The organism is Streptomyces sp. NBC_01314 (assembly GCF_041435215.1).
Classification (GTDB): Bacteria; Actinomycetota; Actinomycetes; order Streptomycetales; family Streptomycetaceae; genus Streptomyces.
Genome location: NZ_CP108394.1, coordinates 2,759,690 through 2,817,360, shown reverse-complemented (window position 1 = coordinate 2,817,360; position 57,671 = coordinate 2,759,690). Strand labels below are relative to the sequence as shown.

Genomic DNA, 57,671 nt, shown 5'->3' with positions numbered 1-57,671 from the left:
AGACGGCGACCATGATGACGGCCGCGCTGGTCACGACCCCGGCCGTGGTGACGACGCCGTGCCGGATCGCGTCCTTCGTCGTAAGGCCCCGCAGCCGCGCCTCACGGATACGCGAGACCACGAACACGTGGTAGTCCATCGACAGCCCGAACAGGATCACGAAGAGGAACAGCGGCAGCCAGGTGATGATGGCGCCGACGCCCTCCGCGCCCACCAGCGAGGCACCCCAGCCGTGCTGGAAGACGGCGACGAGGATGCCGTACGCGGCGCCCACCGACAGCAGGTTCAGCGCGATCGACGTGACCGCGATCGTCAGCGAGCGGAACGACAGCAGCATCAGCACGAAGGCGAAGAACACGACGAAGGCGAAGACCGGGACGACGGAGCCGACCAGCTGGTCGTTGAAGTCCTGGTTGCCCGCGACCTGCCCGGTGACCGGCGCCTCGACCCCTTCGACCTTGCCGAGTGTGTCGGGCCGTACCTCGTCGCGCAGCTTGTCCAGGCTCACGCCCGCCCTGTCCTGGTCGGAGCCGCCGACCAGCGGCACGTACACGAAGGCCACGTTCTGAGCGTCGTGCACCTTGATCTCCACCGGGCCGCGCGAGGCGCCCGAAGCGACGGCCTCCTCCTTGAAGTCGGCCAGCGCAGAGCGCACTTCGGGAGCATTGATGTCCTTCGCCCTGACGACCACCTCGGCCGGCTCGGAACCGCCCGGGAAAGCCTCGTTGACCCGGTTGTACGTCTGAACGATCGGCAGCGAGTCGCCGAACTCCTGGTCCAGCGTGAGGTTCTGCGTCTTCATCCCGACCGCGGGCGCCGCCACGGCGAGCAGCGCACCGGTCGCGACGACCAGCGACAGCGCCGGCCTGGCGAGGACGACCCGCAGGACGGCGTTCCAGAAGCGGCTCTCCGAGGTGCCTTCGGAGCGGCCGTTCTTCCGCCGCTTGTCCGGGTGCAGGAACGGGATACGGCCCTTCTCGACCCGCTCGCCCAGCAGCGACAGCAGGGCCGGCAGCACGGTGACCGAACCGACCATCGCGACGGCGACCACCATCAGGGAGGCCAGGCCCATCGCCTCGAACTCGGCGAGCCCGGTGAACAGCATGCCCGCCATCGCCACGCACACCGTGACACCGGAAACGATGATGGCGCGGCCGCTGGTCGCGGCGGCCACCCGCAGCGCGGTCTGCGCGTCCCGGCCCGCCGCACGCTCCTCGCGCTCACGGCGTAGATAGAACAGGCAGTAGTCGACACCGACGGCCAGACCCACCAGCAGCATCACCGAGCCGGCGGTGTCGCTCATCGGGATCACATGGCTGACGATGGCCATCAGGCCCATCGTCGCCATGATCGCGGTCATCGCCAGCGCCACCGGCAGCAGCGCCGCGACGACCGCGCCGAACGCGATCAGCAGGATGCCGAGCGCCACCGGCAGGGCCGAGTACTCGGCCTTCTGGAAGTCGTTCCCGAACGCGTCGTCGAACGTCTTCATCATGGAGGCGCCGCCGATCTCCTCGATCCGCAGCGTCCCGTGGTCCTTCTGGACGCCCTCGACGGCCTTCAGCACCGGCTCGATCCGCTCGCCCGCGGTGTTCGACTCGCCCCGCACGTCGAACTGGACCAGCGCGCTGCGGCCGTCCTTCGAGATCGTCCGCGTGTCGTACGGCGAGGTCACGTCCGTGACCTTCCCGGTGCCCTCGACGGCCTTCATGACGTCGTCCACGGCGGCCCGGAACGAGGAGTCCGTGGCCAAGGTGTCGTCGTTCTTCGCCTGGATCAGCACAGTCTCACCGGCGGGCTCCTCGATCCCCGCCTCCTCGATGATGTGGGCCGCCGTGCTGGTCTCCCCCTTGAGCTGGTCGCTGTCCCTGACCTCGACCGACCCCATCGCCGAGCCGATCCCCATCGTCAGCACGACGAACAGCACCCAGACACCGACGGCCGCCCATCGGTGCCGGGCGCTCCAGCCGCCGGCGCGGGCGGCGATCCCCCGCACCCGTACGTCTTCGTTCCCCATGACGGGCCAGCCCCCTCGATGGCGATGGCGACCCCCTGCCGCCACCTTTCCTTTCGAAGGTATGAGCCGGATAAACCCATCTCGTCGTGCTCCCCGGTGAACCCCGACGCGCAGGACTCCTCCCCTCGGACCCCGCCCCCTCCCCACCAGGGAGGACAGTGACCCCTACACCTATCCCGGCCTCTCGGGGCGGCTCCTCAGGGTGAACCCGCCCCGGCCTGCCTATCGTGAGCCCATGACGACATACGCGGCGCTCCTGCGCGGGATCAATGTGGGCGGCAACAAGAAGGTCCCGATGGGCGACCTCCGCACCCTCTTGACCGGCCTCGGCCACACCGGCGTGGCCACCTACCTCCAGAGCGGCAACGCGGTCTTCACCAGCGACCACGGCGACGAGAACTCCCTCGCCACCGAACTGACGACCGCCATCGAGAAACACTTCGGCTTCACCGTGGACGTCCTGGTACGCGACCACGCCTACCTGGAGTCCGTCCGCGAAGCCTGCCCGTTCCCGGCGGCGGAACTGGAGGGCAAGCAACTCCACGTCACCTATTTCTCCGAGCCGGTGGACGAGGCCCGCTTCGAGGGGATCGACCGACAGGCCTTCCTCCCGGAGGAGTTCAGGCTCGGGGAGCGGGTGCTCTACCTGTACGCCCCTGAGGGCCTGGGCCGCTCCAAACTGGCGGAGACCCTGTCCAAGCCACGCCTCCAGAAGGGCCTGATCGCCACAACCCGCAACTGGAACACGGTGGCGAAACTGGCGGAGCTGACCGGGAACGCGCCGTGAGGCGCGCGGGTAGCTGCGCGATCAACCACGACGCACCCGCAGCCGCCACACAGCACCCCCCGGGCGGACGACGCTGTCGCGTTTGTTCAAGAGCGCTGAGCGTGCGGTCCCTAGCGTGAGGTGCATGAAGAACCACGACATCAGCCCGCACCCGCACCACGCGTACATGGTCGAATGCGCCACCGAGGCGGCCCGGGTCGCCCGGGGCGTCACGGCGGAACAGCTCGCCCTGCCCACCCACTGCGGCGACTGGGACGTCCGCGCCCTGGTCAACCACTGGGTCCTCTACACCTCGCACGGCCTCGAACACCGCGCCCTGCGCAAGCCGCTCCCCGAGGAACTGACGAAGCGCGACTTCACCGCGGACCCCGACTGGGCCGACGCCTACGCCGCCCAACTGGACCGCGCGGTCACCGCCTGGGCCGACCCGTCCCTGTGGGAGGGCGACATCGACCTCGGCATGGGCCCGCTGCCCGCCGTCGACCTCGCCGGCATGATCATCAAGGAGACGGCCGTCCACGGCTGGGACGTGGCCGCCGCCACCGGCCGGCCCTTTCACATCTCGGACGCCGCCGCCCACTTCGTCCTCACCGTCGTGGAAACCCACGCAGAGCTCTACCGCCAGTACGACGGCTTCGCGGACCCGGTGCCGGTACCGGCCGACACGCCGGTGTTCGACAGGGCTTTGGCGTCGAGCGGCCGGGACCCGAAACTCGGAGTCCGACAAGAACGCGCAGAACGGCCGCGTCAGCGGTGATCAGGCGCTCGCGCCGATCCGGGTCCGCAGCGGCGCCTTCACGGACGCCTCGTCGTATCTGCGCAGCAGCAGTCGGGCCACTTCCGGCGCAGGACCCAGCACGTCGGCGAGTACGTCCGCCCCGGCCGCGCCCCGCGCGATCCGGTCCGGCAGCCTGCCGGGTGCGATGACGTACGGCGCCACGGCCACCCGCTCGCAGCCGAGTGCCCGCAGTTCCCGTACGGCGTCCTCGGTGCGGGGGAGGGATGCGGAGGCGAACGCGGGTCGCACGGCGCACCAACCGGTGTGCCACCACTCCCGCGCGATGTCGGCGATCACCGCGATCGCCTCCGGGTCGGAGGACCCCGCCGAGGCCAGGACGACCCCGGTCGAGGACCTGTCGGCGGGGGTCAACCCCGCCTCGTACAGCCGGCGTTCGAGCGCCGAGCGCAGCAGGGGCGAGGGGCCCAGCACCTCCGCCTGGCGGATGCGCAGGCAGGAGGGTGCCTCTCGCAGTACCGCGGGGATGTCCGCCTTGGCGTGGAAGGCACGGGTCAGGAGCAGAGGCAGAGCCACCACGTCCCGTACGCCCTCCGCCGCCAGCGACTCCAGCACCCCTTGGACCGAGGGGATGTTGAAGTCCAGGAAGCCGGTCTCCACGCGCAGCCCGGGGCGCATCGCCCGCACCCGGTGTACCAGGGCGTGGACGGTGGCGGCGTGCCGCGGGTCGCGGCTGCCGTGGGCGATGACGAGGAGGACCGGCTTCCTGTACATGTGGATCAGCTCTTCACCAGCAGGCCACGGCTGCGCAGCACCCACCGCTCCAGCGGGCTGAAGAGCAGCAGGTCGATGGCGATGCCCACGATCAGGATGAGGAAGATGGCGAGGAACACCTGCGGCATGCTGCTGTTGGTGCGGCCCGCCTCCAGCATCTGGCCGAGGCCCGAGCCGATGTCGGGTGCCTTGGCGATGATCTCGGCGGCCATCAGCGAGCGCCAGGAGAACGCCCAGCCCTGCTTCAGACCGGCCACATAGCCGGGCAGCGCCGCCGGCATCACGATGTGCCAGGTGCCCTTCAGCCCGGTCGCGCCCAGCGTGCGGCCGGCCCGCAGGAACAGCGGTGGCACCTGGTCGATGCCGGACACCAGACCGTTGGCGATCGACGGGACCGCGCCGAGCAGGATCACCGTGTACATCACCGACGGCTCCAGGCCCAGCCAGACCACCGCGGGCGGCACCCACGCCACCGACGGCAGCGACTGCAGACCGGAGAGGATCGGGCCGATCGCCGCGCGGACGATCCGGACGCGGGCCACCAGCAGACCCAGCGGGGTACCGATGGCCAGGGCCGCGAGGAAGCCGAGCAGACCACGGGAGACGCTGGTCCAGATGGAGTCCAGCAGTGTGCCCTGCAGCCAGGCCTGCCGGACCTCCTCCCCCACCGCGGACGGCGAGGGCAGCTTGTAGGCCGGCGCGACCTCCGCCAGGACGAGGAGCTGCCAGACCGCCAGTACCAGGGCGACCGCGGTGATCGGGGGCAGCACCTTCTGGACGAACACCTGGCGCAGCGGCGGCCGCCCGGTCTGCACCGTGTCCAGCGCGTCGAGGCCCGCCTCCAGTCCGGCCAGGTCGTCTGAATCCTTGATGTTCTTGATGTTCTTGCCGGGGCCGGCGTCGCCCTTGGTCTCAGTGCTGGCCATGGCGGCGGATCTCCCTGCGCAGTTCTTCGGTGATCTCGACGGAGAGCTCCGCCACGGCGGTGTCCTCGATGCGGCGAGGCTGCGGAATACCCACGGTCCACTCGCGGGCCACCCGGCCGGGACGCGAGGACAGCAGGACGACCCGCTCGGCGAGCCGTACGGCCTCGCGCACGTTGTGCGTCACGAACAGCACCGAGACCCGCGTCTCGCGCCAGATCCGGGTCAGCTCGTCGTGGAGCACGTCCCGGGTGATGGCGTCGAGCGCGGCGAACGGCTCGTCCATCAGCAGCAGCTTGCTCTCCTGCGCCAGGGCTCGGGCCAGGGCGACGCGCTGGCGCATACCGCCGGACAGCTCGTGCACCCGCTTGCCGTACGCGCCCTGGAGCCGGACCAGACCGAGCAGTTCCTCGGTCCGCTCGCGCCGCTCGTTCTTCGGAACCCCCCTGAGTTTCAGGGCGAGTTCGATGTTCTTGCCCGCGGTCAGCCACGGGAACAGGGCGTGCTCCTGGAACATCAGAGCCGGACGCCCGTCGGTCGTGATGCTGCCCGCGGTCGGGTCGTCGAGACCCGCGACCAGGTTGAGCAGCGTCGACTTGCCGCAGCCCGAGGCCCCCAGGAGGGTGACGAACTCGCCGGGAGCGACATCGAGCGTGATGTCGTCCAGGACGAGCTGCTGCCCGGCGGGCCCGGCGAAGGACTTCGATACGTGCTCGATACGGGCGGCGTGGTCGGCCGCCTGGACTCCGTCGGCGGCCTTGGCGAGTGTGGTGGCCATGGTCGTCACCTCCTGGGAACTCATCGGACTACGCGGTTACTTGACGCCGAGACCGGAGTCGTCGACCTCGTCGTCGCCCTCGGCCTTGAGGACCTTGTTGAGCAGCGTCAGGTCGTAGATGCCGTCGAGCTTCGGGTTCTCCAGCAGACCGGCCTTGACCGCGTGGTCCGCCTCCGTCTGCAGGGTGGACGCCAGCGGGTCGTTGATGAACTGGATGGACTTCCACGCCGGGTCGAGCACGTCCGCCGGCAGCTCCTTGCCGGAGTCGGCCTTGAGCTGGGCGTTCGCCGCGGCCTTCGCCTCGTCCGCGTTGGAGCCGATGAACGCGTTGGTCTTGACCGAGCCACGCAGCACGGCCTCGACGACGTCCGGGTGCTCCTTCAGGAACTCCTGGCGCACGATGATGTTCGTGATCACGAACTTCTTGTCCGGCCACAGGTCGGCCTCGTCCAGCAGCACCTTCGCACCCTCGGCGACCAGCTTGGACGCGGTCGGCTCCGGCACCCAGGCGCCGTCGATGGCACCGGACTTGTAGGCGTCCGGAGCGACGGAGTTCTCCGTGCGGACCACGGACACATCGCCCTTGCCGGTGTTCGCGTCGACCTTCCAGCCCTGGTCCGCGATCCAGTTGAGGAACGCCACGTCCTGCGTGTTGCCGAGCTGCGGGGTGGCGATCTTCTTGCCCTTGACGTCCTTCAGGGACTTGATCTTGTCCGGGTTGACGACGAGCTTCACACCGCCGGAGGCCGAACCGCCGATGATGCGCAGGTTGGCGCCGTCCGCCTTGCTGTAGCCGTTGATCGCCGGGGAGGGGCCGATCCAGCCGATGTCGATGGACCCGCCGTTGAGGGCCTCGATCTCGGAGGGGCCGGCGTTGAAGGTCGTGTACTTCGCCTCGGTGGCGCCGAGCTCCTTCTGGAAGAAGCCCTTCTGGATGCCGACGAGAGCGGTGGCGTGGGTGAGGTTGCCGAAGTAGCCGATGTTGACAGTGTCGAGACCGTCGATCTTCTCGGCGCCGGCGGCGACCTTGTCGGTCTTGGACTCCGTGGACTCGGAGCCGTAGCCGCAGGCGGCCAGGGCGAGCAGCGGGAGTGCGGTGATGGCCGCGAAGGTGCGCCGGAAAGTGGCGGAGCGGTGTGCAGGCACGGGAGGTGTTCCTCTCGGAGGCCCGGCGGTCACGGTCTCTCAGGTCGTGGCCGGGAGGTCAGGAAAACGGTCTTCGTCGCAACCGGGACGTCGGGTGGGGGGACGGGGCGCGCAAGCGGTGCGCGTACGTCATCGCACACATCGCGCGACTCCGCCCTGCCCGCTCCCGAGGGCGCCGCTGCCCACACGGCCGCCCTCCTTCGCGAACGTCGCGTAGAAGTCCTGTGGGTTCATGTCAGAAGTCCCACCCGTCGTCCTCGGCCTCGTCCTTGACGGGCTCCGGGGAGGCGAACGACTCGCCGACCATGCCGGCGGTCAGCGTCGTACCGTCGGAGGGGTCGATCAGGATGAAGGAGCCGGTGCGGCGGGAGTCGGCGTACGAGTCGACCGGCAGCGCCTCCGCCGTACGGATCTTCACCCGGCCGATGTCGTTCGCGATGAGCTGTCCCGGGTGCGGGTGCAGGGACAGGTCGTCGAGGGTCAGCCGGGACGGGATGTCCTTGACGATCGCCTTGACGGTGCGGGTGCCGTGCTTGAGCAGTACCCGGTGGCCCACCGTGAGCGGCTGGTCGGCGACATGGCAGACGGTCGCCTCGATGTCCTGCGTGGTCGGGGGCGCGTCCTTGCTGGGCACGAGCAGATCGCCGCGCGAGATGTCGATGTCGTCCTCCAGCAGGAGCGTCACCGACTGTGGGGTGTAGGCCACCTGGACCGGCTCGCCGAGCAGGTCGATGCCCGTGACCTTGGTCGCCCGGCCGGAGGGCAGCACGGTGACCGAGTCGCCGACGCGGAACGTACCGGCAGCGATCTGGCCCGCGTAGCCCCGGTAGTCGGGGTGCTCGGCGGTCTGCGGACGGATCACGTACTGCACGGGGAGACGGGCGTGGCAGTGCGCCAGGTCGTGGGCGACCGGCACCGACTCCAGGTGCTCCAGGAAGGTCGGTCCGCCGTACCAGTCCATGTTGGCCGACGGCTCCACCACGTTGTCACCGGCGAGCGCCGAGATCGGGATGGAGGTGATCTCCGGGACACCCAGCTCGGACGCGTACGCCGTGAACTCCTCGGCGATCCGTGCGAAGACCCCCTCCTCGTACGCGACGAGGTCCATCTTGTTGACGGCCAGGACGACGTGCGGCACGCGCAGCAGGGCGGCGATCGCGGCGTGCCGGCGGGTCTGTTCGACGACCCCGTTGCGGGCGTCGACCAGGATCACCGTCAGCTCGGCGGTGGAGGCGCCGGTGACCATGTTGCGGGTGTACTGCACGTGGCCGGGGGTGTCGGCGAGGATGAACCGGCGGCGCGGGGTCGCGAAGTAGCGGTATGCCACGTCGATGGTGATGCCCTGTTCCCGCTCGGCCCGCAGTCCGTCGGTGAGCAGCGCGAGGTCGGGGGCGTCCTGCCCACGGCCGGCGGAGACCCGCTGCACCGCCTCCAGCTGGTCGGTGAGGACCGACTTGGAGTCGTGCAGCAGCCGCCCGACGAGGGTGGACTTGCCGTCGTCGACGGAACCGGCGGTGGCGAACCGCAGCAGGGTGGTGGCCGAGAGCTCCTCGGCGGTGATCGTGCTCATGCTTAGAAGTACCCCTCGCGCTTACGGTCTTCCATCGCGGCCTCGGACATCTTGTCGTCGGCACGGGTCGCGCCCCGCTCGGTGAGCCGGGAGGCGGCGATCTCGGTGATCACGGCGTCCAGCGTGGTCGCGTCGGAGTCGACGGCGCCTGTGCAGGACATGTCACCGACGGTCCGGTAGCGGACGAGGCGCTTCTCGATGGTCTCGCCGTCCTTGGGGCCGCCCCAGTCTCCGGCGGTCAGCCACATGCCGGCCCGCTGGAACACCTCACGCTCGTGGGCGAAGTAGATCTCGGGAAGTTCGATGCCCTCGCGGGCGATGTACTGCCAGACGTCGAGCTCGGTCCAGTTGGACAGCGGGAAGACGCGGACGTGTTCGCCGGGCGCGTGGCGGCCGTTGTACAGGTTCCACAGTTCGGGCCGCTGGCGTCGCGGGTCCCACTGCGAGAACTCGTCGCGAAGGGAGAACACCCGCTCCTTGGCGCGTGCCTTCTCCTCGTCCCGGCGTCCGCCGCCGAAGACGGCGTCGAACTTCTCCGCCTGGATCTTCTCGGTGAGGGGCACGGTCTGCAGGGGGTTGCGGGTGCCGTCCGGGCGTTCCTTCAGCACCCCCCGGTCGATGTAGTCCTGCACGGAGGCGACGTGCAGCCGCAGTCCGTGCTCGGCGACCGTGCGGTCGCGGTACTCCAGGACCTCGGGGAAGTTGTGTCCGGTGTCCACGTGCAGCAGCGTGAACGGCACCGCCGCCGGGGCGAACGCCTTCAGCGCCAGGTGCAGCATGACGATGGAGTCCTTGCCGCCGGAGAACAGGATCACCGGCCGCTCGAACTCACCCGCCACCTCACGAAAGATGTGGACGGCCTCGGACTCCAGCGCGTCCAGATGGGACAGCGTGTACGGGGTGCCGGTCTCCCCGGAGACGGCCGCGACGGTCGTCGTCATGCCAGACCCCTCTCGGTGAGCAGCTTGTGGACCAGCGCCGCGGACTCCCGCACCGTCTGGTCCTGCGACTCGATGCGCAGATCCGGGGTCTCGGGAGCCTCGTACGGGTCGTCGACACCGGTCAGGCCGGAGATCTCCCCGGCCGCCTGCTTGGCGTACAGACCCTTCACATCGCGTTCGGAGCACACCTCGACCGGCGTCGCCACATGCACCTCGACATACGCGGCACCGCTCGCCGCGTGCCGCTTGCGGACCGCCTCGCGGCTGTCGGCGTACGGCGCGATGACCGGCACGAGCGCCTTGACGCCGTTACGGGCGAGCAGGTCGGCGAGGAAGCCGATGCGCTGCACGTTGGTGTGCCGGTCGGCGCGGCTGAAGCCCAGGTCCGCGGTGAGGAACTCGCGGATCTCGTCGCCGTCGAGGACCTCCACGAGGTGGCCGTCCTCGCGCAGGCGGCCCGCCAGCTCGTAGGCGATGGTGGTCTTGCCGGCACTCGGCAGACCCGTGAGCCAGACGGTGGCTCCGGTGGCTCCGGTCGTCACTTCGTTCTCCTGGTTCGTCGCGGGAGCACGACCCGTCCCGGGGACGGTGTTCCCGACGGTGTCAGCGGTCCGGGCGGTCTCTGCGGCGCTCACAGGTGCAGCCCGCACTCGGTCTTGGCGTTGCCCGCCCAGCGGCCGGCCCGTGCGTCCTCGCCGGGGGCGACCCGGCGGGTGCAGGGGGCGCAGCCCACGGAGGCGTAGCCGTCCATGAGCAGGGGGTTGGTGAGCACGCCGTGCTCGGTGACGTAGGCGTCCACGTCGTCCTGCGTCCAGCGCGCTATCGGGGAGACCTTGACCTTGCCGCGCTTCTCGTCCCAGCCCACGACCGGGGTGTTCGCCCGGCTCTCGGACTCGTCGCGGCGCAGGCCCGTCGCCCACGCGTCGAACCGGGTCAGGCCCTCTTCGAGTGGCTTGACCTTGCGCAGGAAGCAGCAGAGGTCGGGGTCGCGGTCGTGCAGCTGCGGCCCGTACTCGGCGTCCTGCTCGGCGACCGTCTGACGGGGGGTGATCGTGATGACGTTGACGTCCATCACGGCCTCGACGGCGTCCCGGGTGCCGATGGTCTCCGGGAAGTGGTAGCCGGTGTCGAGGAACACGACGTCCACACCGGGCCTGGCCCGGGAGGCGAGGTGCGCGACCACCGCGTCCTCCATGGAGGAGGTCACGCAGAAACGCGTGCCGAAGGTGTCCACGGCCCACTGGAGGATCTCCAGCGCCGAGGCGTCCTCCAGATCACGGCCGGCCTGCTCGGCGAGCGCCTTGAGCTCGGCGCGCTTCGCCGTGTCCGGGCCGACCGCGTCCGGCGAGGACGCGGATGTGTCGGAATCCGCCTGAACGGTAGTCATATGTGATCCCCTCCGCTTTCGGCTTGCTGAAGCCCCCGGGACAACAGCCCGAGGAACTTCAACTGGAAGGCTCGATTGCAGGCCCCGCATTCCCACGCGCCGTGTCCCACTTCGCTGGGGCGCAGGTCCTCGTCACCGCAGTAGGGGCAGTAGAAAGGGGCGGCTCGCTCGCTCACGACAGGGCCTCCTCGGAAGCGCGCGTGACCCACGCGGCGAAGCGCTCGCCGTCCTCGCGCTCGTCCTGGAAGCGCTTGAGCACGCGCTCGACGTAGTCGGGGAGTTCGTCGGAGGTGACCTTCAGGCCGCGTACCTTGCGGCCGAACCCGGCCTCCAGACCGAGCGCGCCGCCCAGGTGCACCTGGTAGCCCTCGACCTGCTCGCCCTCGTCGTTCAGGACGAGCTGTCCCTTGAGACCGATGTCCGCCACCTGGATACGCGCACAGGCGTTCGGGCAGCCATTGAGGTTGATGGTGAGCGGCTCGTCGAAGTCCGGGATCCGGCGCTCCAGTTCGTCGATCAGCAGGGAGCCGCGCGCCTTGGTCTCGACGATGGCGAGCTTGCAGTACTCGATGCCGGTGCAGGCCATGGTGCCGCGCCGGAACGCCGACGGGTTGACCCTGAGGTCCAGCGCCTCCAGGCCCGCGACGAGCGAGTCGACCTGCTCCTCGGTGACGTCGAGCACGATCATCTTCTGCTCGACGGTGGTCGCGACCCGGCCGGAGCCGTGGGCCTCGGCGAGATCGGCGATCTTCGTCAGCGTCGTGCCGTCCACACGGCCGACGCGCGGGGCGAACCCGACGTAGTACCGGCCGTCCTTCTGCGCGTGCACTCCCACGTGGTCGCGCCAGCGCGCCACCGGCTGGTCGGGCGCCGGTCCGTCGACCAGCTTGCGCTTGAGGTACTCGTCCTCCAGGACCTGGCGGAACTTCTCGGTGCCCCAGTCGGCGAGCAGGAACTTCAGGCGGGCGCGGGTGCGCAGCCGCCGGTAGCCGTAGTCACGGAAGATCGAGATGACGCCCTCGTACACGTCCGCGACCTCGTCGAGCGGCACCCAGGCGCCGAGCCGCTGCCCGATCTTGGGGTTGGTGGACAGGCCGCCGCCGACCCAGAGGTCGAAGCCGGGGCCGTGCTCGGGGTGGTGGACGCCGACGAACGCGATGTCGTTGATCTCGTGCGCCACGTCGAGCAGCGGGGAGCCGGAGATCGCGGACTTGAACTTGCGGGGCAGGTTCGAGAAGGCCGGGTTGCCGATGATCCGCCGGTGGATCTCGTCCATCGCGGACGTGCCGTCGATGATCTCGTCCGCGGCGATCCCGGCGACGGGTGAGCCGATGATCACACGGGGAGTGTCACCGCAGGCCTCGGTGGTGGACAGGCCGACGGCCTCCAGCCGCTCCCAGATCTCGGGCACGTCCTCGACCCGGATCCAGTGGTACTGCACGTTCTGCCGGTCGGTGATGTCGGCCGTGCCCCGCGCGAACTCCTGCGAGATCTCGCCGATCACCCTCAGTTGCCGGGTGGTGAGCCGGCCACCGTCGATGCGCACCCGCAGCATGAAGTACTTGTCGTCCAGCTCCTCCGGCTCCAGGATCGCGGTCTTGCCGCCGTCGATCCCGGGCTTGCGCTGGGTGTACAGCCCCCACCAACGCATCCGGCCGCGCAGGTCGTTGGGGTCGATCGAGTCGAAGCCGCGCTTCGAGTAGATCGTCTCAATGCGTGTCCGCACATTGAGACCGTCGTCGTCCTTCTTGAACTGCTCGTTGCCGTTCAGCGGGGTGAAGTGTCCCGCGGCCCACTGGCCCTCACCACGGTGACGGCTCACCTTGCGGCGGGGCGTGGCGGGGTTCTGCGGGGAGGCGGCCATGGGTGTATGTCCTTCGGGAAAGGCGGGTAAGCGGCTCTGACCTGCGCTGGCGCGCGCATGCGGGCACACGTGGGAAGCGTGTGCGGCGCCTGCGCGTCCTTGCGCGGGCTGAAACAGAGGAGGGTGCGGCGCTGTTGCCCGGGGTCGTCCAACCCCTCGCGGTCGGGCGTCAGCTCACCGGACAGATGGCGCTGGACATGCGGCCGAGGTCGACGTGCCGCCGACTCACCAAGGCAATTCCAGTTCCAGACATGACGGAAGCGTGTCACGGCTCTTTAGACCGAGTCCACCGTCATCCACATTCCGGACAAGGATGTCTCGCATGCCGAGACGATGTGATGTGGGTCATGGTGTGGGAGCGGCGGCCCCGGGCCAGGGCCCCGGCGCCGGAGCGTCCGCCTCCTCGGTCACCTTCGTGTCGAACAGGGTGAACCCCCGCCGCAGGTAGTTCCCCATGGCGTGCTCGCCGTCCAGGGTGCAGGTGTGCAGCCAGACCCGCTTGGTCGGCGGCAGCCCCGGCCACCGCTCGGCGAGGTCCCAGGCACGGGCCGTCCCGTACGACAGGAGGTGCCCGCCGATGCGCCGCCCCCGGAAGGCCGGGAGCAGCCCGAAGTGCACGATCTCCACGGCCCCGTCGTCCTGCGGTTCCATCTCCACATAGCCGGCGGGCGTACCCCGGTCGTAGGCGACCCAGCTCTCCACACCCGGGCGTCCCAGGTGCTCCTGCCACCGCTCGTAGGGCCACGACAGCCGGTCGGTCCAGCGGATGTCACCGCCCACCGAGGCGTACAGGAAGCGGCTGAACTCGGGGGAGGGGACCTCGGCGCGCACGATGCGGACGTCGTCGCCCTCGGGCGCGGCGGCGGGAAGCAGATCGCTCGGCGAGGTCTGCTCCAGGGACCAGGTGGTGACGGGGCTGCTGCTCATGGGCCCAGGGAATCACGAGGCCCGGCCCGCCTCCAAGGCCGGGCCGGGTCGCCCTGCCGGGCCGGTCGCTCTAGCCGAGCGCGCTGTCGACGTCCGACAGCTTCACCGCGTAGAGCACGCGCTCCGGGATGGGGTCGGTGAGCGTCCACATCTCGCCGGTCTCCGGTGAGTAGGAGAGGGAGGCGGTGTGCCGCCCCCAGCAGGCGTACGAGCGGAGGTCCGACTTCTCGTCGCCCTCGCCCTCCGCGCACCTGGCCGCCTCGGCCCCGTCCTCGTCCTGCCGCCAGAGCGTGCCGTGCTCGTCGCGGTCCTCGGCGGCCTGGTCGACGTACCAGTCCCCGTGGTGGGCGAGGACCCCCCGGACGCCGGTGGCCTCGGTCTCGTACGCCTCGGTGGCGACGGCACTGCTCTCGCGCCCGGTGGTGGTGAGCAGGCCGGTGCGGTCGGCGGTGGTGTCGAGGGCGTAGCGCCAGACGCGGGCGGGTTCCTCACGGCCCGGCCGGAACCGCTCGTTGGCGACGACGGTGGGCGGTCTCGACGTCCGGTCGAGGGAGAGCGAGCCGAAGCAGGGCACCCCGTCGTTGTCGCGCGCGTCGCAGTCGCGGCCCGCCGGTGGACTGTAGGAGGCGACCGCGGGCAGCGCGTAGCGGTAGTGGTGGGCCGACCAGCCGTCGCCGGCCCTGCCGATCGCGTCGCTGTCGGTCACGTCGGCGCGGAGGAAGCGGGCCAGGTCGAACACGTACAGGGAGTCGTCCCGCTGTCCGCGGCTCTCCGGGTCCCGTGCGGTGACGATCAGCTTGTCCTCGTACCAGGCCATGCCGCCGAGCCGGGAACGCAGGCCCTCGAAGCCCTGTCCGCCGGTCGTCGGTACGACCAGCAGGACCCATCGGTACCTGAGGTTCGCCGGGTCACTGGCGTCGACGAAGGCGACCCGGGCGAGCCCTTCGTCGTCGACGGCGCCGACGCCGGTGCCGTCCGTACCCCTGCTGTACGCACCCGCGTCGACGGCGTTCGCCGGGTCGCCGCCGGGCGGGTCGCTCGGCACATCGCTGTGTGTCCAGCCGGACGCGATGACCTGGTTGTTCCGGGACGTGGTGACCGAGCCGGGGATCCACTTGTCGTCGACGGCGTCGCCCGGCTCCCAGCAGTACGCCCGCGCGGTCACCGGCTCGACGGGCAGATTGTCCTTCTCGGTGGCGAAACAGTCGCCCTCGTTGCGCATCGCGTGGTTCGCGCTGCGCAGCACCTCGTCGACACCGACCGCGCCGCCCATGTCGTTCGCCAGGGCGCGCAGCCCGGTGCTGTCGGTCAGGGTCTCCCGGAGCTGCAGTCTGCCCAGCTCACCGGCAGAGGTGATCGCGGAGAGCGCGCCCGGTGTCCCGCCGCCCGCCGCCTGCGACGTACTGATCAGCGTGGCCGCCGCCGTGAGGGCCAGCGCGGTTCCCGCCAGGGACGCGCGCAGCGCACGTCCCCTTCTGCGTCGACGGTGCCTGCCGCGGTGCTGCATAAAACCTCCCGGGGACGGCCAACTGCCTACCAAGACCAAGATCTTGACGGAGAGGCAGGTGGGGCGGCCTGGCAGCGATGCTACGGCAGTGGGACACGTGTCACGCCGAGGTCCGGAGAATTGCAGGGAGATCCCTCACCCCGGGTCCACCCCGAGGCCATGATCCGTTCACCGGGAAGGAGGTTGGACATGTACTTCGGAGGCTCAGGCGGTCGGCTCGGCTCTCTCGTGTCCCGAAGGCCCGTCGTCCCGGAACCGGCCACCCGGAGCGGCCGCCCGCGCCCGTACCACCCCGGGTGCCACCGAGTGCGGCAGCAGGTCCAACGGGGCTCCGGGCAGGAGGACTTCGACGTCGGCCCGTTCGGTGAAGCGGTACGGGCGGTGGTCGAGGCAGGCGCCGAGGTAGCGGCGCACGCGGGACATCTCGGCGCGCACGGTGACGGTGCGGGCGGGGTCGCCGAACATGTCGTCGGCGAGCGCGGAGGCGCTGCGGCCGCCGCGGTGGAGGGCGAGGAGGTACAGGAGTTCGGCGTGGCGGGGGGTGAGCTCATGGGTCCAGGAACCCGCGCAGCCGACGACGGTGACGGTCCAGCGGCGGGGGTGGGAGACGTCGAGCGTGATGTGCGTGGCGGTCGGAGCGGGCGCGGGGTCCGCGGTGGGGCGTATCAGCCAGCCGGCGGGCATCGGCTCGACGGTGCACAGACCGAGCGCGGGGAGCCGGCAGCGGCCGGGGGAGAGGGGCTTGGGGAGGGCGACGCGGCTGGTGTAGGGCATGCCGGTCACGGCGGCCGTCCAGCCGTCCCGGTCGACGGCGACCGCGCGGCCACCGAGACGGGCCAGGACCGGGGCCGCCACCGCGCGCAGCTGTTCGAGCGAGGTCAGGTGCAGGTCACGTAGGCGGGCCTGGGCGAGTTTGGCGACCGAGTCGACCAGGGCGAGGGTGGAGGGGTGCAGGGTCTCCAGGGGGCCGCTGATGTCCACCGCGCCGAGCAGTCGGCCGTCGCGCGGGTCGGTGATGGGGGCGCCGGTGCAGGTCCAGGGGTGCAGGGCGCGGACGAAGTGCTCGGCGGAGAAGACCTGTACGGGCCGGCGGGAGACGAGGGGCGTGCCGATGCCGTTCGTGCCGACGGTCTCCTCGCGCCAGTCCGCGCCGATCCCGAGGCCGTGCCCGTCCGCCTTGCGGAGCACGGCCGTACTGCCCTCGCGCCAGAGCACCCGGGCGTCGGCGTCCGCGACCATCATGATGTGCTGCGCGGTGTCCGCGAGGGAGAGCAGCCCTTCGCGGAGCACCGGCAGGACGTGGCGGAGCCGCGAGGTCCGGCGGCGGCGCTCGACCTCGTCGCGGCCGAGGAGGTCGGAGCGGAAGTCGTGGTCGGGGTCGACGCCGCTTCGCACCGTGCGGCCCCAGGACTCGAGGATCGCGGGGCGCGGGGCGGGTTTCGAGGGCCGGCCGTCGAGGGTGGAGGCGCGTGCCTCGCCGAGGACCCGGGCCGCCCGGGCGGCGTCCGTGGCGATGAGCCGCGTGACTTCCGACGGCGAGTGCGGCACTCGTTCCTCCCCGGCAGGCCGGTCGCTCCTCGGCCCTGGTGGCCGCGGAAGCCCGGGTCCGCGCGATGACGTGGACTGCGGGTTTCACAGTCTGCCGCTCTTAGGCCACGGAGGGGCACACTCCGGCCACAGAGCGCAGACGAGTTGCAACCCCCTGCAACCCTGGCGGACCGCCGGGCGCTCCTTGACACTTGTTCAACGTCGCCCGGTGCGGCGTATGCGCTCCGCTCGAAGGGGCCAGGGAAGCGGGGGTGGTGCCGTGTCGGCGCGGCATCACCCCCGCGTCGGGCCGGCCGGTCGCACCACTCGAAGAGGACGCCGCACCTGACGGAGGGCGTCCCCCGTCCGCGCCGGTCGGGGCCACCGCTGCTCAAGCCACCGGGCGCGCCCGCTCCACCACCGACGCCAGATCCAGCGTGTGCGGCAGCGTGCCGAAGGCCGTGCCCCAGTCGCCGCCCAGCCGGGAGGCGCAGAACGCGTCGGCGACCGCCGGGGGCGCGTACCGCACGAGGAGCGCGCCCTGCAGGACGAGGGCGAGCCGCTCCACGAGCCGTCGCGCGCGGGCCTCGATACCGTCCAGATCGGCGAGTTCGGTCAGCAGGCCCTTGATCGCGCCGTCGAGCCGGTGATCGGCGCCCCGGGCCCGGCCCACCTCCCGCAAGTAGGCGTCGAACGCCCCCGGTTCGCGCTGGAGTGCGCGCAGCACGTCGAGTGCCTGCACGTTCCCTGCGCCCTCCCAGAGAGAGTTGAGCGGGGACTCGCGCAACAGGCGGGGCATGCCGGACTCCTCGACATAGCCGTTGCCGCCGAGGCACTCGGAGGCCTCCACCACCAGCGGGGCGCAGCGCTTGGTCACCCAGTACTTGGCGACCGGCACCGCGAGCCGCAAGAACGCACGTTCGTTCTCGTCGCCCGCCTCCGCCGCGTCGTACGCCGCGGCCACCCGCAGCGCCAGCGCCGTCGCCGCCTCCGACTCCAGCGCGAGATCCGCGAGCACATTGCGCATCAGCGGCTTGTCGATCAGCCGCCCGCCGAACGCCTCCCGGTACGCGCAGTGGTGCACCGCCTGTGCCACCGCCTGCCGCATCAGCGAGGCCGCGCCCAGCGCGCAGTCCAGCCGGGTGGCCGCCACCATCCCGATGATCGTGCGCACCCCCCGCCCCTCGTCACCGACCCGGCGCGCCCACGTCCCGTCGAACTCGACCTCGGCGGAGGCGTTCGACCGATTGCCCAGCTTCTCCTTGAGCCGCTGGATGCGGAACACGTTCCGCGACCCGTCGGCCAGTACCCGGGGCACCAGGAAACACGTCAGCCCTCCCGGAGCCTGCGCCAGCACGAGGAACCCGTCCGACATCGGCGCCGAGCAGAACCACTTGTGGCCCGTCAGCTCGTACGTCCCGTCCTCGGCCAGCGGCCGCGCCGCGGTGGTGTTGGCGCGTACGTCGCTGCCGCCCTGCTTCTCCGTCATGCCCATCCCGAAGAGGGCGCCGGCCTTCTGGTCGGCGGGCCGCATGTCCCAGTCGTAGAGCGTGGACGTCAGCCGCGGTTCCCACTCGGCGGCGAGCGCCGGGTCCGTGCGCAGGGCGGGTACCGCCGCGTGGGTCATGGACAGCGGGCAGCCGTTGCCGGCCTCGACCTGGGTCCAGACGACGAACGCGGCGGCCCGCCGCACATGCCCGCCTCGCCGCGTCCAGGCCGCCGTCAGCCCCGCCGAGACCCCCTTGCCGAGCAGCCTGTGCCACGACGGATGGAACTCCACCTCGTCCACCCGGTTCCCGTACCGGTCGTACGCCCGCAGCTTCGGCGGATTCTCGTTCGCCAGCCGCCCCCACTCCTGCACCTGCGCGGAGCCCGCCGTACGCCCGAACCCCGACAGCTCCTCCCGTGCCTCGTCCAGCACCTCCGGCGCCAGATGCCGCTCGACCGCCTCCGTGAGGACCTGGTCGGCGGCGAAGACGTCGTAGTCCACCAGGGGCGGAGCCTGGTTGGTCACTTCATGGGTGCTGGCTGCCATGACAGGAACCTACCCGTCGGCCTCGCGTCGTCACGGCGACGCTCACCGGCGTCCGGCGGGCAGGAGTCCGGCGCCGGACCGGAACCGTCCGGCGCCGCACTCGCGGATGCCGGCTCAGACGGGCGCCGCCAGCTCGCCCGTCCCCACGTCGCCCGTTCCGAACTCCTCCTCCGGGTCCAGTACGGCCTCCCCGTACTGCTCCAGCGGCCAGCCCGGCCGGTAGACGGTGTCGAGGTAGCGCTCCCCGAGGTCCGGGGAGATCGCCACCGCCGTGGTCTCGGGAGAGCCGTTGCGGGACAGCCACTCGGTGGCGCCGCTGACGACCGTGCCGGTGGAGCCCCCGAAGAGGAAGCCGCGCCGGGCCATGCGGTGGCAGGCCCGTACGGTGTCGGGCTCCTCCACCCGGACGACGTCGTCCACGTAGGACGCGTCGAGCAGCGCGGGGGTCACACTCGTGCCGAGACCCGGGATCATCCGGCGGCCCGGCGCCCCGCCGAACGCGACCGAACCGACGCTGTCCACGGCGACGATCCGCACCCGGCGCCGCCGCTCCCAGAACCACTGGGCGCAGCCCATCAGCGTCCCCGAGGTGCCGACCCCCACGAACAGCACGTCCAGACGCGGGAACTGCCGGGCGACGGCGGGCGCGGTGGTGCGGTAGTGCGCCTGCCAGTTCGCCTGATTGGTGTACTGGTCGAGCCACACGTACCGCTGGTCGGTGGCGCACAGCGCGCGGACGTACGCGATCCGGGCGCCGAGGAAACCGCCGTGCGGGTCGGGCTCGGAGATGACGTGCACCCGGCTGCCCAGCGCCTCGATCATGCGCCGGGTCTGTGGATTGCACCGGGAATCGGTCACACACACGAACCGGTAGCCCCGGCTCGCCGCGATCATGCTCAGCGCGACGCCCAGATTGCCGGACGACGACTCCACGAGCGTCGAGCCCGGCCCGATACGTCCCTCCCGTTCGGCGGCCCGCACCATCTCGGACGCGGCCTTGAGCTTGATCGAGCCGGCGAAGTTGAAGCCCTCGCACTTCAGGAAGAGCCTGTGTCCGACGACCTGTCGCAGATCGACGTACAGCTCCTCCTCGTTGAAGTCCGTGGGAACGGATATGACTGGCACTGCGGCCCCCCTGGTTGTGCAATGTCGTACTCGCCGTGCCCCGCGGGTCAGCCGTGGCGGCGCAGCTCGTGGAAGAAGTCGTCCACGACCCGCAGTCCGCCGGAGCGGGCCACTTCGTCGTGAACACGACCGCCGACCGCGAGGTCGAGGACCCCGAGGCCGAAGGGCGAGAAGACCACCGGACGGTCCGCCGGCACGGTCGCCCGGCCGGTGAGGACGTCGTGGAGCGTTCCGTCGAGGAAGTCCCGTGCGCCGGTGAGCTGTTCGGTCAGGTGCGGTGACGTGTTCGCCTTGAGGCAGTGCTCGACGTCGTCGACGAAGTTGGCCGACGCGAGCAGCACCTCGGGCGCGAGATCGCGCAGCGACACGTGCAGCACCAGTGGGTTGTGGGCGAACCACTTCGGTTCACGGATGTGCGGCTCGCCCGCGATCGTCGCGAAGACCACCAGGTCACTCGCCCGGATCACGTCCTCGGCGCTGTCGTACACGGTCGCCCGCCCGCCCGCCCCGGACCGCTCCAGATACCCCCGGAACCCGGTCGCGCTGTCCGCGGACAGGTCGTGCACCCCCACCTCCTCGAACTCGAATCCGGTCGCCGCGAGGAACGTGTGGATGTACCGGGCGATCAGACCCGTGCCGAGGAAGCCCACCCGCGCCGGACGCGGCGCCGCGCGGCGCGCGCTCAGCCGGTCGGCCGCCAGCGCCGCCGACGCGGCCGTCCGCGTGGCGCTGATGATGGAGGCCTCCAGACACGCGAACGGATACCCGGTGGTGTGATCGTTGAGGATCAGCACGGCGGAGGCGCGCGGCAGCCCGCCCGCCGTGTTCTCCGGGAAGCTGGAGACCCATTTCAACCCGTCCACCTGGAACTTCCCGCCCAGCGAGGCGGGCAGCGCGATGATCCGCGAGGACGGACGGTCGGGGAAACGGAGGAAGTACGACGGCGGATTGACCGTGTCGCCCGTGTCGCCGTCCCCGTGCAACAGGTAGGCGGACTCGACCAGTTCGACGATCTCCCGTTCCCGGCCCCGCAGGGCCTGTTGCACCTGGGCGCCGGAGATCACGGCGAAACCCGGAACCTCGGTCATGTGAAGCTCACCTCGTCCTTCGAGTCGCAGTCCCGTGTGCCGCGGCCGGTCGGCCGTACCGGGTCGGCCAGGCCCACCAGCACCTCGCGCGGCCCCTCGTAGGGCTCACGGCTGTGGGCGGAGCGGATGTTGTCGACAAGGAGCAGGTCACCGGAGCGCCACGGTTCACGGACGGTGTGCGCCTCGTAGATCGCGTTGAGCGTCTCGACGACGTCGGCGCCGATCGGATCGCCGTCGCCGTAGCGGGTGTTGAAGGGCAGTCCCTCGGCCCCGTACATGTCCACCAGGTACTCGCGCACCTCGGCGTCCATGGTCCACTCGTTGAGGAACGCGATCTGGTTGAACCAGCAGCGACGGCCGGTCACCGGATGCCGGAGCACCGCGGCGCGCCGCTGTCGGGTGTGCAGGGAGCCGTCGGGCCGCCAGGCGAACTCGATGGCGTGCGCCCGGCAGTAGGCCTCGACGACGGTCCGGTCGTCGGTGCCGAACGCCTCGGCGACCGACGCGCCGATCTCGTCGTTGTACGAGCGGGTCAGCAGCCAGCCGTCCCGTTCGAACCGTTTGGTCAACTCGGGCGGCAGCGCGGCCAGTACGGCCTCCGCGTCGGCGACGCCGGTCGCCCCGCCCCGCCCGGGGGCTTCGAGGCAGGCGAAGAGCATCAGCCCGGGGAACTCCTGCGTGTAGCTCAACTCGTGGTGCATGCACATCGGTTGGTTCGACGGCCAGGCCGTCGACGAGTACACGCCTTCGCCGTACGTCGGCCGGGGCGCGAAGGCCTCCTTCTCGACCATCAGCGTGTCGGTCAACCCGCGGAAGACCGCTCCGACTTCGGCCGCGTCCCGCAGCCCGAGACCGCGCACGAGGACCGCACCGTGCTCGGCGACGACGGCACGCAGGGCGTCCCGCTGTCCGGCCGCCCAGTCGGAGGCGGGTTCGGCGGGGGAGACGGTGAGGAGTGGGGGCCTGCCCGGTGATGTCTCGATGCCCGGCAGGAGCGGGGGAGCCGAGGACGACGGGGGCGTCGCCGTGTCCTTCCGGCGGCGCCCGGCAGCGCGGCGGCGGCTGAGGAAGCTCACGACGACCTCCCCGCGGTGCCGGCGACGGTGTGCGCGACGGCCCTCGTGTCGATCAGTCCGGCCAGCTCGGACAGGACCGGATGCGCGGTCACGTCCTTGGGGGACACCGCCCGCTCCAGCGCGATCGCGAGCTTCACCGCCGACAGCGAGGTGCCGCCCCGGTCGAAGAAGTGGTCGTGCCGGCCGATCCGGGCCCGTGGCACCCCGAGCACCCCGGCCCACGCGGCAGCCAGCCGCTCCTCGGTCGGCGTCGCCGGCGGCTCGCCCGACCCGCTCTCCGCCGCGTCGAGTTCCTCGGCCAGCGTCGTCAGCGTCCGCCGGTCGATCTTGCCGTTGCCGGTCAGCGGCAGACTCTCGCGCCAGTGGAACACCGACGGCACCATGTACGCCGGCAGCGAGGCCGCCAGCCGGTCCCGCAGCTCCTCGACCGCGATCGGCCGGCCGGAGTGGAAGGCGACCAGACGCGCACCCCCGGCGACCACCACCGCGCCGTCCCGCACACCCGCCACCTTGAGCAGCGTGTTCTCCACCTCGCCGATCTCGATGCGGAAGCCGCGCACCTTGACCTGGGTGTCCCGGCGGCCGAGGAACTCCAGCTTGCCGTCGGGCCGCCAGCGCCCGTGGTCCCCGCTGCGGTAGAGCCGCTCGCCGGGCCGGTACGGGTCGCCGGTGAACGCCCGCGCGGTGCGCTCGGGATCGTTGACGTATCCCCGCCCGACGCACACCCCGGAGAAGACGATCTCCCCCGGCGCGCCCAGCGGCACGAGGCGGAGATGCTCGTCGACGACGTACACGCGGACGTTGCGCACGGGACGGCCCAGGGGCACCCGGCCCCCCTCGGGAGCCCGGTCCATCACCTCGTGGTTGGTGTCGTCCGAGGTCTCGGTCAGCCCGTAGGCGTTGACCAGGGGTGTCCCCGGTCCGGTGGCGAACCAGCGCTCCGCCAGCTCCTTCTTCAGCGCCTCCCCGGTGACCGACACCCGGCGCAGCTCGGGCAGTTCCCGGGGGTGCCGCTCCAGATGGGCGAGGACCGCCTCCAGGTACGACGGCACGACCTGGACCACGTTCACTCGGCCGTCGGCGATCCGGTCGACGAACCGTCCGACGTCCAGGATCACCTCCTGCTCCACGAGCAACGTCCGCCCGCCGGCCAGCGGCGCGGCCAGCAGTTGCCACAGGGAGATGTCGAAGCACTGGGGCGCGGTCTGTGCGACCACGTCGCCCTCGCCGATGCCGAGGTCGTCGAGTTTGGCGAGGAGGTGGTTGAGCATCCCGGCGTGCTCGCACATCGCGCCCTTGGGCTCGCCCGTGGAACCGGACGTGAAGTAGATGTACGCGAGCCGGTCCGGCGCGATCTCCATACCGAGGTCGGAGTCCGGGTGGGCCTCGTCGTACGCGTCCTCGACGAGCAGCCGCTGCGTCCCGGGCAGCGTGGACAGGGCCCGGTCCAGCGTGGCCGTGCTGCCCCGCTCGGTGAGTACCAGCTCGCACCCGGCGTGGGCGAGCGTGGTGGCGATGCGCTCGGCGGGGAAGTGCGGCTCCACGGGCAGATAGGCGCCGCCCGCCTTGAACACCGCGAGGACGGCCGCCATCCAGTCGAGGTTCCGCTCGGTCACCACCGCGACGACGCCCTCGTGGCCGAGGCCCCGGACCAGCAGGGCCCGACTGAGCTGGTTGGCACGGGAGTTGAGCTCGCGGTAGGTCCAGCTCCGGTCGCCGTGGACGGCCGCGACCGCGTCCGGGTGGGCCACGACCCGCTGCTCGAACAGCTCGTGCACCCGGCGGTCGGGCAGTTCGTGGTGCGGCCCGGCCAACCCGTCCAGCTGGTGACGGAGTTCGTCGTCCGACACCAGACTCCGCCGCCCGTGCCCGGCGTCCGGTTCGGTGGCCAGCAGAGTGAGGGCGGTGACGTGGTACCCGGCGATCCGGGCCGCGCCATCCTCGTCGAGCACGTCCGTGCGGTACCGCAGCCGCAGCGCCGGACCGTCGTCGCGGTGCACCAGCCCCACCCGCAGGACGACGTCCTCGCCGAGGTCGCCGTCGCCCCCGCTCGTGTCGAGCACCGTCTCGAACGGTGGCTCGGTGAGACCGAGTTCGTGCCGCAGGGCGGCCACCGGGAACGCGGCGTGCGTCAGCAGCTCCGCGGTGACCCGGTGGGTGTGCTCCAGCAGTGCGCGCCAGGTGCCGCCGGGCGCGGCGGTGAGCCGGCACGGCAGCATGCGGCCGTCCTCCACCCAGCCGGTGGTGATCTCGCCCTCGCCCGACAGCGCGGCGAGCACCTTCGCATGGGCGGCGAGCAGCGCGGCCGTACCGTCAGTGGCGGTCGACAACCCCTCCGGGAGCGCCACTTCGCAGGCGGCCACCCCCTTCGCCGGATCGGTGCTCCACCGCGGAACCACGGTCCGCCCCCCGGCGGTGAGCACCTCGTGCCAGTACTTCCGGGCAGCGTCGCCCGACTCCGACCGATCCATTTCTTTCCCCCGATTCACCGTGATCCGCTGTTCTCCGTCGCCGGGTTCCCGCCCCAGCGCGCGTGCGGCGGCACCTCCTCGCCCTTCATCAGGAAGGAGTCGGGCGCGAGCACGGCCCCCTCGCCCAGCACGACGCCGTAGTGGACGAACGCCTGGACCTCCAGCGTGCTGCCGGCGCCGATCGTGACGTGGTCGGACTTGAAGGTGCCGTCCTCCTGCGAATGTGCCTGGATCTTGCTGCCGGCCGCGAGCGTGCAGTCGTCCCCGACGGCCGTCAGCGTCCGCTCGGTGATGAACACCCCGTCGTCGAAGACCCGGCGCCCGATCCGCACCCCCAGCAGCCGCCAGACGAGGCTCTTGTACGGGGTGCCGTTGAGCACCTCCAGGTGTTTGTCCGGCAGCTTCCACAGCCGTTCCTGCCGCCAGAAGACGGGGTCGTAGATGGAGCACAACCGTGGCCGCAGCGGCCGGAAGCGGGTCAGGGACCGTTCCACCAGCGCGTAGTAGAGGACGGTGAACACCAGCGCCGTCAGGGGCAGCGCGGCGAGCGCGAGCAGTCCCGCGATGCCGTCCCCGTGCCCGTACAGGTCGAAGGCCGTGAAGCCGAGCACGGTCAGCGCGAAGGTGTGCAGCCAGCGCAGGAACAGGAACAGTCCCATCGAGCGCAGGTTGAAGCGGTTCTTGGCGGCGAGCCGCCGGCGCAGTTCCTCGCCCTCGCGCAGATGGTCGAAGCGGCTGTCGCGCTCCACCGAGCGGGGGATCTCGAAGGGCGGCGAGCCGAGCAGCCCGACCCCTTCGCGGATCTCGCCGTCGAGCGGGACCAGGACCTTGGTGGCCAGCAGACAGTTCTCGCCGGTCCGGCCGCCGATCGGGTAGGCGATGAGATTGCCCAGGAAGTTGTGCCCGCCGATCACCGTCCGGGACACCCGGAACGACGTGGCGGAGTAGTCCGCGTTCATGACCGACAGCCCGTCCGCGACCATCGTGCCGCTGCCGACCTTCACCAGGTACGGCGTCTCGTGCTGCACCGCGGTGCCGAAGTTGGACCCGGTCTGGTCGACGCGTGAGAGGTCGTACCCGAGGGCCTTGAGGCAGGGGACGATGTACGAACTGTCGCCGCACAGCCATGTGAAGAACCTGAGGTTGGTCAGGCGGGCGATCGCGCGGTGCACCGAGTAGTGGAAGCCGTACAGCGGATAGGTGACGTCCGGTTTCACCAGCGGGCGCAGCAGCCGCGGCACGGCGAACACGACGACGGCTCCGAGGACGATCGAGCCGGCGAACAGCGCGAGCGACAGGGCCGTCGCCTCGATGTAGAAGCGCGCCGAGGAGATGTGCCGCGACGCCGGGTCGAGCAGGGTGTCCAGTTCGGGCGCCGCGATGAGCAGCAGATAGGAGCCGCCGACGGTCAGCGGCACGTACAGCAGGAATGTCTGGAGCAGGGTGGCCAGCCCGTATCCGGCCCGCCGGAGTGTGTGGCACGGGAGCGGGGCTACTCGGATGTGGTCCACGTCCGTGCGCCGGGCCGGTGAGCCGTGCCAACGCTCCGAGGCCGGGACCGACTCGTCGGCGCGCAGCGCGGAGGAGTGGCCGAGCTGGGATCCGTCGCCCATGGCGGTGCCGATGTCGAGGACGGTGTGCTCGCCGACGAAGACGTCCCGGCCGAGGGTCACCGGGCCGGTGCGGATGCGCCCGGCGCGCGCCCGGTAGCAGAGGAAGGAGGAGTCCTTGCGGATCACCGTGCCCGCGCCGATCGTCAGCAGGTCGGCGCAGACCGGGACGGTGTGGCTGAGGATCGTGACGCCCGGTCCGATGCGGGCGCCGAGGGCACGCAGGAACAGCACGTACAGCGGGTTGCCGACGAACAGGATCATCGGACTGGTGCGCAGCAGTGCCTTGACGATCCAGAACCGCAGATACGCCGGGCCCCACACGGGAAACTCCACGGGCTTCCACCGCCCGATCAGCAGCCACTTGGCGGCGATCGGCAGGGTGCACAGGGCGAGGAAGGCGAGCGCGCCGAAGCCGGCCGACCGCAGGTAGATCTCGGCGAGTCCCGAGGCGTCCGCCACCCACTCGTACCCCTGTACGTATCCAGAGGTGGCGAGCAGGCAGAAGCCGGCGAAAAGGAGCAACTGCAGGGCCCCGCACAGGGCGTATCGGAAGGTACTGCCCGGGGGTGCGGGCTCGGCGGGCACCGGCGGGGCGGCCGGCGGTCCCGGCGCCTCGGTCAACGCGGTGGCGAGGCGACGGACCGTGGGGTGGCCGTAGACGTCCCGGATGGACACCGACGGCAGATCGGGGTGCTTCCGGACGCGGGCACAGAAATGCGCCATCGTCAGCGAGTTGGCACCGAGGTCGTCGAAGAAATTGCTTTCTGCGGGCACGTGTTCGACGCGTGCGACGTCGGCCAAAAGTTCGGCCAGTAGTTGTTCGGTGGCGGTGTACGATTCCGCTGCTTCCGGCTCGGCCCCCTGGACCTCGCCCGGTTCTTCCACCACGGGTCGTGGCGCTGGCAATGTCATTGAATTTCTCCGCGACAGGTATTGCGATGGAAGGCGCCCGGGGGTGAACGGGACGGCGCGCGGAATGACAGAATGAGGGGGGAGTTGCGGGAACGGAAAGCGGTGACGTGTGTGGCGGAATTGATTCAGGCCTGGTCAGGGCCGAGGTGAATCCCCTGGCGTGCGCTGTGCCGGCACCTGGTTCGGGTGGGCCCAGCGGAATGCAATCCGGATTCTTTCGGTACATTCGGGAACGGGTCAAGGGGGGCCGGGTTATTGACGCTTTCCCGCCCCTGTGCCGACCTCTTCCGATCTGTCGGACCCGAGCCCGGCCGGCTCTTCAACGGGGAACTTTCCAAAAAGACGGTACAAACACGCTTGAACGTTCCGCTTCCGGCCCCTCATTGATTCGGCCAGCAAGTTCATGACAGAAAAGGCGACTCGGAATCACCTTTGGTTTCTCCTGGGTTTCCCTTTGTTTTCTGCCCCGTGACGCGACCGGAGGGAAGTGTGCGCCGCATGCGGACCCGGTCGCGGCCGACGGCACCGGGAGGTGAGGGCGGCACGCGCAGGCGGATACCTTTAGGGCGTGCAGCCAGCAAGTCAGTCACCCCCACCGTCCGAGAGCCCCCATGGGCGTCTCCACCGCGCGCGTGCCCTCTACCGGGACGTGTCCAAGCGCAGGACCGCCTGGCTGCTCCTGAAGGACACCGTCAACTCCTGCATCGAGTACCGCATCCTGGGCCTCGCGGCCGAGGCGGCGTTCTTCACGCTGCTCTCGGTGCCGCCGCTGCTGCTCAGCATGATCGGCCTGCTCGGCTACGTCGACGACTGGACCGGCGCCGACACCATCGCCAGCCTGGAGCTCAACCTCCTGGAGGCCTCGCGCACCGTCCTGTCCGAGAAGGGCGTCGCGCAGATCGCGCAGCCGATCCTGGACGACGTGATGAAGGGCGGTCGCCCCGACGTCATCTCCATAGGCTTCCTGTTCGCCCTGTGGTCCGGGTCCCGCGCGGTGAACGTCTTCATCGACACCATCACCGTCATGTACGGCCTCGACGGCGTCCGCGGCATCGTCAAGACCCGCCTCATGGCGTTCCTGCTCTTCATCGTGGGCCTGCTGATCGGCTCGATCGCCCTGCCGCTGATGGTCGCGGGGCCCGACGCCGTCGTGCGGATGGTCCCGTGGTCGACGACCGTGGTGCAGGTCCTCTACTGGCCCGTCGTGATCGTCCTGTCCATCGTCTTCCTGACAACGCTCTACCACGTGTCAGTACCGGTCCGTTCCCCCTGGGTCGAGGACGTACCGGGCGCCCTCGTGGCCCTCGGCATGTGGGTCCTGGGCAGCTTCCTGCTCCGCATCTACCTCACCAGCACGGTCGAGGGAGCGACGATCTACGGCTCTCTCGCCGCCGCCGTCGCCGTGCTCCTCTGGATCGGCGTGGGCGCCTTCGCCGTCCTTGTCGGCGCCGCCGTCAACGCCGCCATCGACCGCGTCTGGCCCGCCGCGGCCACCGCCGCCGCCCGCGCCGCCAACGAGCGCCTCCGGGAGGAACAGGCCGCCGAGTACGTCGCCCGCGCCGCCGCCGCCCGCTCCCACGACCCCGAAGACCCCGACATGCCCTCCGAGTTCCCGGAACGCTGGTCCCGCTTCCTGCCACCGGAGGACGTGACGTCGAGGCTGCGGTCGCCGGTGAAGAAGGGGGACGAGTAGGGCGCCCCTGGGGGGCGCGCCCTGAAGGGGCGCGGCGAGCGGTGCCTTGTCGGCCGCTGGGCGATCGCGCGCTGTTGGGGCTTCTGATCTCTGCGGACCGCGGGTTGGGTGTGGTTGCTGGAGCACTTCCCCGCGCCTCTGAGGGGTGCGGCAGGGCCCGGAGGCCACGGGCGTAGCCTTCTTGTGTGTATGCGGAGAGGGCGTCCCGGCTGGGTGGTGGGGCCGTCGTGTGGACGAACGAGCCCGGGGGCCCGGTCGGGTCCGGCTCCGGCTCCGGCTCCGAGAGGGTTCTGCCCGACGGGTGCATGGACCTGTTGTGGAACGACGGGCGGCTGATGGTCGCCGGGCCGGACACACGGGCGTACGTCACCGAAGGGGCTCCGAGCAGTTGGGCCGGCCTTCGGTTCTATCCGGGGACCGCGCCCGCCTTTCTCGGTGTGCCCGCGCACGAGTTGCGCGACCGGCGCGTGGAGCTGGGCGATCTGTGGTCCCCGGCGGTCGTGCGGCGGCTCACCGCCCGGGTGAACGCGGCGGGTGATCCGGCGAGCGGGCTCGAAGAGTTGGTCCTGGACCGGGCGGCCGGGACCGGGCGGCCCGATCCGGTACTGAGGCAGGTCGTCGCCGCCCTCGACGCGGGCCGGCCGGTCGCGGCGACCGCCGACGAACTCGGCCTCGGAGTACGGCAGTTGCACCGCAGATCACTCGCCGCGTTCGGGTACGGTCCCAAGACGCTGGCCCGGGTGCTGCGGCTGCAACGGGCGCTCGCGCTCGCCCGGGACGGGGTGCCCTTCGCCGAGACGGCGGCCCGGACCGGGTACGCCGACCAGGCACATCTGGCGCGTGACGTACGGGAGTTGGCGGGGCTGCCGCTCGGCGAGCTCCTCGGCGGACGGTAGCGGCGGCAGGGGGTCCCGGCGGTGGTGGCGGGAAGGCTACCCGGCGGTGGGCGTCGGCAGTGGGGCGAAGAGGTCGACGCCGTTGCCGTCGGGGTCGAGGATCACGGCGTACCGCTGGCCCCACTCCGCGTCCCACGGCTTGAGTTCGCCGTGGTACCCGGCGTTCACCAACTCCTCGTACACCGCGTCGACTTCGGCCGGACCGTCGCACAGCAGGGCCAGCCCGGCGCCACCGCCCGTCCCCCGGCGGTACCCGGGGTGGAAGGAGCGGACGGTCTCCTCGGTGTCGAGCAGCAGCCGCAGCCCGCCGGGCAGTCGGGCCTCGGCGTGCGGCTGGTTCTCGGCACCATCCGGGAAGGCGAAACCGAGCCGGCGGTAGAAGGTGACGGAGGCGGCCATGTCCGAGGCCACCATGCCGATCGCATCGAGTCGTGGAGTCATACGGCCACCGTAGGCGGACCGTCGTGGACCGGTCTTGAAGGAATCGGACACGGACCTCGGACCGATGTGAGACCCGTCCCCGGCGCCTCGGTAGCCCCCGTGGCGCGAAGGGAACCGCGTGAGTAAGCGCTCTCGCGGGAACGGACTCTTTCGCTCACCTGTGGAACAACTGTGCGGCAGGATATGGGACATGCACATGCCCCGTACCGCGCGTGTTCTGCTGCCCCTGGCGGTGCTGCCGTTGCTGCTCACGGCCTGCGGGACCGAGAAGGTCGTGGTCGCGGGCCGCGAGCCCCTGGTGCCGGCCCCCGACCGGGCGGAGCTCCATGCCCGGGCCGAGGCGCTGGGCCTCGCGCCGGGACTGGTCTATGTCACCGAGTCCCCCGGATTCACGCTGGCCCGGCAGTCGGTGGGCGTGTACGGCGCCGACGGCTTCTCCGCCGCCTACTGGTCCCGGAAGAACAGCGCCCAGCTCCTGCTCCTCGTCGACCGCGGCACGATGACCGCCGGGAGCTGCCCCGAGCGGCCGCTCGGCCAGGGCACCGGCGGGCCGGTCGGCTGTGAGCGCGACGGGGACGCCTGGTACCGCACCTCGGCGGGACAGCACGAGTACGCCGTGCCGGAGGGCGGACACCTCGTCCGGATCAGCGCGGCCACGGCCGCGGTCGACCGCGACGTCCTGCGGGCCGCCGCCCTCGCCGCCCACCGCCCCACCGACGCCGAACTCGCCGCCCTCCTCCCGCCCTGCCACCACGACAGGCCGCCGCACCCGCACGACGGCATGCCGACCGAACGCGGCGATCTGCCCCCGGTGGGCGACGGAGCACCCGACAACGAGGTGGGCACGTCGGGTTGAGCCACCGCACCGCCGAACACCGCCGCATCGCTGCACCGGCGCACATGGAACGGTCCAAGAGTGTGATGCGCCGGGGTGCGGACCTGCGGCACGGACTGCCGCGGCACGGACTGCCGCAGGGCGGACTGCCGCGGGGCGGATCAGCCGACCGATCCGCCCCGCGCGCATACATGACCGACGATCAGGACGTGCCGCCCGGCTGCTGCGGGCCGAACGCCGTCATGAAGCGGTCGCGGAACTTGTCCATCCGCCACACCGGAGTGCTGTCGGCGGGCTTGAGACCGTCCGTCCAGCCCCAGTCGGAGATCTTCTTCAGTACCTCGGGGTCCTGGGCGACGATCGAGACCGGCACGTCGTGGCTGGGATCGTCGCCGGTGACCGTCTTGTTGGGCTGGTGGTCGCCGAGGAAGATCAGGACGGTGTCCTTGGACCCGTACTTCGCGACGTAGTCGACGAGGCTGGTCACCGAGTACTGGATCGACTTGCGGTACTCGTCCCGAACCGCCAAGGGGTCCTTCCAGACCTCCGTGGGGTCCTTGCCCTCGGCCTTCTGCAGCGAGTGGTAGACCGACCCGTCGCCGACCTGGTCCTCGGGGATCGTGCTCGGGATGGGCGCCCACGGGTTGTGGCTGGAGGTCAGGATGATCTCCGCCATCATCGGCTCGCGGTCCTTCTTGCCGTGCTCCAGCTCCTCGAAGGCCTTCAGCGTGTACTGGTCGGGCATGGTCGACCAGCTGAACTTCGGGCCCTTGTAACCGAGTTGGTCGGAGTCGTAGATGTGGTCCAGGCCGAAGTACTTGCCTTCCGGCCAGGCCATCTGGGTGCCCGGCACGATACCGACCGTGCGCCAGGCGCCGGTACGGCGGAACGCCTCGGTGAGGGTGAGACGGTCGCTCGCCACGAGGTTGGAGTAACGCGACTGGTTCTTGATCCACAAACCGGACAGGAACGTGGAGTGCCCCAGCCAGCTGCCGGCGCCCGTGATGGGGGAGCGCAGCCAGCCGCTCTGCGACGCGTACCCGGCGTCCTTCAGCTCCTGCGTCTTCTGCGCGAGCGTCGCAGTGAGCGGCTCACCCATCCGCGGGTCGTCGATCGCGGAGCGGCCGTAGCTCTCGATGAACGTGATCAGTACGTCCTTGCCCCGCAGCCCCGTCAGCAACTGGTCGGGCGGTACGTCGGCGAAGGCGTCCACCGCGGCCTGCTTGCGGAACGCCTCCCCGTCCTTCAGCCCTTCGCCCACCGACTCGATCCGGTTCTCCACGAGCGTCGCCGCGCTGTGCGAGGCCACCGGTACGTCCGACACCTCCAGCGTCAGTGTCGAGCAGGTGATCCACACGGTCCCGAGGACGAGCAGCGTACGGCCAGCCGTGTGCCGGTGGCGCACCATCACCCGGCTGATCCGTACGACCGCGAGCGTCATCAGCACCGGCAACGCCAGCGCCAGCACGATCACCCCGACCGTCGCGGCCAGCGCGGCCGCGCCGCCGAGCGAGTCCTTCATGAACGACTGCGCGTCGTCCAGCAGGATCCAGTCGAGCACCAGGTCGAACGGGCGGTCCAGGGTCCAGTACGACCCCATGTCCAGCACCTTGACGATCGTCAGCAGCCCGAGCAGTACTCCGACCACCACCACCGCCACGCGCCGCGCCTTCGCCGGCAGCACGAGCAGCAGCCCCGCCACGAGGATTCCCTCGGCCGGGATCCGCAGGAAACGTCCGAACCCGATGTTGGTGACGTCGTTCGGCACGAGCAGCGCGAACATGACGAGCGCGACGGCCAGCCCACTCACGCCCCAGGCGACGGCCCGCGCGGCCCGGGGGTGCCTGACGCGCCAGCCGGAGGGTGCGGCCGGGGACTCGGTGGAGGGTTCGGCGGAGGGCCCGGCAGGGGATTCCTCCTCTGCGTTAAGCCCCGACGCCGACGCCGACGCCGACGCCGACGCCGACGCCGATGCCGATGCCGACGCCGATTCTGATTTCTCGGGCTCAGCCTTGGCCTCGGGCGCTGTATCTGCTTCTGCCTTGGCGTCTGTTTCTGCCTTGGCCTCTGGGTTGGTCTTGGCTTCGGCCTCTGGCTCCGCTCCCGTGTCCGGCGAACTCTCTTCCGGCGTCGGCTCCGGTGGGGCGGCTTCCGCCGGGGTCTTGTCGTCGTCCGGTGCCGGTGTCGGTCCCGGAAGCTGCGGAGAGCGTATGTGCGACAACCCGAAGGTCCTTCCCTGTGGAGCATGTGGAGCTCAGTGCTGGTGGAGCGGAGTGGGCCGGGCGCGGCGGGACCGCCGGAACACCCGATGGGTCATTGCTATGCGTACGGTGTCACGACGCCAACCGTTCACCTGTGCTCAGGGTCTTCGCAACCACTTGACCGAACCAAAACGCACCCGTCACCCACCCGCCCCCACCTGCTCAGGCCGAGCGCGGCGCCCCCGTACTGGCCCGTTCCACCAGCCGCGTCGACAACTCGGTGCGTGTGCCCTCCGGTTGGTCGCCCTCCATCATCCGCACCAGCAGCCGGAGCGCGGTCTGGGCCATCTCCGAGAGCGGCTGGCGGACGGTGGTGAGGCCGGGAGTCGCCCAGCGGGCCTCGGGAAGGTCGTCGAAGCCGACCACACTGATGTCGTCCGGCACCCGCAGCCCCCGCTCGGCCAGCGCCTCGTACACACCGAGGGCCATCTTGTCCGAACAGACGAACACGGCGGTCGGCGGCTCGGGGAGGTTGAGGAGCTCGAGCATACGGTGGCGGGCGGTGGCCTCCATGAAGTTGCCGTATCGGACGTACTCCGGCCGGTACGGGATTTTCGCGGCCGTCAGCGCCGAGCGGTAACCCGCCACCCGGGCGCTGCTGCACATCTTGCGCCGGTACCCGGCGATCACCGCGATCCGCTCGTGCCCCAGGGTCAGCAGATGGTCGGCGGCGGTCATCCCGCCCTGCCAGTTGGCCGCGCCCACCGACACCACGCCGGGCGGCGGTTCCAGGACCGGGTCGATGAGCACGAACGGGATGCGGTGCTGGGTGAGCCAGGAGTACTGGGCAGGGGACAGCTCGGCCAGGTTGAACAGCACGCCCGCCGAGCCCCGGGCGGTCAGCTTGTCGAACCAGCCGCGTTCGGGGCGGGCGCCCCGGGTACGGGTCAGGCCGGCCGAGACCACCACCTCCAGGCCGGCGTCGTGGGCGGCCTGTTCGACACCGTGCAGTACCGCGCCCGACCAGGAGCTCTCCAGTGAGTGCACCACCAGGTCGACCATGCGCGGCGGCTTCAACGCCTCGAACCGGGGTCTGCGGACATAGCCGAGCCGGTCCAACGCCTCGGTGACCCGACGCCTGGTCTCCGGGGCCACGTCCTCCCGGCCGTTGACCACCTTGGAGGCGGTCGGTACCGAGACCCCGGCCTCGCGCGCCACCACCGCCAGCGTCGGCCCGGCCGTCGCGCTCCCGCCACGCACCATCGCGACTCCACCTCTCATGGCCCCGTCCCGAGGGCCGGTGAAATTTTCGAACAGCGTCGCTCGCACGTCGGAAGCCCGTACCGCGTAGCAAGCGCTTCCTACGGTAAGCCCAACTCAACACGGCGGGAAGAAGCAGGGATTCACAGGACCGCACTGGCCAAAACTTTCGAAACTTCGAACAAGGGGGTCCCGGTCGGCGGCCGGCGAGCCGGACCGGCCGACCACGGCCCGGGACGATCCCGCAGCGGGCCGGCCATGCCCCGAGGCGAGCGGACTACCACGTCAGAGCTGACCAGGGCAGTTCTGTGTCGGGTCTGCCGGATCCAGTGCCCTGAGCCAATTCCGCATGATCCCGTGCTCCTTCCCATGGCCCCCTGGTGGCGCAGGCACCCATTGAACCGTGCCTGCTACCCCTGGGGGCATGAGAGGCCAATGCAGTTGCTTTTGAGCTGCGTAGATCGTTGCCCCGCTTGTGACGGGGTGGGGTGCGGGCCAGCAGGTGCGGATCGGGATCCTGACGAAAGCGTTCACCGCCGAGCTGGTGGACGCAGCGATAGCCAAGCACGACCGGGCCGAGCGGCGGCGCCGTCTTCTGCCGGCTCGGCTGGTCGTGTACTTCGTCCTGGCCCTGTGTCTGTTCGCCCGGGAGTCGTACGAGGAGGTGCTGCGGGTGCTGACCAGCGGTATCCCGGGCAGCCGGACCCTCGTGCGGGTGAACCGGTCGTCGTTGTGCCGGGCTCGCGCCCGTCTCGGCGAGGACGTGCTGGAGACCGTGTTCCGCCAGGTGGCTGGCCCGCTCGCCACTGCGGCCACGCCCGGCGCGTGGTGGCGGGGACTGCGGCTCCTCGCCCTGGACGGCACCCAGTTCGATCTCCCGGATTCGACGAGCAACGGCGACACCTTCGACGGCCCCTCCACCACCGGCGGCGTCCCCTTCGGATTCCCCCAGGCCAGAGCAGTGGTCCTCGCGGAGATCGGAACGCACGGAGTCCTGGATGCCCGCCTTGGCGGCTACCGCGACGGCGAGCGCAGCCTCGCCTACCCGCTGGCCAGCTCCACCGGCCCCGGCGACCTGGTCATCGCCGACCGCGGCTTCTGGTCGGTCGAGTTCGCGCACGTCTTCACCGTGGCGGGCGCGGATCTACTGGTCAGGCTCCAGTCCAACCACCTCGGAACCATCCAGGAAGAACTTCCGGACGGCTCGTACCTGTCGATGGCGCGGCTGGGAAAGGATGTCCGGCTCCGAGCCGCGCGAGAGGGCCGAACGCTGCCCAAGCACGTGATCTACCGAGTCATCACCTTCGCCAAAGGCGACAAGGTCGCCTACCTGGGCACGACACTGCTGGATCCCGAGCAGTACCCGGCCGCCGAGCTGGTCGCGCTCTACCGGGAACGCTGGGAGATCGAGCTCGCATTCGACGAGATCAAGAACCACCTCGGCCCAGGCGGCCCGATCAGGTCGCGGACGCCGGAAGGCGCCCGGCAGGAACTGTGGGCCTGCCTCGCGGTCCACCATGCGATCCGCCAGTTCGCCCACACAGCCGCCCTTGCCCGGCCGGCCGTGGACACCGACCGTGTCTCCTACCTGAAGTGCGTCCGTATCGTCCGCCGCAGCATCCCTTCCCAGCTCGGAGCGACCGCCACCAAGCTCCCCCGTTCCTTCGCCGAGGCCGGCCGGGAGGCACGTGCACGCCTCCTCCCGGCCCGGCGCAGCCGGGACTGCCTACGCGCGATCAAGAAGCCGAACCGCTGGCTCGTGCTGAGGACTCGCGCCAGACGCGGCACTGTGCAACCCGGCCGCTGGGCGCACAACCAGACCTCGAAGCCGAAGAGCACCCGCAGGGCCGGGAGGCCGGTGCTCAAGGGGGCGCAAGCCCCGACGTCGCCCTAGATGATCAATTCCAAGGGACGCCTGCGGAGGGTGCGGGGCGGGCGGCGGCCGAAGCCATCGCAAGACGGTCAGGCGTCAGGGTCGACTTCGGGGTGCGTGAACCGCACGGGCTTGCCCAACGACCGGGCGTAGGCGATTTCGGCTCGGGTGCTGTCTCCGATGTAGTCGCCGACTACGAGTACCTCATCAGCGAGCCGGATCTTCGCCCGGTGCAGATCGTCGAGTCGAACCTTCAGCGTCTCGGCCTCGACAGGATCGGACCAAAGTTTGTGCGGCGACTTCATGTCACAGCCCGGTTTGACGACAATCTTTCCGGCTTTGGTCTCCCGAAGATCGGCCTCGTTCATCTCGGTCATGAAGCGGGTGGAGCCGCAGATCACGACGATACGCGGGAGGCTCAACAGCTTCTTCGCGTCGGCGAGCTTCTCCTCGGGGGTGAGCAGTTGCGGGTATGACACTGGTTCCTCCTGGTGGTGTGGTCCAAGGGGTGCCTGCGGAGACGAGAACGAGGGTGTCCAAGATCGTGTGGTGACGAACGACGACATGCTGAAGGAGCATCCCGACCTGGCGCTATGGCGCCCGCCGGTCGGCATTACGCCCCTAGATGTCGGCGCCTGTCATACGCCCATCAGTCACTGCGGCGGCAATCAGTACCACGAGGTTGTCGGTCCAGCAATCGGACTCTTTCGTCGCTACCTCAACGCCGCATCCTCCGCAGACGACGTTGGGCCCGTGTTGGCCGGCGAGCCCGCAGCAACCACTGACACGCTGCGGGTCGGGGTGAAGCACTGTCCCGGGAACATCGTCCGGGTGGAAGATCAGAAGGCTGCCATCGAAGTTGGTCTTGAAGGTCCCCAGAGCCATCCGAGGCGGAACGACCTCGTGGCCCGGCGGCCGCTCGGGACCCCTCACTGGTTCCCCCGACACCACTTCGCTGGTCACGGGCTGCTGACAGTTGGCACAGCGGAACATGGTCATGCCGTCATTCTCTTGGGCTGCATGGGGCGCTACGAGGCCGGGACGCAAAGGCAACTGCATTGGCATGAGAGGCCCCCGACTGCGGCCGAAGCGTGCGCAGTCGGGGGCGCTACCCGCACCGGACAGGGGAGGCTGGTACGGGGGCGAGCGTGCCTCCCCTGCACCTCGCGGCGCCCTGGAAGCGGCAGTCATCGGGTTTGGTACCGCGGCTTCAGGAGGCCTGCGCTTCCTTTTCGCGGTAGGGGTTGTCCCCTGCCGGAGTCACGCGCCAGAACGTCTCTGCCCTGGCCTTGAACTGCCGATGGCCGGGGTTCAGGCCGGTGTGCTTGAGCGCCCAGACCTCTCCGGGCAAGCGCTCGTTGTGCGTGGGCGCCGATGCTGCGCCGCAGGACATGCACACCACGGAGTAGATGCCCTCCGGGGTGTCGCCGCCCGTGTCCCTCCCCAGTGTCCATTCGGCCGCTGTGATGATCGAGCGAGTCACAGCGACCCCCTGTCGGTCCGCCGCGCGTCGGCAGGCTCGACCGTGCTTTCACTACGGCACTCGGGCGCGGACGGAGGTGCAGGGTGGCCGTCGAGGGCGCGGCACAGGGAGGCGTGCAGGTGTTCGGCGTCGACCAGGGAGAGCAGAAGTTCGGCGTCCGTCGTGTGCTCCCCGTTGCGGGACAGCCGCAACGGAACGGCCACACGGCCGTCGCTGGTGCGGTCCACACGGCTTCCCGGCGTGCGTTCGATTCCCCAGCTCATGAAGCCCTCCCGATCCGAGCCAGGCGGTACGCGCCCCACAGTTCCCGTCCGGTCGCGCACCCGTCCTGGGCCTCGGGCTTGCCCTTGCAGCCGTCGCACTTCCTCGTGTGCTCGAACCACAGGCGGTAGTCGCGCAGCATGGGCAGTTCGCCAGTGCGCACGCGCGACTCGACCCTTCCCGCACTCATCGGCTTACCTCCGTCGCGCGAGTCTGTGAGGGGTCGATCAGGCGTGAGTGCGCCACCTGGGCGCGGTGGAGCGTGCTGGGCTGCCACAGCCCTGGCGGTAGGGCTCTCACCCGTTCGAATGCTTGTGGTACGAAGGCCATCGTCGGCGCTCCTCAACAGCGTTGGCCGTGCCCCCGGCCGTTCCAGCGGTGCGGGGGTCTCTTGCGTCTGACCATGTTGCCGACCCGTGGGGGACGTACTTGCCCAGGTACAGCGACAGTCGGGAGGTCTCGGCGGTAGCGTGTGAGAACGCCCAAACGTCCCCGGGGGAAGCATTGAACACGGCGTTAAGATCAGCTATGGAGACAGCCGGTTTCTCATCACGGCAACTCGCAGCCCGTGTGGGCGTTTCCGGCAAGACTGTTGAACGATGGGTGGCAGACGCTGCACTCATCCCGCACGCCAGAAACCGGGAAGACGCCTGCACGGCGCTGGGAGTTGACGAAGAAATGATCTGGCCGAAAGCGGTAAAGGATCGAATCAAAACCGGCGGCGACCGGGAAATGATCCGTTCCTACCCGTACCGGTCTGCCTGCCCTTCCACGGTGTGGGGCGAGTCGGTCGCCAACGCCACGGACGAACTGTTCTTCGCGGGATACACGAACTATTTTCTGTGGCTTGATCAGCCTGCGTTCGTCGAGACCGTGCGCAAGAAACTCCATAGCGGCTGCCGAGTGCGTTTCCTCCTCGGTGACCCCGACGGCGAAGTAACCCGCAATCGGGAAGCGCTGGAAGATGTAGCCCTATCGGTGTCTACGCGCATCCGCATCACTCTTGAACACCTCGGCAAGCTAGGTGCACATGAAGGGCTGGAGACGCGCTTCTCTGCGCCGGACGATGCCGTGAACCACGTATCCCTGTCCGTTTTCCGCTTCGACAGCGAAGCGCTGGTCACTCCACACCTTGCCCGGCTGGTCGGTCATGATTCGCCACTCCTGCATCTCCGAAAGCATGACAGTGGCGGATTGTTCGACCGGTTCGCCGAGCACGCCGAGGAGTTGTGGACCCGAGGCATTCAGGTAGACCTTACGACTACGTCGCCCTAAAGCGTGTTGCAGAACGCCGCTGGTAGGCAGTCCGAGCTGGCCTGTTGGGTGTCTGGTCATGCGGCGAGGGCGAGATTGTGCATGCGGGCGAAGGCGTGCTCCACGCGAGCCCGTACCTGCTTGTGGGATTTTACGGGCGCCTCTTTCCAAGCGGGGAGTTCCTCGCCTTTGCGGCGCCGGTGTGGCATCACTAGGCCGGTCCCCGGATAGCCGCCGTCCGCGATCGTCGTATCCGTACCTACGGCGTCTCTCGCGCCGGAATCCGTCCATGCCTTGCAGCCATTGCGGTTCCCGGCCGGCGGTCGGCCGACCAGAACGACGAGCCGGGTGTCGGCATCAATGACGACCTGGTGGTTGGTGGAGTACCGGTAGGTCTTCGACTGCTCGGCGATGCTGCGGTCACGAGTGGGCACTCGGTGATCACACCAGCCACTGCGGGATCATCTCAGTTGCGGACGTCTCGGGTTCCGGCCGATCCTTTGCGCACTCGACGAACAAGGGGAGGGTGACGTGGGGCTGATTCTGTTCCCGGCAGACGGAGAAACGAGCAGTCCGGACGCCGCCTGGTCCTACAGTGGCTTCGCAGCATTCCGGCGACGGCTGGCCCAGGCCGAGGGGTTCGTTCGCTCTCTCCGAGATGTGGGGCTTCGGCGGGGAGCGCCCCTGGCGCAATGTCTCCACCGCACCCGAACCACTCCTCTATCGCCCGGATGACGGCGGCGGCGAACTCTCGTCCACCGAGTGCGCCACGATCCTGACCCGGCTGCAGGCGATCACCGAACAATGGCAGGAGAGGACTGGCTGCCCACTCCTCCAGCACCACCTCCATGACGCCCGACAACTAGCGGTCGTCCTACGGCTCTGCGCCGACGTCGACCTCCTCTTCCTCTGACGTCCAGCAGACAGGTGCCGGCCCTCACACCCCCGCGGTAACGGGACAGTCGGCTGAGCGGGAAACTCGCGAGACTCCGACGCGGCGGCTGTGGAAGCCTGCGGACATGCCAGAGTTGCGCGATCATGCAGGCATTCACTACGCCATCCAGTTTCACTACGCCTTGCCGGACGACGCGTGGTGTGTGGAGCTGAGCGAGGCCGTACCGGCGCCGGCCGCGTGGGCTGAGATTCCCCACGCGGAGACGCACCTGCCTGGAGCCGCCTTCCTGGTGGCGGTGATCCCCGACGAGGATCCGGACCTGGAGCCAACCGTCCACATCCATAGCTACGACGAGCATGTCATCCCCTACGAGATCATGCGCTGGTTCATGGAGCATGTGGCCGAGCAGGTTGAACGCTGCCGCATTGCGTTCGAGCAGGGGGAACCTGCAGCAGTGGAATGATCACGCAGTCACTGGTGCGATCACGGCGTCGGAGCCCTCCTGGACAGCCCCGTGCACCGTGCTGGGCCCGCGCCAGTTCGGAATTCTCCTCGCCCCCTCACTCCTCCTCGCACACCAGCCGAAACCCCCTGAAGTCCGCTGTGAATTCCGCGGCGACGAGGTCCTGGGCGTGGATGCCGGCCAGGGTGCCGGTGAAGCGGAGCTTGGAGCCGTAGTCGTCGGAGAGGTGGGTGAAGTCCAGGGGCGGTCCAACGGGGGTGCGTATGCCGTCGTGGAGGTACCAGAAGCGGGCCTCCGCTCCGTCGACGTTCGCTCCCAGGGTGACCGGATGCTCCGGTTCGACCTCGACGACGGCCACCTGCCGGGCCCCGTCCTCGTCGCGTTCGAGGAGGCTGAGGACGGTACGGCCCCGGCCCCGCCACTGCTGGCCGCGCTGTGGCTCGCCCTCGGGTTCGGCCCAGGTCAGGTCGAGGGAGAGGTAGGAGGAGGTGTTGTACCGGAGGGTCAGCCCGGCGGCCTCGCCGAAGGTACGCGGCCGGGCCTCGACGGTGACCTCGACCTCCGCCCGGTGCTCGGTGATCCGCTGCGCCAGCAGACTCTGCTCCCACAGCGATTCGGGACCCTGCCGACCACGCAGCCGGATCCAGCCGGGGCGGACGGCCGGATCGGCCCAGGAAGCGTCCGGCTCGGCACGCAGACTGCTCCACGGCCAGGCCATTGTGCCCTCGTTTGCGGAGGACGAGATGGGCGAGGGGGAGGAGAGGGGTGAGGGGGACGTAGCGAGCGCAGCAGGCGTAACGGACACGGTGGCCGACTCCGTCACGGCTGACGAGCCGGTGGCAGTCGGCCCAGTCGGCCAGGCGCCCGCCGTCGGCGCTGCGATCGCGTCGGCTGCCACCGGTGCGGTAGGCCCGGCGGCGGCAGCCGGCGGGAGCATGGAGGCGCCGACGGCCACCGGCGCCGCATGTCCGGCCGTGACCGCCGTCGGCACGGTCGGCACCTCCACCTTCACCGCCGGATGCCAACCCCCCTGCCGCAACCGGGGCCAGCCCTCCGCATCCCAGATCACCGCCTGGACGGCGGTCTCCCGGCCCAAGGGGCAGCGGATGCCGTGTTCGGTGTGCAGGGGGCGGGCCGTGAGGTGGCTGAGGAACCACTCGCCGGTCGGTGTCTGGACCAGTTCGGCGTGCCCGGCCTTCTGCAACGGGACCTTCGGGTCGTCCCGCGTGGTCAGCAGGGGCAGGTCGTCGAGTTCGTACGGGCCGGTCAGTGTGCGGCTGCGCGCCACCCGCACTCCGTGTTCGACACCGGTGCCGCCCTCGGCGAGGACCAGGTAGTGCCAGCTGTCGTGGACCAGGAGCTTGGGGCCCTCGATCAGCTGGTCGTGCTGGAGCAGCAGGTGGGTGTCGCCGAGCGGGCGCAGGGTGGAGCGGTCCAACTCGGTCAGGACGATTCCGGCGAAGCGCCTGCCGCCCGGACGGTGGTCGCTCTGCATGTTGAGTAGCCAGAGCCGCCCCTCGTGGTGGAACAGGGCGGGGTCGAAGCCGTGGCTCGCCACGCGGTGTGGAGCGGTCCAAGCGCCGTCCACCGCCGGGGCCGTACTGACATACGTGTCCAGGTCGAAGTAGCGTGTGCCGACCGACCGCACGATCGTGTAGACGACCCAGAAGCGTTCGCCGTCCCAGCTCAGCGACGGAGCCCAGATGCCGCCCGAGTCGGGCACCCCGTTCAGTGAGCCCTCCGGGGCCGCGCCGCGCACATGACCGGCGTACTCCCAGTTCGCCAGATCCCTGGACCGGTGCAAGGGAATCGTCGGGAACCACTCGAACGAACTGGTCGCCATGTAGTACCACTCGCCGACCCTGATCAGCGAGGGGTCGGGGGCGAAGCCGCGGATGACCGGGTTGTGGGCCACGGTCACGAGTGAACTCCCGGTGCTTCCAGAGGGACGGACAGTCGAGCAGGCACCGGACGGGTCACTTGAGCGCCCCCAGAGTGACGCCCGACCGCCAGTAGCGGCGCATCGCGGTCATCATGATCGCGAGTGGGACGATGGAGAGCAGGGCGCCGGTCAGGACGAGGCTGGTCAGGTCGATGCCGGATTCGAGGCGTTTGCCGGTCCAGTTGTAGAGGCCGAGGTTCAGCGTCCAGTTCTCCTCGCCGCGCAGGACGGTGAGCGGCAGGAAGAAGGCGTTCCAGGTGTTGACGAAGGCGAGCAGGAAGACGGTCGCGCCGCCCGTGGTCATCATCCGCAGCACGATGCTGAAGAAGATCCGCAGCTCACCGGCGCCGTCGATACGGGCCGCCTCCAGCAGTTCGAAGGGGATCGTCGCCTCGGTGTAGACCTTCGCCAGATACACGCTGAAGGGGTTGATGAGGCAGGGGATCAGCATCGCCCAGGGGGTGTCGACCAGGCCGATCTCCGAGAACATCAGGTACAGCGGGAGCGTGAGCAGGGCGATCGGGATCAGGAACGAGCCCACCACGCACGCGAACACCACACCCCGGCCGGGGAAGTCGAAGCGGGCCAGGCCGTAACCGGTTGCCAGCGCGATGAGTGTGCCCCCGAGGGAGCCGACACCGGCGTACAGGAACGAGTTGGCGGTCCAGCGCAGGAAGATGCCGTCCTCGTAGGTGAACAGCTGATGCAGGTTGTCCCAGAGGTGCATGCCGGAGAACCACAGGCCGTTGCTCTGGTACAGCCCCACCCGGTCCTTGGTGGCGGCGACGATCAGCCACCACACGGGGAACAGGCTGTAGACGCTCGCCAGGATCAGGCCGAGCAGGATGAACCGCTGGCCACCGCGTCCGCGCGAGGCGGGGTCGGGGTCGGCCATCCGCCGGACGGGAGGCACGCCGGACCTCCCGGACTTCTCAGGCTTCCGGGTTTTCCCGGTTTTCCTGGTATTCCCTGCGTTGCCAGGGTTCTTGGGGGAGTCGGTGGTGGTCGTGGCCATCAGTCGACCTCCTTCGAGGTCAGCCGGTAGAAGAGGAGGGAGGCGACGCCGAGGATCAGGGCGAGGAGCACCGACAGGGCGGCGGCGTAGTGGTAGTTGCCCGCGTTGAACGCCTGGTTGTAGATGATCATGATCGGGGTGAAGCTGTCGTCGACGGTCTCCGGGGTGATGTTCCGGAACAGCGCCGGCTCGTTGAAGATCTGCAGCATCTGGATGATCGAGAGCAGTCCGGTCAGGACCAGCGCCGCGCGCACGAACGGGATCTTGATGCTCAGCGCGATCCGGGTCTCGGAGGCACCGTCGAGGCGGGCGGCCTCGAACAGTTCGCGGGGCACGCCCTGCAGCGCCGAGTAGATGATCACCATGTTGTAGCCGATGCCGTGCCAGGTGAGGAGGTTGCCGATGGACGGCCAGACCATGGAGGGCGCGAAGAAGTTCCAGTCGAACCCGAAGAGGTCGCCGATCGGGGTGAGCGGGCCGACTTCGGGGCTGTACAGGTTGATCCACACGATCGCCGCGACCACGCCCGGGATCATGTACGGGACCAGCAGCAGGATGCGGAAGCGGTTCGCGGTCTTCGAGGTGAGCGCGTCCAAAAGCAGTGCCAGGACCAGGCTGACCAGCAGCATGAACGGGATCTGGACGCAGGCGAACAGCACCACCCGCAGGATGGAGCCCATGAACGCCGAGTCGGTCAGCCCGAGCTGGTAGTTCTCGAACCCCGAGAACTCCCGGGTCGCGCCGCCGAGTCCGAGCCCGGACTGCTTCTCCTGGAACAGCGACTCGTGGACCGCGTACCCGATGGGCACCAGATAGAGGAAGACGAATCCGAGCTGGAAGGGCACCGTGAACGCGGCACCCTTCCAGCGCTGGGAGCGAATCATCGAAGGATGCCTCAGCCCTTGACGTTGATACCGCGCGACTTCAGGTCCTTGACCGTCCACTCCTGCATGTGCGCGAGCAGATCGGTGACCTTCTGTTCCTTGCTGACGACCTTGCCCCACTCGCTCTGCAACTCGGTGAACATGGCGGTCCAGTTCGGACCGTAGACCCAGTCGGCGGTGACGGTGCCCAGGCTGTCCGTGACGACCTTCTTGCCGGGCTCGTAGTGGTCACCGAGCAGCTTCTCCGAGATCGCCTCGGCCACATAGGAGTCGCTGTCGGCGAGCGCCGGCATGACGCCGCTGCCGGTCTCCGGGCTCGCCATGGACTTGACCGCGCCGGTGTCCGTGGACAGCCACAGGGCCGCCTCGGCCGCCTGCTTCTTGTACTCGCACTGCTCGGTGACCAGATTCATGCCACCGCTCTGATTGGTGCCGGCCGGCGTCTTGGCCGCCTCGCCCTTGTACGTCGGCCACGGGGTGAGCGCCCACTTGCCGAAGGAGTCGGTGAAGTTCTGCACCATGCCGGACATCTGCCAGGTGGAGATCTGGCGGGTGACCGTGCCGCCCTTGTCGTAGTTGCGCTGCACGGCCGCGTAGTCGGCGAAGGAGAGCTTGGAGTTGAGGTTGTTGTCGATGATCTGCTGGATCACGTCGGCGGCCTTGAGGCTGCCCTCGTCCTCGAAGTCCACCTTCCAGGAGTCGCCGTCGATCGCGTACCAGTGGGCCCCAGCCTGCATCGCGAGCACCTCCAGGGTGCTCGGGTCCTCACCGGCGTAGTTGGTGATGTGGATGTCGTGCTTCTTCAGAACCTTGCCGGCGGCGATGAAGTCGTCCCAGGTCGCGGGCGCGTCGAGGCCGTACTTCTTGAAGACGTCGGTGCGGTAGATCGTGAAGGCGGGCGCCGCGCTGGTGGGGACGCCGTAGACCTTGTCCTGCACCTGGACCCCGGCCCACGCGCCGGCGTTGAACTTGTCCTTGCTCGGCCCGACGTACTCGGTGATGTCGGCGAGCGCGCCCTGCGACACCCAGGTCGTCACGTACTCGGCGGTGTTCTGCAGCAGACAGGGGGCGTTGCCCGCCTTCACCGCGTTGCTGAGCTGCTTCTGCATGGTCAACTGGTCGGTGACCTTGGTGTACTTGAGCTGGACGTCCTTGTGGGAGGAGTTGAAGGCCTTGACGAGGGCTTCCTGGCCGTTGGCCCAGCCCCAGAAGGGGAGGGTGACCGGACCGGTGGCTCCGGAGGAACCGTCGTCGCCGGAGTCCGAGCCGCCGCAGGCGGCGAGCAGACCTGTCAGCGCCACACTCGCGACGGCGACGCGGGCGAACCTTCTCCGAGGGCTGAGGGAGTTCATCGTACGGTCATCCTTCGACGTAGACGATCGCGGAAGTGGGGGAGCGCGAGGGGCGGCTCGGTGGGGCGACGGCGAGCGAGGCGGACCGTCAGCTCGTGTCTCGGGACCCCTGCGAACGTATAGTAAACGGTTGCTACGAAACGTAGGTCGCCCGATTGACCCACGCAAGAGCGCAACGGCAAATTGTTACGCCGGATTGTCGGTGGGATTGCCGGAAGTCGTCGCTCGGTGGCCGTGAAGTGACGAGGAGTGCCCAGGTCAGAGATGCGTCGAACGGCGGGAGGGTCGTCGCGGGCGGGGTGCTCACGGAGGTGAGGCGCGAAAACGTTTTCATGCAGGCCTGGTTCGTCGGGGGGCCGGTACGGCGCTGCGCGGTGATGCGCGGTGATGCGCGGTGATGCGCGTTGTGCGGAGGGGCGTGCGCCGTGCGTGTGTGTGGCGGCGGCGCGGTTCAGGCGACCCGGGCCATGTCCGTGTGTCGTACCTCGTGGGCGGGTGGCAGGCCACAGGTGAGGCGCTCCAACTCCTCGACGACGGTACGGCCGAGGCGCTCCAGCTCATTGCCGAGGGAACCCGCGATGTGCGGGGTGAGGAAGACGTTGGGGAGGTTGTAGAGCGGGGAGCCGACGGGCAGCGGCTCGGGTTCGGTGACGTCCAGGACGGCGTTGAGCCGACCGGAGAGCAGCTCGTCGGTGAGCGCGTCCGGGTCGACCAGGGCGCCCCGGGAGGTGTTGATGAGGACGCCTCCGTCCCGGATGAGCGCGAGTCTGCCGCGGTCGAGCATGCGGTAGGTCTCGGGGATGTCGGGGGCATGGAGGCTGACGATGTCGCTGGTGCGCAGCAGGTCCTCCAGGGTCATCGGTTCGGCGCCCAGCGCGGCGGCCCCCGTCGTGTCGACGAACGGGTCGTAGAGCGAGACGGCGAAGTCGAACGGCTTCAGCAGTTCGAGGAGCCGGCGGCCGACTCGCGAGGCCCCGATGACCCCGACCCGGCGGCCCACGTTGCCGATGGCGGCGGTCTCGGCGGGGGAGGGGTAGGTGTGTGTCCGCCGGAAGCGTTCGCGCTGGTCGAAGGTGTTCTTCCCGGCCAGCAGGATCATCGCGAGGGTGTATTCGGCCACCGGCAGCGCGTTGCCGGCCACCGCGCTGGAGACGGTGACCCCGCTCTGCCACAGGGCCTCGCCGACCAGTGAGCGGACCGAGCCCGCGGCATGCAGGACGGTACGCAGCCGGGGTGTCGCCTTCAGCGCGTCCGCGTCGAGATGGGGGCAGCCCCAGCCGGTGATCAGCACCTCGGCCCCGGCCAGCGTGGAGGCGTACGCGGGATCGGCGAAGTCCCGTACGACGAACTCGGGGTCGATCTCGGCCACCTCCCGCAGCCGTGCCATGAGCGGCGGCGGGAAGAGCAGGGGCAGATGCACCGGATCCATGGCGAACACGGCTCGCGTCGGCTGGGCGCTGGGCATGAATCTCCTGGAGAGCTGGGGTCGGACGCAGGGGTTGCTGCGGAGACAATTCTAGAAAACGTCTTCTACCGTAGGTCCGGGTTCGATCGACGGTCAATCGTCGGGATCGGGTGGCGTGTGCGGAATGCCGTCGAGTGTCGCCCTAAAAGAGCCGTTTTGCGTGGTCGTGGATTGTGCGGCGAAGGGGTGTGGGTGAGTTCGGCTGGCGGAGGAGGGTCTGCCGATGCGGTGGCGGTAGGGGTGCGCGTACGTGCGGGCGTAATCGATTACTCCGCCCTGCACCGGTGTATCGGCCGGATGCGGCCCTTCGTCATCGCCGCTGACCTGGGTCGTTCACCGACCGGGCAGCAGGATCGTCACCAGCCGCAAACGGCGTCTCGCCACACGTGAGCTGCGGCCCTCTGCTCGTAAAGACGCAGCCCGCGGTCGACCATCCGCACCGCAAAGTGCGTGACGTGACGATGCCGGGAGGGCGCGCGACCAGACGCAACGCAGCTCCGTTGCGGAGGTGACCTTCCCAGGTCGCCTGCGCCCAACGGAGCTTCGAAGCGAGGACGCCTCCAAGATCCGAACCTCGACACTACGGGACGGTCTCAGCCGTATCGCTCGACGAGCGCGTTGCCGATCGAGACCAGGTGGTCTCGCACACCCGGAGGGCCAGTCACCTCGAGCCATTCGACCAGCCCGGCAAGCTCGCCGGCGAGCATGTACTCGTTGTGGCCGCGGATCACGACCTCGATGCGGCCGTCGGTCGTGGAACCTCCCACCTCGAGCCGACCGCCGAGCGCCATCCGGAGCAGGCCTATCCCGTGGGGCGCGCATACCGCCTGGATTTCGAGGGGCGTTCGCTTGCGGTCGACCTCGTCGGCGATCTCGCGCCAGCTCTCGGCAAGGTCGAAGTCCTCGGGTCGGCGCACGGGATCGTCGGTCGGGTCGGCGGACGACACGCGGTCGATCCGGAAGGTCCGTCGGCCGGCCTCGGTGTTGGAGACGAGGTACCACGACGGGCCTTTGGCGACGATGCCCAGGGGGTGGACGGTTCGCTCGGTTTCGGTGCCTTTGCGGTCGACGTAGCCGAGCCGTACCTGGACGCCGCGGATCACCGCGTCCTGGAGTTCGTCGAGGAAGCGGGGCGGTCGGTGCTCGATCGGGCTCGACCCCCATCGTTGCGCGTCCGTGACCAGCGACGACGCTGCTGCCTCGGCCTGGACCCGGAAGGGTTCCGGCAGGGCATGGACGAGCTTGCGCAGTGCTGCTTTCACGGCCGGTGTCGCGGCCGAGGCCGGGCCGGCGACCAGGAACAGAGCGCGGGCCTCACTCGCGGTCAGCCCGGACAGGTCGGTGCGGGCGCCGCCCACGAGGCGCCAGCCACCGCTTCGGCCCTGCATGGAGTACACGGGCACCCCGGCCATGGCCAGGGCGTCGAGGTCGCGGCGGGCGGTGCGCTCGGAGACCTCCAGCTCTCGGGCGACCTCTGCTGCTGTCACCTGCTCGCGCCGTTGCAGCAGGAGGAGGACGGCCACCAGCCGGTCGGTTCGCATGCCGACGACACTTCCACAAAAACCGGTCATGGGATGACCGGTTTCGGTCGGCAGGATGGCGACATGGCCTCACCGGCGGGTCCCACTGCCCACGGCCGTATCGGCCCCCGGCCCGTCGGGGGTGCGCCGACGCCGTCTTCGGGAACCTTCGTCGCCCGAGCCTGATCACCTCGAAAAGAAAGAGAGGAAATGCAATGAATGCAATGTTCGATCCAGCCGATTTTCCCAAGCCCACCCTTATTTCGGTCAACGGTGTGGAGCTTGAAGTCTTTGAAGCAGGCCGGCAGAATGCCGGAAAGCCCATCGTGCTCTGTCATGGCTGGCCGGAGCACGCCTTTTCCTGGCGCCATCAGATGCCCGCCCTCGCCGCAGCGGGCTACCATGTCATCGTTCCGAACCAGCGGGGTTATGGCAATTCATCCCGTCCGGCCGAAGTGACGGACTACGACATTGAACACCTGTCGGGTGATCTCGTCGCACTTCTCGATCACTACGGATACGAGGATGCCACCTTTGTCGGTCATGACTGGGGTGCAATGGTCGTCTGGGGACTGACCCTGCTGCATCCGAACCGTGTAAACAAAGTGATCAACCTGAGCCTGCCTTACCAGGAGCGCGGAGAAAAGCCCTGGATCGAGTTCATGGAAGATGTGCTCGGCGGCGACTTCTATTTCGTCCACTTCAATCGGCAGCCAGGCGTCGCGGACGCCGTGTTCGAAGAGAACACCTTCCAGTTCCTTCGCAACATGTACCGGAAGAACGAGCCCCCCAGGGAGCCTCGGCCGGGTATGGCGATGATCGATCTCGCCAGAGCGGAAACGCCACTCGGTGATCCCGTCATGAGCGACAGCGAACTGGCCGTTTTCGTCTCCGCCTTCGAATCGACAGGGTTCACGGGCAGTGTGAATTGGTACAGGAACCTTGACCGTAACTGGCGCTTGCTGGCGGACGTGGACCCGATCATCCAGCAGCCCACACTCATGATCTACGGCGACCGGGATGTGATCCAGAGGTCTGAAAAGCTGGCAGAGTTCGTGCCCCATGTGGAAGTGGTCAATCTGGATTGCGGTCATTGGATCCAGCAAGAGAAGCCGGAAGAAACGAACCAGGCGATTACGAAATGGCTGGAACAGCAGGATGTCATTTAGTCCTGCAGCCGCAGTGCTGCAGTATTAGTGGCTTGTGATCCGGCTCGTGTCGCCTGAAGCTCTTCGAGCCGTCGGGCAGTGTGTGAATATCTCTTCGGCCGAGGCCCGAGCAGCCGCCACCGCCCGATCAACCACAGCCACCGGCCGTACGGCAAGACGAGGGCAGACTCACGGGGGAACAGCGGCACAGCGAGGCAGTGGCCGAGCCGCCGCTCCGCGGTGCCCCGCCGGAGCATCTGACAGCGGTACGGAAAACCCGAACGGGCCGGAGGGAAAACCCTGCGGCCCGTTCTTCGCATATACAAGCTAAAAACGTGGCTGCGATGGCTCCGGAATCGGATTGACCGGCGGCACCGGCAACACCACATGCTCCGGTTGTTGGTGCGTTCCTGCCCGAACACGCGGGGCAGGTCCACGGCCACCTCATCGCAGGCGATCACCACGGCGGCCCGGGTCCCGGAGGCTACGCGGTGAGGAACGCCGCCACCGCGCCGACCGCCAGGATTCGGCTCCGTTCCGGCAGACCCGCTGCGATCTGGTGGTCATGAAGGCCACTCCTCGTGAGGGTGTCCGGGGGATCGGTCGACCCCGAACGCGAACCGTCCCGTGTCCGGGCCGATGCCGTGCCGACCGTGACGGCGACGCGGATCGCCCGTCCCTGCCGGGCAGGCGCGCGGCCTGTGCCCGACCAGAGGTGGCCGCCGACGATCGCGACGGCATACCGATGCGTACGACCCCGTCCCGGAGCAGGCGGCCCCGGCGGCCGAACCATCACATCGGGTACACAGAAGCCGGGCAGAGCAGCATGCCTGACCGGATCCTGGACAGGCGCACGGGCCGACCCTCCCGCAGCTCCGCCCCGTCGGCCGCGTCCGCCTTCCCGGCGAAGCCGGTGATCTTCCGGATCGCGGGAGCCGGCTCGTCCGGACCGGCGCAGAACCGCGCCATGTCCGCCTTCAGGAAACCGATTCTCGGGTCATCACTCACGCCCCCACACCCCTGAACGAACCTGACGACCCGGATCACGGGCTGTCAAAACCTCTGACAGCAAGACCGGCTTCCTGCTCCGTTCCTACCGGGCCCCCGGTCGCGGTGGGCTCCGAGGGGGCATTCGGCATGTCCCGAGGGTGACGCAGAGTTTTCGAAAACTGGCCCACACCCTTGACGCGGTGTACGGGCAGGCACAAGCTCTGCCCGTCGGCCGATAGAAACCGGTTGTTGCTGCTGAAGGTGAGGTGTCCCTGCGCGCCATGGCGGGTGGCGCCCTGAGTCGGCCGTTCCACGCTCGCCGTCGCCGGGACGTCCACCTCCGGGGTCGAGCGAGTCCCGCGCGAGTCCCGCGCGCTCCAAGTCCCCCCGCATGTGACGCGCCCTCATGTCCCCTTTCAAATAAGGAAGTTGCTCATGTCCGAGACCCAGGGCTCCGGTCTGTCCCGGCGCATCCTTCTCCAGGCCGCCGGCGCCACGGCCGCCGCGTACTCCCTGCTGGGAACGGCCACCGGTACCGCGAGCGCGGCCGACGGACCGAAGGCCGACCGGCTCGTGGTGTACCCCGTCCCGGCCGGGCTCCCGCTGAACCAGAGCTTCTCCGTCAAGGCCCGTACGCCCGGCGGAGCATGGCAGTCGGTGCCCGTGCTGCGGGCCCGGACCAAGACCATCAACGAGAAGACCGGCTCCGGCATCGTCCGCAGCTCCTCGGTCGCGAGCCTCGACTTCCGAGGCACCGTGGAGGTCCAGGTCACCTCCTCGAAGGGTGCCGTCCCCTCGGCGCGGATCCGCCCGCTGTCGTACGACATCGCGCACGAGGCCGACGGCGACACCGTCACCTTCCGCCTCACCGAGCCGCGCAACCTCTCCATCGAGATCGGCGACGCCGACGGCGGCGCGTTCGACCTGTACGACAACCTCCAGCTGCACGCCAACCCGATCGAGAAGTGGCGGCCCGAGGAGGACGATCCTGACGTCATCTACTTCGGACCCGGCATGCACACCGTCACCGACAACGTGGTGAAGGTGCCCAGCGGGAAGACGGTGTACCTGGCCGGCGGCGCGGTGCTCAAGGCGCGGGTGGAGTTCAGCCACGTGGAGAACGCCAGGCTGCTCGGCCGGGGCATCATCTACGACTCGGACGCCGCGACCCTGGTGGCGTTCTCCAGGAACATCGAGATCGACGGCATCCTCGCCCTCAACCCCAAGACCGGCTACTCCTGCACCATCGGCCAGTCGCAGCAGGTCACCGTCCGCAACCTGCACTCCTACAGCTACGGCCAGTGGGGCGACGGCATCGACGTGTTCAGCAGCGAGGACGTGCTGATCGAGGGCGTCTTCATGCGCAACAGCGACGACTGCATCGCCATCTACGCCCACCGCTGGGACTACTACGGCGACTGCCGCAACGTCACCGTCCGCAACTCCACCCTGTGGGCCGACGTCGCCCACCCGGTGAACATGGGCACCCACGGCAACCCCGAGCAGCCCGAGGTCATCGAGAACATCGTCTTCAGCGACATCGACGTCCTCCAGCACCGCGAACCGCAGGTTCTCTACCAGGGCTGCTTCGCCCTCAACCCCGGCGACAGCAACCTCATCCGGAACGTCCGCATCCAGGACGTCCGGGTGGAGGACTTCACCTGGGGCCAGCTGCTCAACATGCGCGTGATGGCCAACCGGTACAACGCCACCCCGGGCCGAGGCATCGAGGACGTGTACGTCCGCGACCTGACGTACGACGGCACGCACGCCTCCCTGGCCGTCCTGACCGGCTACGACGCGGACCGGTCCATCAAGAACCTGACCTTCCAGAACCTGACGGTCAACGGCACGGTCGTCCACGACAGGATGAAGAAGCCCGGCTGGTATCTGACGACCGACATGGTCCCGATGTTCGCCAACGAGCACGTCCAGAACCTCCGCTTCCTGGACGCCGACACGGCCGCCGCCACCACGGCCCCGGAGATCACCAGCGCGGGCGAGGTCACGGCCACGAGGAAGCGGATCCTCAACCACCTCGTGACGGCGACCGGACTCCCCACGTCGTTCGCCGCCGAGGGCCTGCCCAGGGGCCTGAGCATCGACACGAGGACGGGCCTGATCTCCGGCGTCCCGACCCGTCCCGGCTCCTGCGAAGTCACCGTCTCGGCCACCAACAGCGCCGGTACGGCCACCCGGTCCGTCAAGTTCACCGTGCGGCACCCGTAGGACCAGGAGACAACTGTGCTTCCCCTCAGCAGACGGTCGTTCCTCGGCGCGGCCGGGTTCACGGCCGTGGCCGGAGCCGGACTCCTGTCCGCCTCCACGACGGCCGCGTGGGCCCGCTCCACCGAAGCGACCCTCACCTTCAGCCACCCGGGCCTACTGCACACCGCCGCCGACTTGGACCGGTTGAAAGCGGCCGTGGTCGCCGAGAAGTCGCCGATCCACGACGGCTATCTCGCGTTCGCCGCCCACGCCCGTTCCAAGTCGACGTACACCGTGCAGAACACCGGCCAGGTCACGTCCTGGGGGCGCGGCCCGAGCAACTTCATGGGGCAGGCGGTCGCCGACTCGGCCGCCGCCTACCAGAACGCCCTCATGTGGTGCGTGACGGGCGTGCGGGCCCACGCGGACAAGGCACGGGACATCCTCAACGCCTGGTCGTCCTCCCTCACGATGATCACTGGTGCCGACGGACCGCTCGGCGCGGGCCTGCAGGCCTTCAAGTTCGTCAACGCCGCCGAACTGCTCCGGCACACCGGCTACGACGGATGGACGGACTCCGACATCGCCCGCTGCGAGCGGTCGTTCCTCGACGTCTGGTATCCGGCGGTCTCCGGCTACATGCTGTACGCCAACGGCAACTGGGACCTGACGGCCATTCAGACCGTGCTGGCCATCGGCGTGTTCTGCGAGGAGCCCGTCCTCTTCGAGGACGCGCTGTGCTTCGCGGCGGCGGGCGCGGGCAACGGCAGCGTCCCGGGCCGGATCGTCACGGCTGCCGGCCAGGGCCAGGAGTCCGGCCGGGACCAGGGGCACGAGCAGCTGGCCGTCGGCCTGATGGGCGACGCGGCGCAGGTGGCCTGGAACCAGGGCGTCGACCTGTGGGGCTTCGACGGCCACCGCCTGCTGGCGAACGCCGAGTACGCGGCCCGCTACAACCTCGGCGGCGAGGTCCCCTTCACGCCCGACCTGGATCGCACCGGGAAGTACGTCAAGAAGACCGTCTCGGCCGTCGGCCGGGGCAGCCTGCCGCCGGTCTACGAGATGTACTACGCCCACTACGCCGGAGTACGCGGCCTCGACGCCCCCGCCACCGAGGCGGCCGTCTTCCGGGGCACGGCGGGCGCCCGCGTCGTCGAGGGCGGCAACGACGACCTGCCCGGCTTCGGGACCTTCGCCTACGCCGGGGCGACGGCCCCCGCGTCGACTCCCGCGCCGAAGCCTCCGGCCGGAGTGACGGCGGTGGGCGACCGCGAGGCGGTGACCGTGGCGTGGCTGCCGTCGGCGTGGGCCACCGGGTACGCGGTCCGGCGCTCCACCCGACCCGAGGGCCCGTACGAGAAGGTCGCCACCGGGCTCGACGAGCCGACGTACACCGACACGCACGTGCGCGGGGGCCGGACGTATCACTACACCGTCACCGCCACCAACTCCCAAGGAGACAGCGGCACTTCGAGCACGGTCGCCGCCTGTGCCGGTCTTCCCGAGCCCTGGGCAGGCCAGGATCTGGGGACTGTGCGGATCCCCGGCTCCGCCACGTTCGACGGCGAGAGGTTCGTGCTCCGGGCGAGCGGTACGGCGGACACGTACCACGCGGTCCATCTGCCGCTGCGCGGCGACGGCACGGTCACGGCACGGATCGTGTGGCCGCTCAGCTCCCAGTACTCCAAGATCGGCGTCACACTCCGTGACTCGCTCGACGCGGACGCCGCACACGCCTCGATGCTGATCCAGGGGCTGCCGCTGCACACCTGGAGCGGGGTGTGGAGCGTACGGAAGTCGGGCGGGACCGGCATCTCGGCGACCGGCAGCACACCCGTGCCGCCCTCCCAGCAGCAGGCCATCACCACGTCCGCCGCCTTCCCGATCTCCGGCCTGGGCGCGCTGCCGGAGTCGGCGACACCCCTGGAGGCCCCGTACGTCGAGGGCGCGGGCGACTGCTACCGGCTGCGGGCCCCGTACTGGGTGCGGGTGACCCGCCGGGGCCGTCGCTGCACCGGGGCGATCTCCCCGGACGGCACCCACTGGACCGAAGTCGGCTCCACCGAGGTCGAGTTGGGGCGCACCGCGCACGCGGGACTGGTCCTCACGTCCTGTCTGGGCGTCGACGAGGAGTACGCCGAGACCGGCACCGGGGCGTTCGACAACGTCGGCGTCGTGTCGGCCGCCGGGGGAGAGGTCTGGTCGGTGGCCCGTCCTGCCTGGCGGGTCACCGACCTCGGGGCGACCGCCGGTGCCGACGCGGTCGAGCTGGCCTGGACCGATCCAGACCTCTCCGCCCGCTACACGGTGCTGCGCGGCACCCGTGCCGACGGCCCCTACCGGGCGATCGCCACCGGCGTCGCCGCCGTCGGCTTCGGCACCCGTCTCCGTCACGCCGACGCCACCGGCACCCCCGGCAGGACGTACCACTACGTCGTCACCAAGTCGAACACCGGCGGACACGGCCCCCGCTCGAAGCCCGCCGTAGCGACGATGCCGACCCCGTCCGTGCCCCACCTCGCCTCCGCCGTCACGGTGTTCGCCAACAAGGGTGACGTAGTCCAGCACCTGATCCGTGCCTCGCACGAACCCGTACGGTTCACCGCGAGCGGACTCCCCGATGGTCTCCGCGTCGACGGACGTACGGGCTTGATCTCCGGAACCCCCACCCGGACCGGCGAGTTCACCGTCACCACCACCGCGGGCAACGCGGCGGGTGACGGAACCGGCACGCTCACCCTGACCGTCGGCACACCCCCGCCCGCCCCCTGGACCCACGGCGACCTCGGCGACCCGGTCCTCGACGACCGGCGGTTCGGCACCCTGGGCGTGGTCGCCGTCAGCACCCCCGGCAGCACCGCGTACGAGGAGGGCGGGACCTTCGTCGTACGCGGCGCGGGCATCGACCTGACCGTCAACAACCAGGCGATGACAGGTCAGTTCGTACGCCGGCCGATCACCGGCGACTGCGAGGTCACCGTCCGACTGAACTCCCGCACCGGGGCCACCGCGGACCGGGTCGGGCTGCTGATGGCCAAGTCGCTGTCGCCGTTCGACCAGGCGGCCGGGGCGATCGTCAGCGGCGGGACGAGCGCCCAGCTCATGCTCCGCCCGACCGTGGCCGGACGGTCGGCCTTCACCGGCAACGCCACGGTCACCACCCCCTGTCTGCTGCGGCTGAAGCGAAACGGGACCGTCTTCGCCGCAGCGGTCTCCACGGACGGGGGCGTCACCTTCACCCCCCTCGCCGAGGGAGAGATCCCCGGCTTCGGTGACGCCCCCTACCACGTGGGCCTGGTGGTCTGCTCCCGCAGCCCGCTGACCCACGCCACCGCGCGATTCAGCGAGGTGAGCATCACCCCCACATGAGCGGTCCCGGCGGGCACGGGCACGCACCCGGCGCCTCGCCATGGCCGCCCGATCCGCCATGGATTGGAGAGGCACAATGAGCCGCACTTCCCCCCACACGAACCCCGAACACCTCGCCCACGAGGGCGAGTTGAGCCGCCGCGGTCTGCTCGGGACCGTCGGCGGTCTCACCGCCGCCCTCGCGCTGGGTGCCGCCTTCACCCCCACGATCGCGGAGGCGGCCCCGGCCACCTTCACCCACCCCGGCATGCTGCACGCCTACGGCGAACTCAACCGCGCCAAGGTGCGGGTGGCGGCCGGAGACGACCCGTGGCTGTCCGGCTGGAACCGTCTGACGGCCAACTCGCACTCCGCGAGCACCTGGACGCCCAACCCACAGGCCACGATCATCCGCGGTGGAACGGGCCAGAACTACGGCATCCTCTACAACGACATCCACGCCGCCTACCAGAACGCGCTGCGCTGGAAGATCGCCGGCACCACCGCCAACGGCGACGCGGCGGTCCGTATCCTCAACGCCTGGTCGTCGACGCTCACCGGCGTCACCGGCAACGCCGACCGGTTCCTGGCCGCCGGGATCTACGGCCACCAGTTCGCCAACGCCGCCGAGCTCATGCGCGGCTACAGCGGGTTCGACCTGGACCGCTTCAGGACGATGATGCTCAACGTCTTCTACCCGCTCAACAACCAGTTCCTGAACACCCACAACGACGCCTGCGTCACCAACTACTGGGCCAACTGGGACCTGTGCACCATGAACTCGATCCTCGCGATCGGGATCCTCTGCGACGACGCCGCCAAGTACGACCAGGCCGTCACCTACTTCAAGACCGGCGCGGGCAACGGCTCCCTCGCCCACGCCGTCCCGTACCTCCACACCGACTCCGCAGGCCATGCCCTCGGCCAGTGGCAGGAGGCAGGCCGCGACCAGGGCCACAGCGTCATGGGCATCGGCCAGATGGGCGCCTTCTGCGAGACGGCCTGGTCGCAGGGCGACGACCTCTACGGCCACGACGGCA

At 69.7% G+C, this 57,671-nt stretch carries 49 protein-coding genes and 1 pseudogene (2 of these 50 running past the window's edge); 13 read left to right on the top strand and 37 right to left on the bottom strand.

Annotated elements, in window-relative coordinates:
• Positions 1-2,017 carry the 5' portion of an MMPL family transporter gene (locus OG622_RS12390; protein ID WP_371575740.1) on the bottom strand. 242 nt of this gene lie to the left of the window's left edge, so 2,017 of the gene's 2,259 nt are visible here — the first part of the coding sequence; the start codon lies at positions 2,015-2,017; the stop codon falls past the left edge of the window.
• Positions 2,018-2,252: 235 nt separating this feature from the next.
• Here OG622_RS12390 and OG622_RS12385 point away from each other — a divergent pair, with 235 nt between their 5' ends.
• Together OG622_RS12385 and OG622_RS12380 are read left to right on the top strand one after the other, a co-directional pair.
• On the top strand, positions 2,253-2,804 hold the full coding sequence (locus OG622_RS12385) for a DUF1697 domain-containing protein (RefSeq protein WP_371575738.1): 552 nt from the start codon (positions 2,253-2,255) through the stop codon (positions 2,802-2,804).
• Between the two features lie 124 nt (positions 2,805-2,928).
• On the top strand, positions 2,929-3,561 hold the full coding sequence (locus OG622_RS12380; protein ID WP_371575736.1) for a TIGR03086 family metal-binding protein: 633 nt from the start codon (positions 2,929-2,931) through the stop codon (positions 3,559-3,561).
• Here OG622_RS12380 and OG622_RS12375 read toward each other — a convergent pair whose 3' ends face one another.
• The 20 genes from OG622_RS12375 to OG622_RS12280 form a co-directional block, all read right to left on the bottom strand.
• On the bottom strand, positions 3,562-4,314 hold the full coding sequence (locus tag OG622_RS12375) for a sirohydrochlorin chelatase (RefSeq protein ID WP_371575735.1): 753 nt from the start codon (positions 4,312-4,314) through the stop codon (positions 3,562-3,564). It abuts the gene before it with no gap.
• A gap of 5 nt (positions 4,315-4,319) precedes the next feature.
• Positions 4,320-5,240 (bottom strand): ABC transporter permease, encoded by a 921-nt coding sequence (locus tag OG622_RS12370; protein ID WP_371575733.1) that lies wholly within the window; start codon positions 5,238-5,240, stop codon positions 4,320-4,322.
• On the bottom strand, positions 5,227-6,015 hold the full coding sequence (locus OG622_RS12365) for an ABC transporter ATP-binding protein (RefSeq protein WP_371575731.1): 789 nt from the start codon (positions 6,013-6,015) through the stop codon (positions 5,227-5,229). Before OG622_RS12365 ends, OG622_RS12370 begins: the two co-directional genes overlap by 14 nt.
• A gap of 36 nt (positions 6,016-6,051) precedes the next feature.
• Positions 6,052-7,161, bottom strand: a complete 1,110-nt coding sequence (locus OG622_RS12360; RefSeq protein WP_371575730.1) for an aliphatic sulfonate ABC transporter substrate-binding protein — start codon at positions 7,159-7,161, stop codon at positions 6,052-6,054.
• A 235-nt stretch (positions 7,162-7,396) separates the two neighbouring features.
• Positions 7,397-8,731, bottom strand: a complete 1,335-nt coding sequence (locus OG622_RS12355) for a sulfate adenylyltransferase subunit 1 (RefSeq protein ID WP_371575729.1) — start codon at positions 8,729-8,731, stop codon at positions 7,397-7,399.
• 2 nt (positions 8,732-8,733) lie between these two features.
• Positions 8,734-9,672 (bottom strand): sulfate adenylyltransferase subunit CysD, encoded by a 939-nt coding sequence (gene cysD, locus OG622_RS12350; RefSeq protein WP_371575727.1) that lies wholly within the window; start codon positions 9,670-9,672, stop codon positions 8,734-8,736.
• A complete protein-coding gene (gene cysC / locus OG622_RS12345) occupies positions 9,669-10,214 on the bottom strand; it encodes an adenylyl-sulfate kinase (RefSeq protein ID WP_371575725.1) in 546 nt (181 codons plus the stop codon). Before cysC ends, cysD begins: the two co-directional genes overlap by 4 nt.
• Before the next feature lie 89 nt (positions 10,215-10,303).
• Positions 10,304-11,059 carry a phosphoadenylyl-sulfate reductase gene (locus OG622_RS12340; protein ID WP_371575723.1) on the bottom strand — a complete coding sequence of 252 codons (756 nt, stop codon included), beginning with the start codon at positions 11,057-11,059 and terminating at the stop codon, positions 10,304-10,306.
• Positions 11,056-11,235: a hypothetical protein gene (locus OG622_RS12335; protein WP_371575722.1), complete on the bottom strand. Its 180-nt coding sequence runs from the start codon at positions 11,233-11,235 to the stop codon at positions 11,056-11,058. Before OG622_RS12335 ends, OG622_RS12340 begins: the two co-directional genes overlap by 4 nt.
• The gene (locus OG622_RS12330; RefSeq protein WP_371575721.1) at positions 11,232-12,923 is read right to left on the bottom strand and encodes a nitrite/sulfite reductase; all 1,692 of its coding nucleotides are present in this window, start codon (positions 12,921-12,923) and stop codon (positions 11,232-11,234) included. Before OG622_RS12330 ends, OG622_RS12335 begins: the two co-directional genes overlap by 4 nt.
• A 169-nt stretch (positions 12,924-13,092) precedes the next feature.
• On the bottom strand, positions 13,093-13,176 hold the full coding sequence (locus tag OG622_RS12325) for a putative leader peptide (protein WP_309474722.1): 84 nt from the start codon (positions 13,174-13,176) through the stop codon (positions 13,093-13,095).
• Between the two features lie 92 nt (positions 13,177-13,268).
• Positions 13,269-13,850 carry a GNAT family N-acetyltransferase gene (locus OG622_RS12320; RefSeq protein WP_371575719.1) on the bottom strand — a complete coding sequence of 194 codons (582 nt, stop codon included), beginning with the start codon at positions 13,848-13,850 and terminating at the stop codon, positions 13,269-13,271.
• A gap of 70 nt (positions 13,851-13,920) precedes the next feature.
• Positions 13,921-15,357: a hypothetical protein gene (locus OG622_RS12315; RefSeq protein ID WP_371575717.1), complete on the bottom strand. Its 1,437-nt coding sequence runs from the start codon at positions 15,355-15,357 to the stop codon at positions 13,921-13,923.
• 204 nt (positions 15,358-15,561) lie between these two features.
• On the bottom strand, positions 15,562-16,905 hold the full coding sequence (locus tag OG622_RS12310) for a GAF domain-containing protein (protein WP_371575715.1): 1,344 nt from the start codon (positions 16,903-16,905) through the stop codon (positions 15,562-15,564).
• A 370-nt stretch (positions 16,906-17,275) separates the two neighbouring features.
• Positions 17,276-18,919 (bottom strand): acyl-CoA dehydrogenase family protein, encoded by a 1,644-nt coding sequence (locus OG622_RS12305; protein WP_371575713.1) that lies wholly within the window; start codon positions 18,917-18,919, stop codon positions 17,276-17,278.
• Positions 18,920-19,033: 114 nt separating this feature from the next.
• Entirely contained in the window at positions 19,034-20,044 is a 1,011-nt protein-coding gene (gene sbnA / locus OG622_RS12300) for a 2,3-diaminopropionate biosynthesis protein SbnA (protein WP_371575711.1), read from the bottom strand.
• 47 nt (positions 20,045-20,091) lie between these two features.
• Positions 20,092-21,132 (bottom strand): 2,3-diaminopropionate biosynthesis protein SbnB, encoded by a 1,041-nt coding sequence (gene sbnB, locus OG622_RS12295; protein WP_371575709.1) that lies wholly within the window; start codon positions 21,130-21,132, stop codon positions 20,092-20,094.
• Positions 21,129-22,208 (bottom strand): TauD/TfdA family dioxygenase, encoded by a 1,080-nt coding sequence (locus OG622_RS12290; RefSeq protein ID WP_371575708.1) that lies wholly within the window; start codon positions 22,206-22,208, stop codon positions 21,129-21,131. Before OG622_RS12290 ends, sbnB begins: the two co-directional genes overlap by 4 nt.
• On the bottom strand, positions 22,205-24,679 hold the full coding sequence (locus OG622_RS12285; protein ID WP_371575706.1) for an amino acid adenylation domain-containing protein: 2,475 nt from the start codon (positions 24,677-24,679) through the stop codon (positions 22,205-22,207). Before OG622_RS12285 ends, OG622_RS12290 begins: the two co-directional genes overlap by 4 nt.
• Before the next feature lie 14 nt (positions 24,680-24,693).
• Positions 24,694-27,204 (bottom strand): Pls/PosA family non-ribosomal peptide synthetase, encoded by a 2,511-nt coding sequence (locus tag OG622_RS12280; RefSeq protein ID WP_371575703.1) that lies wholly within the window; start codon positions 27,202-27,204, stop codon positions 24,694-24,696.
• Between the two features lie 568 nt (positions 27,205-27,772).
• Here OG622_RS12280 and OG622_RS12275 point away from each other — a divergent pair.
• Both OG622_RS12275 and OG622_RS12270 read left to right on the top strand, forming a co-directional pair.
• Positions 27,773-28,897 (top strand): YihY/virulence factor BrkB family protein, encoded by a 1,125-nt coding sequence (locus OG622_RS12275; RefSeq protein ID WP_371575702.1) that lies wholly within the window; start codon positions 27,773-27,775, stop codon positions 28,895-28,897.
• Positions 28,898-29,082: 185 nt separating this feature from the next.
• Positions 29,083-29,793: a helix-turn-helix domain-containing protein gene (locus OG622_RS12270; RefSeq protein ID WP_371575701.1), complete on the top strand. Its 711-nt coding sequence runs from the start codon at positions 29,083-29,085 to the stop codon at positions 29,791-29,793.
• Positions 29,794-29,829: 36 nt separating this feature from the next.
• Here the strand turns inward: OG622_RS12270 and OG622_RS12265 are convergent, their stop codons facing one another.
• Positions 29,830-30,234, bottom strand: coding sequence for a VOC family protein (locus OG622_RS12265; protein ID WP_371575700.1), 405 nt, complete (start codon positions 30,232-30,234; stop codon positions 29,830-29,832).
• Positions 30,235-30,424: 190 nt separating this feature from the next.
• Here OG622_RS12265 and OG622_RS12260 point away from each other — a divergent pair, with 190 nt between their 5' ends.
• Positions 30,425-31,090 carry a hypothetical protein gene (locus OG622_RS12260; protein ID WP_371575698.1) on the top strand — a complete coding sequence of 222 codons (666 nt, stop codon included), beginning with the start codon at positions 30,425-30,427 and terminating at the stop codon, positions 31,088-31,090.
• Positions 31,091-31,271: 181 nt separating this feature from the next.
• Here OG622_RS12260 and OG622_RS12255 read toward each other — a convergent pair whose 3' ends face one another.
• The gene (locus OG622_RS12255; RefSeq protein WP_371575696.1) at positions 31,272-33,290 is read right to left on the bottom strand and encodes a sulfatase; all 2,019 of its coding nucleotides are present in this window, start codon (positions 33,288-33,290) and stop codon (positions 31,272-31,274) included.
• A 202-nt stretch (positions 33,291-33,492) separates the two neighbouring features.
• Positions 33,493-34,533, bottom strand: coding sequence for a LacI family DNA-binding transcriptional regulator (locus OG622_RS12250; RefSeq protein WP_371584079.1), 1,041 nt, complete (start codon positions 34,531-34,533; stop codon positions 33,493-33,495).
• Positions 34,534-35,032: 499 nt separating this feature from the next.
• On the opposite strand from OG622_RS12250, the gene OG622_RS12245 reads away from it, so the two are divergent.
• Positions 35,033-36,424: an IS4 family transposase gene (locus tag OG622_RS12245; protein ID WP_371575694.1), complete on the top strand. Its 1,392-nt coding sequence runs from the start codon at positions 35,033-35,035 to the stop codon at positions 36,422-36,424.
• A 68-nt stretch (positions 36,425-36,492) separates the two neighbouring features.
• Here OG622_RS12245 and OG622_RS12240 read toward each other — a convergent pair whose 3' ends face one another.
• The 5 genes from OG622_RS12240 to OG622_RS12220 all read right to left on the bottom strand — a co-directional run bounded on the left by OG622_RS12240 (position 36,493) and on the right by OG622_RS12220 (position 38,337).
• Complete coding sequence (locus OG622_RS12240) at positions 36,493-36,882, bottom strand: hypothetical protein (protein WP_371584078.1); 390 nt, start codon at positions 36,880-36,882, stop codon at positions 36,493-36,495.
• 142 nt (positions 36,883-37,024) lie between these two features.
• A complete protein-coding gene (locus tag OG622_RS12235; protein ID WP_371575692.1) occupies positions 37,025-37,402 on the bottom strand; it encodes a hypothetical protein in 378 nt (125 codons plus the stop codon).
• A gap of 211 nt (positions 37,403-37,613) precedes the next feature.
• Positions 37,614-37,886, bottom strand: a complete 273-nt coding sequence (locus OG622_RS12230; RefSeq protein ID WP_371575691.1) for a hypothetical protein — start codon at positions 37,884-37,886, stop codon at positions 37,614-37,616.
• Positions 37,883-38,149 carry a hypothetical protein gene (locus OG622_RS12225; protein WP_371575689.1) on the bottom strand — a complete coding sequence of 89 codons (267 nt, stop codon included), beginning with the start codon at positions 38,147-38,149 and terminating at the stop codon, positions 37,883-37,885. The genes OG622_RS12230 and OG622_RS12225 overlap by 4 nt, the downstream gene beginning before the upstream one ends.
• A complete protein-coding gene (locus tag OG622_RS12220; protein ID WP_371575688.1) occupies positions 38,146-38,337 on the bottom strand; it encodes a hypothetical protein in 192 nt (63 codons plus the stop codon). The genes OG622_RS12225 and OG622_RS12220 overlap by 4 nt, the downstream gene beginning before the upstream one ends.
• Positions 38,338-38,675: 338 nt before the next feature.
• Here OG622_RS12220 and OG622_RS12215 point away from each other — a divergent pair, with 338 nt between their 5' ends.
• Positions 38,676-39,422 (top strand): XRE family transcriptional regulator, encoded by a 747-nt coding sequence (locus OG622_RS12215; protein WP_371575686.1) that lies wholly within the window; start codon positions 38,676-38,678, stop codon positions 39,420-39,422.
• 80 nt (positions 39,423-39,502) lie between these two features.
• On the opposite strand, the pseudogene OG622_RS12210 reads toward OG622_RS12215, so the two are convergent.
• Positions 39,503-39,835, bottom strand: a pseudogene (locus tag OG622_RS12210) (transposase); the annotation flags it as partial.
• A gap of 161 nt (positions 39,836-39,996) precedes the next feature.
• Between OG622_RS12210 and OG622_RS12205 the strand changes: the two are divergent.
• Positions 39,997-40,314: a hypothetical protein gene (locus OG622_RS12205; RefSeq protein WP_371575684.1), complete on the top strand. Its 318-nt coding sequence runs from the start codon at positions 39,997-39,999 to the stop codon at positions 40,312-40,314.
• Between the two features lie 106 nt (positions 40,315-40,420).
• On the top strand, positions 40,421-40,759 hold the full coding sequence (locus tag OG622_RS12200) for a hypothetical protein (RefSeq protein WP_371575682.1): 339 nt from the start codon (positions 40,421-40,423) through the stop codon (positions 40,757-40,759).
• Positions 40,760-40,856: 97 nt separating this feature from the next.
• Here the strand turns inward: OG622_RS12200 and OG622_RS12195 are convergent, their stop codons facing one another.
• The 6 genes from OG622_RS12195 to OG622_RS12170 all read right to left on the bottom strand — a co-directional run bounded on the left by OG622_RS12195 (position 40,857) and on the right by OG622_RS12170 (position 48,958).
• Positions 40,857-42,680 (bottom strand): family 43 glycosylhydrolase, encoded by a 1,824-nt coding sequence (locus tag OG622_RS12195; RefSeq protein WP_371575680.1) that lies wholly within the window; start codon positions 42,678-42,680, stop codon positions 40,857-40,859.
• 55 nt (positions 42,681-42,735) lie between these two features.
• Positions 42,736-43,596, bottom strand: a complete 861-nt coding sequence (locus OG622_RS12190; RefSeq protein WP_371584077.1) for a carbohydrate ABC transporter permease — start codon at positions 43,594-43,596, stop codon at positions 42,736-42,738.
• A 119-nt stretch (positions 43,597-43,715) separates the two neighbouring features.
• A complete protein-coding gene (locus tag OG622_RS12185) occupies positions 43,716-44,600 on the bottom strand; it encodes a carbohydrate ABC transporter permease (RefSeq protein WP_371575678.1) in 885 nt (294 codons plus the stop codon).
• 11 nt (positions 44,601-44,611) lie between these two features.
• Positions 44,612-45,952, bottom strand: coding sequence for an ABC transporter substrate-binding protein (locus OG622_RS12180; protein ID WP_371575676.1), 1,341 nt, complete (start codon positions 45,950-45,952; stop codon positions 44,612-44,614).
• 451 nt (positions 45,953-46,403) lie between these two features.
• A complete protein-coding gene (locus OG622_RS12175; RefSeq protein ID WP_371575675.1) occupies positions 46,404-47,417 on the bottom strand; it encodes a hydroxyacid dehydrogenase in 1,014 nt (337 codons plus the stop codon).
• A 593-nt stretch (positions 47,418-48,010) separates the two neighbouring features.
• Positions 48,011-48,958 carry a helix-turn-helix transcriptional regulator gene (locus tag OG622_RS12170; protein ID WP_371575673.1) on the bottom strand — a complete coding sequence of 316 codons (948 nt, stop codon included), beginning with the start codon at positions 48,956-48,958 and terminating at the stop codon, positions 48,011-48,013.
• Positions 48,959-49,161: 203 nt separating this feature from the next.
• On the opposite strand from OG622_RS12170, the gene OG622_RS12165 reads away from it, so the two are divergent.
• Entirely contained in the window at positions 49,162-50,106 is a 945-nt protein-coding gene (locus OG622_RS12165; RefSeq protein WP_371584076.1) for an alpha/beta fold hydrolase, read from the top strand.
• Positions 50,107-50,877: 771 nt separating this feature from the next.
• On the opposite strand, the gene OG622_RS12160 is transcribed toward OG622_RS12165, so the two are convergent.
• Entirely contained in the window at positions 50,878-51,093 is a 216-nt protein-coding gene (locus OG622_RS12160) for a hypothetical protein (protein WP_371575671.1), read from the bottom strand.
• A gap of 417 nt (positions 51,094-51,510) precedes the next feature.
• On the opposite strand from OG622_RS12160, the gene OG622_RS12155 reads away from it, so the two are divergent.
• The 3 genes from OG622_RS12155 to OG622_RS12145 all read left to right on the top strand — a co-directional run.
• On the top strand, positions 51,511-53,304 hold the full coding sequence (locus tag OG622_RS12155; protein WP_371575669.1) for a putative Ig domain-containing protein: 1,794 nt from the start codon (positions 51,511-51,513) through the stop codon (positions 53,302-53,304).
• A 15-nt stretch (positions 53,305-53,319) separates the two neighbouring features.
• Positions 53,320-56,652, top strand: a complete 3,333-nt coding sequence (locus tag OG622_RS12150; protein ID WP_371575668.1) for an alginate lyase family protein — start codon at positions 53,320-53,322, stop codon at positions 56,650-56,652.
• 76 nt (positions 56,653-56,728) lie between these two features.
• On the top strand, positions 56,729-57,671 hold the 5' portion of the coding sequence (locus tag OG622_RS12145; RefSeq protein ID WP_371575665.1) for an alginate lyase family protein. It continues 317 nt past the right edge of the window; 943 of the gene's 1,260 nt are visible here — the first part of the coding sequence; it begins with the start codon at positions 56,729-56,731; its stop codon lies beyond the right edge, outside the window.

Excerpts from the sequence above, each read along its gene's own strand:
- OG622_RS12385 (WP_371575738.1), top strand. The coding sequence starts at position 2,253 with ATGACGACATACGCGGCGCTCCTGCGCGGGATCAATGTGGGCGGCAAC.
- OG622_RS12380 (WP_371575736.1), top strand. The coding sequence starts at position 2,929 with ATGAAGAACCACGACATCAGCCCGCACCCGCACCACGCGTACATGGTC.
- OG622_RS12375 (WP_371575735.1), bottom strand. The coding sequence starts at position 4,314 with ATGTACAGGAAGCCGGTCCTCCTCGTCATCGCCCACGGCAGCCGCGAC.
- OG622_RS12370 (WP_371575733.1), bottom strand. The coding sequence starts at position 5,240 with ATGGCCAGCACTGAGACCAAGGGCGACGCCGGCCCCGGCAAGAACATC.
- OG622_RS12365 (WP_371575731.1), bottom strand. The coding sequence starts at position 6,015 with ATGGCCACCACACTCGCCAAGGCCGCCGACGGAGTCCAGGCGGCCGAC.
- OG622_RS12355 (WP_371575729.1), bottom strand. The coding sequence starts at position 8,731 with ATGAGCACGATCACCGCCGAGGAGCTCTCGGCCACCACCCTGCTGCGG.
- cysD (WP_371575727.1), bottom strand. The coding sequence starts at position 9,672 with ATGACGACGACCGTCGCGGCCGTCTCCGGGGAGACCGGCACCCCGTAC.
- OG622_RS12340 (WP_371575723.1), bottom strand. The coding sequence starts at position 11,059 with ATGACTACCGTTCAGGCGGATTCCGACACATCCGCGTCCTCGCCGGAC.
- OG622_RS12330 (WP_371575721.1), bottom strand. The coding sequence starts at position 12,923 with ATGGCCGCCTCCCCGCAGAACCCCGCCACGCCCCGCCGCAAGGTGAGC.
- OG622_RS12325 (WP_309474722.1), bottom strand. The coding sequence starts at position 13,176 with ATGTCTGGAACTGGAATTGCCTTGGTGAGTCGGCGGCACGTCGACCTC.
- OG622_RS12320 (WP_371575719.1), bottom strand. The coding sequence starts at position 13,850 with ATGAGCAGCAGCCCCGTCACCACCTGGTCCCTGGAGCAGACCTCGCCG.
- OG622_RS12315 (WP_371575717.1), bottom strand. The coding sequence starts at position 15,357 with ATGCAGCACCGCGGCAGGCACCGTCGACGCAGAAGGGGACGTGCGCTG.
- OG622_RS12305 (WP_371575713.1), bottom strand. The coding sequence starts at position 18,919 with ATGGCAGCCAGCACCCATGAAGTGACCAACCAGGCTCCGCCCCTGGTG.
- sbnB (WP_371575709.1), bottom strand. The coding sequence starts at position 21,132 with ATGACCGAGGTTCCGGGTTTCGCCGTGATCTCCGGCGCCCAGGTGCAA.
- OG622_RS12285 (WP_371575706.1), bottom strand. The coding sequence starts at position 24,679 with ATGGATCGGTCGGAGTCGGGCGACGCTGCCCGGAAGTACTGGCACGAG.
- OG622_RS12280 (WP_371575703.1), bottom strand. The coding sequence starts at position 27,204 with ATGACATTGCCAGCGCCACGACCCGTGGTGGAAGAACCGGGCGAGGTC.
- OG622_RS12265 (WP_371575700.1), bottom strand. The coding sequence starts at position 30,234 with ATGACTCCACGACTCGATGCGATCGGCATGGTGGCCTCGGACATGGCC.
- OG622_RS12260 (WP_371575698.1), top strand. The coding sequence starts at position 30,425 with ATGCACATGCCCCGTACCGCGCGTGTTCTGCTGCCCCTGGCGGTGCTG.
- OG622_RS12250 (WP_371584079.1), bottom strand. The coding sequence starts at position 34,533 with ATGGTGCGTGGCGGGAGCGCGACGGCCGGGCCGACGCTGGCGGTGGTG.
- OG622_RS12235 (WP_371575692.1), bottom strand. The coding sequence starts at position 37,402 with ATGACCATGTTCCGCTGTGCCAACTGTCAGCAGCCCGTGACCAGCGAA.
- OG622_RS12225 (WP_371575689.1), bottom strand. The coding sequence starts at position 38,149 with ATGAGCTGGGGAATCGAACGCACGCCGGGAAGCCGTGTGGACCGCACC.
- OG622_RS12220 (WP_371575688.1), bottom strand. The coding sequence starts at position 38,337 with ATGAGTGCGGGAAGGGTCGAGTCGCGCGTGCGCACTGGCGAACTGCCC.
- OG622_RS12215 (WP_371575686.1), top strand. The coding sequence starts at position 38,676 with ATGGAGACAGCCGGTTTCTCATCACGGCAACTCGCAGCCCGTGTGGGC.
- OG622_RS12200 (WP_371575682.1), top strand. The coding sequence starts at position 40,421 with ATGCCAGAGTTGCGCGATCATGCAGGCATTCACTACGCCATCCAGTTT.
- OG622_RS12190 (WP_371584077.1), bottom strand. The coding sequence starts at position 43,596 with ATGGCCGACCCCGACCCCGCCTCGCGCGGACGCGGTGGCCAGCGGTTC.
- OG622_RS12185 (WP_371575678.1), bottom strand. The coding sequence starts at position 44,600 with ATGATTCGCTCCCAGCGCTGGAAGGGTGCCGCGTTCACGGTGCCCTTC.
- OG622_RS12180 (WP_371575676.1), bottom strand. The coding sequence starts at position 45,952 with ATGAACTCCCTCAGCCCTCGGAGAAGGTTCGCCCGCGTCGCCGTCGCG.
- OG622_RS12175 (WP_371575675.1), bottom strand. The coding sequence starts at position 47,417 with ATGCCCAGCGCCCAGCCGACGCGAGCCGTGTTCGCCATGGATCCGGTG.
- OG622_RS12170 (WP_371575673.1), bottom strand. The coding sequence starts at position 48,958 with ATGCGAACCGACCGGCTGGTGGCCGTCCTCCTCCTGCTGCAACGGCGC.
- OG622_RS12165 (WP_371584076.1), top strand. The coding sequence starts at position 49,162 with ATGTTCGATCCAGCCGATTTTCCCAAGCCCACCCTTATTTCGGTCAAC.
- OG622_RS12155 (WP_371575669.1), top strand. The coding sequence starts at position 51,511 with ATGTCCGAGACCCAGGGCTCCGGTCTGTCCCGGCGCATCCTTCTCCAG.